We start from the raw sequence: 56,614 nt of genomic DNA, 5'->3' as shown, positions 1-56,614 counted from the left end.
CTGGTATTGCCGGTCGCGCTCGGCCTCGCGCACCTTCTGCACGATCACCTGCTTGGCCGACTGCGCGGCGATGCGGCCGTATTCGAGCGGCGGCAGCGTGTCGGCGATCGTGTCGCCGACCTGGGCGCCGGGGTTGGCGCGCTGCGCGTCGACCAGCGAGATCTGGTTGGAGTGGTTTTCGACCGTGTCGACCACCAGCATATGGCGCGACAGCCGCAGCTCGCCCTTCTTCGGGTCGATCTCGGCGTGAACGTCAGTCTCGCTGCCGTAACGGGCTCGCGCCGCCTTGGCGATGGCATCTTCCATCGCCGCGATGACGATACCGCGATCGATCGATTTCTCGCGGGCGACGGCGTCGGCGATCTGGAGCAATTCAAGTCGATTGGCGCTGACTGCCATGGCTAGTCTCCTTCGTCAGGCTCGATCTCGCCGCGCCGAGCACGTTCGGCGGCAAGGCGATGTTTCTTCGTATTGGTCGGGGCCGGCTTCTTTTTCGGCTTGGTGTTCTTGGTGGTCTTCGCACTGATCTCTGCGTGCGGTGCCTGCGGCGGCGCGATGCCGAGATCGCGGCGCATCTTGCGCTCCTCGGCCTTGCCGCGGCGCATGGATTCCGCGATCAGCTCATCGGTCAGCACCAGCCGCGCCTCGCCGATATCCTCCATGGTCAGGAGCACGTCGACATCGTCGTTCGGCTTGGCGTCGTCGCGACGCAGGTGCACGCGGTCGCCTTCGACGGCACCGAGCGTGCCACGGAACCGCTTGCGTCCCTCATGGGCGACCGCCATCTCGATCTTCACCAGATAGCCGGAATAGCGCTCGAAATCGGAGCGGCGCACCAGCGGACGGTCGATCCCTGGTGAGGAGATTTCCAGCCGATAGGCGCGATCGATGGGGTCGGCGACGTCAAGCACGGGCGACAATGCCCGCGAGATCGCTTCGCAATCCTCGAGCTGCATCGAGCCGTCCGGCCGCTCGGCCATGATCTGCACGGTGCAGCCGGCTTCGCCGGAAATGCGGATCCGTACCAGGCGGTAACCCATGCCTTCGAGCACCGGCGCTGCGACCGCAGACACCCGCGCCGCCGCGCCCGGCTCGACCACGAGCCTCGGCTCGGCCAGCAACTCGGCCTCGTTGGAACCAGTGTTCGGTTCGGTCATATCAGGGGTCAAGGCGCTCGATAGTCTCGATGGTTAAGGCTTGGTTAAAACGTCAAAGCCCGCTTCGGAACTTTCCCGACACTCCGTCGGGCCGGCATCTTCCGCCAAGCCGCGTTCAGGTAATAAAAAAGAGCGGGTCCTTTCGGGCCCACTCTCACTACGCGGATCGTATGAGAAGATGAATTGGCGCTGATATAGCCCTTTCCGCCCGCCCGGACAAGGCCCATCGCAGCGGGATGCGGGCTTTTTGCGCCCCGGCAGGCCCCCGCGGGCAACGCTTCCTTCATGAAGCGGGCCTAAATTTCCCGGTTGTGGGGCGGCTTGAGCCTATGGCGCGCCCACGGCGTGCCAGATTCGAGTTGCGTTCCATGACCGTTGCCACGTCGCTCATTCCCGGACTGGACGATATCGTCAAACGCGGTGATCCCCGGCGTCGTGGCGAGATCGCGAGCGCCATCGCCGCACTGTTCTTTCAGGACGCGTCAAAACTCCGTCCCGAGCTCGTCGATCTCTTCGACAATCTCCTGATCGATCTCGTCCCGCACGCCGAGCTTGCCTCGCGCGTCGATCTCGCCGAGCGCTTCTCGCTGCTTGATAATGCGCCGCCTCATCTGGTCGGCCAGCTCGCGCGTGAAAACGAAATCCTGGTGGCGGGCCCGGTGCTGCGCCGTTCGCCTGTGCTCGATGAAGCCGCGCTCGTCGAGATCGCGCGGCTGAAGGGCCAGGGCCACCTGCTGGCGATGACGGAACGGCCGACCCTGTCGCCTGAGATCACCGACGTGCTGGTCGAGCGCGGCGATCGCGACGTCGTGCGTCGTGCCGCCGGTAACGCCGGTGCGATCTTTTCGTCGGGTGGCTATTCGGAGCTGATCAAGCGCGCGCGCCAGGATGGCGTGCTGACGCTCAAGATCGGCCAGCGCGAAGATCTCTCCGGCGAGCACCTCAAGGAGCTCCTGGACGGCACGCTCGATGTCATTCGCCGTCGCCTCTCCAGCGTGGTCAATCCGACGCGCCAGGTCGAGATCAAGCGCGCCATGGCTTCGATCGAGGAAGCCGCGCTGCCGCCCGGCCCGCGGCGCGATTTCTCCGCTGCGCAACGCACGGTGCTTGGCCTGCATCGCGGCGGCCATCTCGGCGAAAGCGCGCTGCTTGGCTTTGCCAAGGCGAACAAATACGAGGAATCGGTCGCCACACTCTCGGCGATGGCCGGCGTCAGGCTTTCGATGCTCGATCGCCTGATTGCGGGCGATCGCTACGATCCGATCCTGATCCTCGGCCGTGTCCTGAATCTCGGCTGGCCCACGGTGCGCGCGCTGGTCCTGATGTGGTATGGGCCGCATCGCATGCCGGCCGATGCCGATCTGGAGCAGGCGCGGATAAATTTCACGCGTCTGATGCCGGCGACCGCCGAGCGCGTCGTGAATTTCTGGCGCAACCGGCGAACGATCTAGCTTCTGCGAAATCGCAAATACGCCGCCTTGCGCCCTTCGCGCGCGGCTTTTCGTCCATAGCGCGTCATGGTGTAGCCGGCCCAGGGCTGACGAAAATCATCGGCGCGTTCCGCAAGCCACTGAAAATCCGGCGCGCGCGCAAGATGCGACAGCGTCCAGGCGCAGTAGTCGTCGATATCGCAGACGAAACGGAATTCACCGCCTACCTTCAGCACGCGCGCCATCGCGGCGATCGTCCGGTCCTGAACGAAGCGCCGTTTCCAGTGCCGCCGCTTCGGCCAGGGATCGGGGTGGATCAGATCGATCCGCGACAGCGACGCGTCCGGCAGCCAGGCCAGCAGTTCGGCGGCATCGCCGGCAAACAGGCGGATGTTGGCGATGTTGGCGGTCTCGATCTGCGCGAGGATCTTTGCCATGCCGTTGACATAGGGCTCGCAGCCGATGAAGCCCGTCGTCGTGAAGTTCTGCGCTTCCGCGGCGAGATGCTCGCCGCCGCCGAAGCCGATCTCGAGCCGTACGTCTTTGGTTGCGGGACCGAAGATCTCGGCGACGCTCGCCGGCCTCTGCGTCGTGATGTCGAGCGAAAGATGCGGCAGCAGATGATCGACCAGCTCGGCCTGGTGCTGCCTGAGCTTGTGGCCCTTGCGCCGCCCGAAGAAGGCGCGCTCGCCGTCCGCACGATCGGGATCTGATTTGCGCTCGCTCATCGCAGTGTCTGGTACAGGCGATGGAGCAGCCGCGCGCGCGGTTCGAGCGAGGAGACGTAGAGCTGCTCATAATGGGTGTGTGCGCCCTTGCCGTCGACGCCGAGCCCGTCAAGCGTGCCGGTATGCGGCGCAGTGAAATTGCCGTCGGAGCCGCCGCCGGTGTGGGTGTCGATCAGCTCGAAGCCGATCTCTGCGGCCAGCGTCTTGGCGTGCTCGTACAGCGACGCGCCCGCGTTGCCCTTCTCGTAAGGAGGACGGTTGAGCTCGCCGGTGACGGTGACGGTCACGCCGTCGGTCCTCGATGTCAGTCCGAGGATCCTGCCGACGAACTCCTCCGCATCGTTGATACCAGGCACGCGCAAATCGACTTCGGCATAGGCCTCTTCCGGCGTGACGTTGGGCCGCGTGCCGCCGCGCACCACGCCGACGTTGACGGTGACGCCGCGCTTCAGATCGTTCATCCCTTCCAGCGTCTGGATGACGTTGGCGAGCTCGCGCACTGCGCTGCGGCCGTCTTCGGGCCGCGAGCCGGCATGTGCGGGCACGCCCTTGATGTAAATCTTGAAGCGCCCGACGCCCTTGCGTCCGGTGACGATCTTGCCGCCGTCGCGCGCCGGCTCCGTCACCAGCACGTATCTGGCCTTGCGCCCTTCCGCCTCGATGAGCCCGCGCGAGGTCGGGCTGCCGATCTCCTCGTCGGAGGTGAACAGGTGGGTGATGCCGAGCGGCGGACGATCGGGCGCAACGCAAAGCTCGCGAAAGGCATGATAGGCGATGTAGGCACCGCCCTTCATGTCGTAGATGCCGGGACCGAACGCGCTGTCGCCCTCGACCTTGAAAGGCAGACGTTCGATGAAGCCCATGGGATGAACGGTGTCGAGATGGCTGAGCACCAGGATACCGGGCCGGTCCTGGCCCCAGGTCGAACGCACCACGAGATGATCGCCGTAGCCATCGACGCCGGCGACGCGTTCGAGCGTGACAGGCAGGTCGCGATAGTGGTCGGCAACCATCGAGGTCAGCTTGTTGACCTGCTCGGGCACTTCCGTCGGCGTCTCGATCTCGACCCAGCGGCGGATACCAGCGAGAATAGTTTGGGAATCGAACGAATTGGAGCTCGCCATGAAAATATCTGTACCTTCGAATCGCATCATCTCGGCGGAGGCGATGCAAAGCGCAACCGCAAATGACGACATAGGCCAGATTTGGCGCAGTCTCAAACTGGAATGAGTTGGCGCGTCAGCGCTTGTCCGGGCCTTCGCGGGCGGCGATCTGCTCGACGAGATCGACGATCGAACGGCGCAGCTTCGAATCGGTGATTCGGGTGAACGCCTTGGTCAGCGCGAGCCCTTCCGAGGTCGCGAGGAAGTCGGAGACATAAGAGGGCGATGCACCTTCCGCGAAGCCATCGGGGCCGGCGACGCCGCTCGGTCCGCCCTCGAAAAGGAACGACACCGGCACCTGCAGAATCTCGGCGATCTGCTGGATTCGGCTTGCACCGACCCTGTTCGTGCCCTTCTCGTACTTCTGAACCTGCTGGAAAGTCAGCCCCAAAGCTTCACCGAGCTTTTCCTGACTCATGCCCAACATGATGCGGCGCATACGCACGCGACTGCCGACATATTTGTCAACAGGGTTGGGCGCTTTCGACATTTCCTCAGCCCTCCAAACACCACCGTCGGCGCAATAGAAGTATTGCCTCAGGTGACAGCGACGCCAAAATTTCACCCTGATTGGGGAAACATTGCGGAGAAATTTAGCAATGCACCGCTGTCTTATGCAGCGGGTGCAGAATGGGGAGCCCGCCTGCAGTCTGTCAACCGTGGGACTACGGTTGTCAAAGGTTTCCGGCCACGTCGACCGAAAACCGCTGGCGACGGTGTGATCACGGGTGCCGTTTGGCAACACGTCGCCGTACCGCCAGAATTACAGCCAGCGCGACGAGCATGGCTGCGGGGATGTCGCCGAGTCTCGCATAGATAGTGGGCGGGATTGCGGTGGGCAGACTTGCATCCAAAATGCCTTCGATGCCGAGACCGAGGCTGGCCACTATGCGGCCCATCGGATCGATCACTGCCGATACGCCGGTATTTGCGGAGCGGACCAGCGGCAGTCCGAGCTCGATGGCGCGCATCCGCGCCTGCTCCAGATGCTGGTACGGACCGGTCGAGATGCCGAACCAGCCGTCATTGGTGAGGTTCACCATCCAGCCCGGGCGCTCATCGCGCGTCCCGACTTCGCCGGGGAAGATCGCCTCGTAGCAGATTAGTGGCAGCGCGGGCGGTGCGCCCGGCACCGGCAGCACGTGCCGCACCGTGCCGGGAATGAAGCCGCCGCGCATCCGCGTCAGTTGCTCGAAGCCGATCTTCTCCATCAAACCCTGGTAGGGAAGAAATTCGCCGAACGGAACGAGGTGCAGCTTGTCGTAGACCGCCAGCACGGTGCCGTCGTGGTCGATCACGTAGATCGAATTGTAGGCCCGCGTGATCGGCGTGCCCGGCGGCAGATCGGGAGCGCGGACCGATCCGGTGATCAGCACCGTGCCCTTGGGCAGCAGTTCGGCGATTTGCGCCATCGCGTCGGCTTCGCGGGTCAGGAAGAACGGAAAGGCGGATTCCGGCCAGATCAAGATCGTGGCGGCGCTCACGCCGGTTGATTGCGGTCCGGAGGCGCGGTCCGACAGCGCGAGATATTTCTTCATCACCTCCGCCTTGGCGGAGTAGTTGAATTTTTGGTCCTGCTGGAGGTTTGGCTGCATCAGGCGCAGCCTGGCACCCGCAACCATCGTGGTCGGATGCAGCGACATGCGGATGGCGCCGAAGATGCCCATGACGACCAGCAGCGCAATGGCCCCGGCCGGCACGCGCCAGGCCAGGCTGCGGTCGCGCGTGCGGTCGATCAGCACCGCTGGGCTTGCGAAGATCGCAACCGTGAGGAACGTCATGCCCCACTGGCCGATCAGCGAGGCCGTCTGCGCCAGCGCCAACGGCTCCGACAGCGCATAGCCGAATGCGTTCCAGGGAAAGCCGGTCAGCACGTGCCCGCGCAACCATTCGCCGACCGTGAGGCTCGCGGCGAGCGCGAGAATCCGGGTGGCATCCTTGGTCCAGAGCAGGCGGGCCAGCGCGAAACCGATCGCCGCGAAAATGGAGAGATAGGCCGGCAAGCCCAGCACGGCGAACGGCGTCAGCCAGGCGAACACATCGGCATCGACGAAGAAGGCGTAGCCGATCCAGTAGAGACCGGGCACGAAATAGCCGAGCCCGAACCAGTAGCCGGTCAGCGCTGCGGCGGGGACGCCGCCATACCGTCCGGCCCCGGCGCCATCGATCAGCCAGACCATCACGGGGAAGGTGACGAACAGCACCGGCCAGGCATTGAACGGGGCCAGCGCCAGCACCGACAGCGCACCGCACGCCATCGCAAGCAGCGCGCGCTTCCACCCCCAGGTCAGGATGATGGCAAGCGCAATTTGCCGAAGTCGCTGGAATGCGCTCACTGCGGGCCGGTCCCGTCGCCAGGCGGCGGGGTCGGCGTGTCGCCCGACTGCGGCTGACCGTTCTCCGGCGCGGCCTCGCGGCGGCGGCTCTCGCGCTGGGTGCGCGGCGCGGGGCGTTCCTTCCGCGTCGAGATGCGCAGCCGCTTGACGCGGCGCGGATCGGCATCGAGCACCTCGACCTCGTAATTGCCGGGGCCCGAGATCACCTCGCCGCGCACCGGCAGGCGCCCGACGAAGCTGACGAGATAGCCGCCCAGCGTCTCCACCTCCTCGCCGGCCTCGCCGGTGACGAAGTCCTCGCCGATCACGGTGCGCACGTCGTCGAGGCTGGCGCGGGCATCGGCGATGAAAGCGTTGTCGGGCAGCCGTACGATCGACGGCGGCTCGTCGCTGTCGTGCTCGTCGTCGATTTCGCCGACGATCTGCTCGACGATGTCCTCGAGCGAAACCAGCCCGTCACTGCCGCCATATTCGTCGACGACCAGCGCCAGGTGAATGCGCGTCGCCTGCATCTGCGCGAGCAGGTCGATTGCCCGCATCGACGGCGGCACATAGAGCAGCTTGCGGATGATGCGCGCGTCGTGCAGCGGCAGCGCGAGGTCGACGGCGCGCAAATCGAGCCCGGCCGGCAGCGGCTTCTTGCGCTTGGTCTTGGTGGCCTGCGGAACGCGCGCACGCGCGGTCATGAAAGCGAGCAAATCGCGGATGTGGACGATGCCGACGGGATCGTCGAGCGTCTCGTTGTAGACCACGAGGCGTGAATGGCCCGCGCTCTCGAAGCGGTCCATCAATTCGCCGAGCGGGATGTCGCGCTTCACCGCGATGATGTCGGCGCGATGCACCATGACGTCGGCGATGCGGCGCTCGTGCAGGCCGAGGATGTTGCGCAGCATGGTGCGCTCGACCGCGGAGAAGCCGGTGTCGTCGGGCGTCGTCGCATCGAGCACGACCTGGAGATCGTCGCGCACCGAGCCGGCCTTCCAGCCGAACAGCGTGCGGATGGCACGCAGCAGCCAGCCGTCCGCGGTCGGGCGCATGACCTCGCCGGGCGCGACCACGGCCGGCAGGTTGGCCGTGTTGCGCGGATTGTCGTGAATAGGCTCTGAATCCGGCATCTCAGTGCGTCCCTGCGCGGTCTGCATAGGGATCGGGGATGCCGAGGTGAGCCAGAATCTCGGTTTCGAGCGCTTCCATTTCTTCCGCGTCGCCGTCGTTCTCGTGATCGTAGCCGATCAAGTGCAGGAAACCATGCACGGCGAGATGACTCAAATGATGATCGAATGGCTTATGTTCCTCGTCCGCCTCGCGCCGCATGGTCTCGTAGGCGATCGCGATGTCGCCGAGCATGCGCGGCGCATCGCCCGGCTTCCATTCGCCTTCCGGCTGGAGCGCGGGGAACGACAGCACGTTGGTCGGCTTATCGATGCCGCGCCAGTTGCCGTTGAGCGTGCGGATGCCGGCATCATCGGTCAGCATCACGGCCACTTCTGCGTCGGCGACATCTTCGTCGACGGATGCGGCGGCAGCCGCGACGGCGCGCTGGATCACGGTTTCGGCGTCAGGCTCGCTTTGCCAGCAATCGGCGACGACGAGGACCTCGGTCATGGGAAGGTTGGGATGTGACATGGGTTTGTTCGGAACGATAAGGCGCTGGATCTGCGCCCGTGTGGTCCCGCTGTTGTCTCGTCAGGATTTGTTGCCGGCGGGCGGCCGCTGCGGCAACCCTTCGTAGGCGGAGACGATTCGTGCCACGAGCTCGTGGCGGATCACGTCCTCGGCTTTGAAATGAACTTGCGCAATGCCTTCGACGCCGCTCAGCAGGCGGGTTGCCTCGGCGAGCCCCGAGGTCTGGCCGTTCGGCAAATCGATCTGCGAGGGATCGCCGGTCACGATCATGCGGCTGTTCTCGCCGAGACGGGTCAGAAACATCTTCATCTGCATCGACGTCGTGTTCTGGGCTTCGTCCAGGATGATCGCGGCGTTGGTCAGCGTGCGGCCGCGCATGAAGGCGAGCGGCGCGATCTCGATCTCGCCGGTCTGCAGCGCGCGCTCGACGATGCGTGCGTCCATGAGGTCGTAGAGCGCGTCGTAGATCGGGCGCAAATACGGATCGACCTTCTCGCGGAGATCGCCGGGCAGGAAGCCGAGCCGCTCGCCGGCTTCGACCGCCGGACGTGACAGGATGATCTTGTCGACCTCCTTGCGCTCGAACAATTGCGCGGCATGCGCGACCGCGAGCCAGGTCTTGCCGGTGCCGGCTGGGCCGATGCCGAACACAAGCTCATGGCGCTTCAGCGCGCGGATGTAGGAGTCCTGCGCGGCCGTTCGCGCGCGCACCGGGCGCTTGCGCAAGTTGATGCTGTCGAAGGCCGACTTTGCCGACTTGGCGTCGAACTCGAACAGGGAGCCCTGGGCGATCACGGCGCGGATCGCGCCTTCGACCTCACCCTGGTCGACATCCTGCCCCTTCACGGCGTGCGCGTAGAGCGTCTCCAGCACCCGGCGTGCCGCGTCGCAGCCGTCGCGGGTGCCGCCGATCGTGATGTGATTGCCCTTGGAGTCCACCACGACGCCGAGCCTCCGCTCGATCTGCGCCAGGTTCTGGCCATAGGGGCCGACCAGCGCGGATGCGGCGCGGTTGTCGTCGAAGTCGATGACGACCTGGGTCTCGGGCGGAACTTGCATGTCGCGGTCAAATTTGCGGCTGGGAGCGATAGCAGACGAATCCGATGCGCTTTTTGGCAAGGGTTCAGGCTCCCGTAGCGATGGATGATAAAGCGGGCTCGCGCGTGCGTTGCGTGGCGAGCTCGCCGAGGAAACTGTAGCGCTCGAGGCTGTCGATCCGCACCGGCAGGATTTGTCCGATAATGTCGGGCGAGGCCATCACATGTGCAGGCTGAAGGAAGGCGGTGCGGCCGACGATCTGGCCGTCCTTGCGCGCCGGACGTTCGAACAGCACGTCGACTGTTGAGCCAATCGCAGCCTTGTTGAAGGCCGATTGCTGGCTGTCGATCAATTCCTGGAGCCGCTCCAATCGCTGGTCCATCTCGGCGGGGGGCACCGTCTCCTGCATATCCGCGGCCGGCGTTCCCGGCCGGGCGGAGTATTTGAACGAATATGCTGCAGCGTAGCCGATTTGCGTGACAAGCGCGAGGGTCGCGAGAAAATCTTGCTCGCTCTCGCCGGGGAAGCCGACGATAAAATCTGATGAAAAAGCAATGTCTTGGCGCGCCGACCGGAAACGGTCGATGACATCAAGATAATCATTGGCGGTATGTTTCCGGTTCATGGCGGCCAGGATTCGGTCCGAGCCCGACTGCACCGGCAGGTGCACGAACGGCATCAGCGCATCGAGATCGCGATGGGCCGCAATCAAGCTGTCATCGACGTCGCGGGGGTGGCTGGTCGAGTAGCGTAGCCGCGCGATGCCGGGAATCCCGGCCAGACGCTCCAGCAATTGGCCGAGCCCCCAGCTTTTTCCGTCAGGCCCGTCGCCGTGATAGGCGTTGACGTTCTGGCCGATCAGCGTGAGCTCACGAACGCCGTTGTCGGCAAGGCGCTTCACGTCGTCGATGATCTTTGCCACCGGACGCGAGACCTCGGCGCCGCGTGTGTAGGGCACGACGCAGAAGGTGCAGAACTTGTCGCAGCCTTCCTGCACCGTGACGAAAGCGGAAATGCCGCGCGCGCGGATCGCATCGGGCCTGGGCTGGGCGAGGAAGCCGAATTTGTCCGCGGCGGGAAACTCGGTCTCGATCGCGCGGCCTTCGCTCCCGGCCCGCTTCAGCAGCTCGGGCAGATGATGATAACTCTGCGGACCGACCACGACGTCGACCGCCGGCGCGCGGCGCACGATCTCCTCGCCTTCGGCCTGCGCGACGCAGCCTGCCACCGCAATCTGCATGGCGCGGCCCTCGCGCGCGGCCTCGTCCTTGGCGACGCGCAGCCGGCCGAGCTCGGAATAGACCTTTTCGGAAGCCTTCTCGCGGATGTGGCAGGTGTTGAGGATGACGAGGTCGGCCTCCTCGGCATTCGCCGTCTCCACGAATCCTTCCGGAGCCAGCGTGTCCACCATGCGCTGGGCATCGTAGACGTTCATCTGGCAGCCATATGATTTGATGTGCAGCTTGCGCGGCGGCTTCATGGAACCCGGAATTGAGGTGGAGAACGCCCTTCAGATATAGGCTGGAGAGCCGAAAATCCAGCGATTGGGGGGCTTTTCGGCTGTCATTCCGGGGCGCGACGCAGTCGCGAACCCGGAATCCAGGGGTTTTGGCACGTGATTCCGGGTTCGATGCTGGCGCATTGCCCCGGAATGACGCCGAGAGGACGAAATCAGCCCGTCAGCGCGTCCACTTCGATCCGGCGGACCAGCTCAGGTAATTGATGCATGTCCGAGAAGGTCAAGTCGGCACCCGCCTGGCGCAGGGTCTCGGCATGGCCGGCCCCGCAATGGCTGCCACCGTAAAAGCCGAACACTTTCATCCGGGCCGCCCGCGCGCCGGCGATGCCGGCAAGGCTGTCCTCGATCACGACACAGCGCTCGGGCGGGACGCCCATTTCCTTCGCGGCAAACAGGAACAGGTCCGGTGCGGGCTTGCCGTTTGTTACCTGCGAGGACGAGAAGATGTTTGGTGCGAGGCGTTCATAGAGCCCAGTGCTTCCGAGACTCACCCGCATGCGCGGATGCGAACCGCTCGATGCAACGCAGACACGTTGCGTCACGACGTCGAGCACGTCGTGGATGCCGCGGATCGCTTCGAGGTCGGCTTCGAATGCGCGAAACAGCTCGTCCTGCAGATCGCCGTGATAGGCCTCTGGCAGCTTGCGGCCGAGTTCGGTTTCGATCTCGAGATTGGCCTGTTTTGTCGAGCGGCCAAGGAAGCGCTCGGACACCTGCTCCGATGTGATCGGATAGCCGTGCCGGGTCAGCACGTCGGCATGGGTGCGACAGGAGATCGCCTCGCTGTCCACGAGCACGCCGTCGCAATCGAAGATGATGAGGTCAGCGGCCACTAGATCAAGACGTCGGCTTGTCGTCGTCGAGCGGAACGCAATAGAGCTCGAGCCGGTGGTCGACCAGCTTGTAGCCGAGCTTGCGTGCGATCTCCGCCTGAAGCTTCTCGATCTCTTCGGAGGTGAACTCGATCACCTTGCCGTCGCGCAGATTGATGAGGTGGTCGTGATGGCTGTCGCGCATCGTCTCATAGCGCGCGCGGCCCTCGCGGAAATCGTGACGCTCGATGATGCCGGCATCCTCGAACAGCTTGACGGTGCGATAGACGGTCGAGATCGAGATCTTGTCGTCGACGGCGACACAGCGCCGGTACAATTCCTCGACGTCGGGGTGATCGACCGCCTCCGCAAGCACGCGGGCGATGACGCGGCGCTGCTCGGTCATGCGCATGCCGGTGGCGGCACAGCGCCCCTCGATGCCGGACGCCTTGGATGCGGAAGAAGGTTTAAGTCCAGTCATGTGATATCTGCCTGACGGAGCGCTTTCTGCCATCGATATTAGGACAAGTCACGTCGCATCAGAAGTGCGTTCAATTGTTCCCCGTTGGCCTGCTTATAGTAGCGTTCGCGGCGCCCGACCACCACGAATCCGCATCGCGCATAGAGCCGTCGCGCCGGCTGATTGTTCTCCTCGACCTCCAGAAAGATCGTGCGCACGCCTCGCCCTGCGAGGTGACCGAGATGGGTCATCAGCAGCGTGCGGGAGAGACCGCGGCCGCGATGGGACTGGTCGACCGCGACCGAGAGGATTTCGGCTTCGTCCGCGCCGATCCGCGACACTGCAAAGCCGATCGTCTGGCGCCCTAGGCGCAAGCGGTGGACGAGCGTGTTGCGCTCGCTGAGCATGGTCTCGAACTCACTTTCGCCCCAGCCCTGCGCAAAGGAGGCGCCATGGAGCTGCGCCAGCCGCGCCGCGTCGCGCGCTGACGCCGGTTCGACGGCGGCGGTGCCGCCGCGCCACCATTCCGAGAACCATCTCGTCATGACGTTGCGGCTTGAGCCGCGAGCAGCGGCTGGGCCGCCGGCTTTGCATCGGGCGCCTTCAGATAGAACGGCCGCGCCGGATTGGTGCCGGGATTTGCCGCAGCGCCGAGCCAGGCGACCCAGCTGATGTCGGGCGCGGGCTGCGCGTCGACCGAAACAGGTTGCGGCGCATCCTTCGGCCAGCGCTCGGCGAGAATTTTCGCGGCATTGCCGACCAGATGCGGCGCGCCGAATTGCGAGGCCGCGATCGCCTCGTCGATGGGAGCTATGGTCGGCCGGACCAGCAAACTGCCGTCACCGGCGACGATCTGGAAATAGACGTGGTCGTGCCGCGCATCGATCGCCGAGATCACCGGCGCAGGTCCGCTCTGGCCGACAATGGCGGCCGCATAGGCCGACAAGGCGGTGAGACCGACAGCCGGCCGCTTGGCCGCGAGCGCGAGACCGCGTGCTGCCGAAATGCCGACGCGCAAGCCGGTGAAGCTGCCGGGGCCGACCGTGACCGCGATGCGGTCGAGCGCCGTGAAAGCGAGATCGGCCGACTGCATCACGCGCGCGATCATCGGCATCAGCGCCTCGGCATGGCCGCGCTTCATGAGCAGCTGCTCCTGCGCGAGGAGCTCACCGGCGTCGGTGTCGAGAACGGCAGCCGCGCATGCTTCGAGCGCAGTATCGATGGCGAGGATCAGCATGAAAAAGCGAATGGCGAGTGTCGAATAGGGAGCAGTTTAGCGAACCAGACGCCTATCCGCCATTCGTCATTCACTCTTCGTAGTCCCCCGATATTGCCGCACTTCGTAGGGTGGGCAAAGGCGCTCTTGCGCCGTGCCCACCAACTTGTCTCCAAGAAAAGAAGGTGGGCACGCTTCGCTTTTGCCCACCCTCCGGCACCTCGCTTACATCGGCCGGACTTCGACCACGTCAGGCACGAAGTGCTTCAGCAAATTCTGGATGCCGTGCTGAAGCGTCGCGGTCGATGACGGGCAGCCGGAGCAGGCGCCCTTCATGTTGAGATAGACGATCCCGTCCTTGAAGCCGCGGAAGGTGATGTCGCCGCCGTCATTGGCGACTGCGGGCCGCACGCGGGTCTCGATCAGATCCTTGATCATGTCGACCGTCTCGGCATCGGACTCGTCGAAGAACTCGTCCTCGTCGTCGAGATCGGCGTCGCTGGTGGCCGCACCGTCCGCGAGCAGCGGCGCGCCGGACATGTAGTGCTCCATGATGGCGCCGAGGATCGCGGGCTTGAGCTGCTGCCATTCACCGTTCGCCTTGGTCACGGTGATGAAGTCCGATCCATAGAACACACCGGTGACGCCGGGCACCTCGAACAGCTTTTCGGCGAGCGGCGAGCGCGCAGCGGTTTCGCGGCTCGAAAATTCCATCGGGCCGCCGTCGACCACGATGCGGCCGGGAATGAATTTGAGCGTGGCGGGATTGGGGGTGGCTTCGGTCTGAATGAACATGGTTTTCTCCGGACGTCGCCGGTTCAAGGCCGGCGCGTGCTCTATCCAGTAGCAGATGGCGACGGCAAACGCACGGTCAAGGGGGTGGGGAGGGTCGTTTCGCTGTCATTTCAGCGGGTTAGGGCGCTCGCTGAACCTCCTCGGAAGGCTACGACAGCGAATCCACGCTTCCGTCGCTCAGCGCGCCGGAAATGACGGTCACCGGCACCGGGAACGTGCCGAGCGCGTGGGTGAGCAGCGCCACCCACGGTCCCGGCCCTTCCGCGCCCGGGCTGGCGGCGAGGACGAGCATGGCGATATCAGGGTCTTCGTCGATCACCGCGAGCAGCTGCTCCATCGCGGCGCCCTCGCGGATGAGCCGTTCCGGCGTGATCGCGGCGATGCCATTGGCGCGGCCGGCGGCGCGGTCGAGCGCGGCCTCCGCCGCTTCATGCGCCTCGGCGCGCATGATGTCGGCGACGCCCAGCCATTGCTGGTTCTGGTCCTCGATCTCGATGATGCGCAGCATCACCACGCCGCCGCCGGCGCGGATCGCCCAGCGGCTGGCGTAATAGACCGCGCGATCCCATTCGGCGGTGTCGTCGACGATGACGAGACATTTGGGCTTGTGACCCGGCTCGAAGCAAAGTCGCTTGCTGGTCATGCCTATCCCGGAATGTGCACAGGCGGGCATGCTGCCACACTCGCTCCCGCTTGGGGAGAGGCGAAGCGGCCCGCGCCATGGCGCAGGCCCAAGCTCGCAACCGCAATCTTCAGCGGCGGCGGACGAAGCCGACGATGTCCTTGGAGAGGTTCATGGTCTCCTCGGCGAGGGCACGGGCCCGATCGGAACCATCGTTCAGGATGGTCTCGATATGGCTGGGGTCGGCGACCAGGCGCTTCATTTCGCCGGCGATCGGCGCGAGCTTCGTGACGCACAGCTCCGCCAGCGCGTTCTTGAAGCTGGAGAACTGGCCGCCGCCGAACTCGCCGAGCACGCTGGCCTTGGGACGGCCGGAGAGCGCGGCGAAAATGCCGACGAGATTGTCGGCCTCGGGACGTGCTTCCAGGCCCTTCTCTTCGCTCGGCAGCGGCTCCGGATCGGTCTTCGCCTTGCGGATCTTCTGCGCGATGGTGTCGGCGTCGTCGGTCAGATTGATGCGCGAATTGTCCGATGCATCCGACTTCGACATCTTCTTGGTGCCGTCGCGCAAGCTCATCACGCGCGTCGCCGGGCCCGTGATCAGGGGTTCCGGCAGCGGGAAGAACAGGCCGTCATTGCCGCCGTGGCTGCGAATGGAATCGCCGAAGTCGTTGTTGAACTTCTGGGCGATGTCGCGCGAGAGCTCGAGATGCTGCTTCTGGTCCTCGCCGACCGGAACGTGGGTGGCGCGGTACAGCAGAATGTCGGCGGCCATCAGCACGGGATAGTCGAACAGCCCGACCGAGGCGTTCTCGCGGTCCTTGCCGGCCTTCTCCTTGAACTGGGTCATGCGGCCGAGCCAGCCCATGCGCGCGACGCAGTTGAAGATCCAGGCGAGCTCGGCGTGGCCGGAGACCTGGCTCTGGTTGAATACGATGTGCTTCTTGGGGTCGATGCCGCTGGCGATGAACGCCGCGGTCACCTCGCGGGTGTTGCGTGCGAGCTCGGCCGGGCCGCCCCAGACGTCCAGGCCTTGCGTGATCGCGTGCATGTCGACGACGCAATAGATGCAGTTGTGGGTTTCCTGCATCTTCACGAAGTTGACGATCGCGCCGAGGTAATTGCCGAGGTGCAGATTGCCTGTCGGCTGGACGCCCGAAAAGACCCGTTCAACGAATGGCATGGCAAGAGTTCCTGGAGGTATTCGGGCCGTCGTTTCCAACAGCGGGGCTGCCCCGTCAAGGGTAATTCGATGGCTTTGCCCGCCAGGGGCTGGCTAGGCGGGCCGCTTCAGGGCGTTGACCGCCTCGCGCCAGGACGCCGCGCCGAGGATTTGCAGGAGCAGGCCGTAGACGGCAATTCCGGCGCCGATCTGCAAGCCCAGCACAATGAAGCGGATCAGGCCGTGGGCCTCCACCGGCATCAGCCCCGTCGTCAGCCAGAGCAGCGCGCCCATGGCGGCGGCCGCAAGCACGATCCGCGGTAGCCGCTTGCGGCCGGCAGCGTCGACCGAGAAGCCGAATTCGCTGGTGCCGTTGCGGAGCAGCGAGAATGCGCTGCTCCAGGCGCCCGCCGCGATGCTTGCAGCGATCCCGCTCGCGCCGAAGAAATGGCCGAGCAGGACGGCGAGCAAGACCGCAACCACAAAGCCTTTGGCCGTGGCGAGCAGCGGCGTCATCGTGTCGCCGCGAGCAAAGAAGGCCGGCGACAGCGCCTTGATCAGCACATGCGCCGGCAGCCCGAGCGCCAACCACATCAACGCGCGAGCGGTGGCCGCGCTGTCCTCCGTGCCGAACGCGCCGTGCTCGAACAACAGCCGCACGATCGGTTCGGCCAACACGGCGAGGCCGAGCGTGGCGGGCAGCGCGAGCCCGGTCGCGAGCTCCAGTGCGCGCGATTCCGCATGCGCGACCGCGTCGCGATCGCCGCTCCCCACCGCCCGCGTCAGCTCTGGCACCAGCACCGTGCCCATGGCGACGCCGACAATGCCGAGCGGCAGCTCGATCAGGCGGTTGGCGAAATAGAGCCAGGACACCGCCGACGGCGTCGCCGAGGCGATGATCGCGCCGGCCACCATCAGCCATTGCGGCCCGGAGCTTGCGATCATGCCGGGGATCGCCTTGGCAAAGAAGCCGCGCATCTCCTTGTCGAAACTTGCGCGCAACGGTGTCGCGAGATGCGCACTTCGTTGCGACAGCAGCATCAGGAGCTGCAGCAGGCCGGCAATGCCGACGGTCGCCGCCAGCATCCACGCGGCGAGCGACGCATCGGCGCGCCCCAGCAGCAGCGCGGCGATTGTCGCGATCAGTGCGATGTTGAACAGCAGCGGCGAGAACGCCGTGAGCGCAAATCTCTCTTGTGCGTTCAGCAGCCCCATCAGCACCGTGACCGGGCCGGCAAAGGCGAGATAAGGCAGCATCAGCCGCGCGTTCTGCACGGCGAGATCGAGCCTGTGGCTGCCGACGAATCCCGGCGCGATGATCGTGATGATCAGCGGCATCAACAGCGCGATCACGATGGAGATCACGAACAGGGCCGCGCTGACCGTCCCGAGCACGCGTCCCGCAAACGCGGAGGCGGCCTCTTCGCCATCGCGGTCACGGACGCGCAGCCAGGCCGGAATCAGGGCTGCATTGAGTGCCCCTTCGCTAAGCAGGCGCCGCACCACATTGACGAGCTGGAAGGCGGCCAGAAACGCATCCGCCACGGCGCCGGTGCCGAGCAGCGCCGCGATCAGGGAATCGCGGGCAAAGCCCAGCAGCCGCGAGGCTAGTGTTCCCGTCGAGACGGTCAGGAAGGAGCGGATCATCGGTCGTTATAATACCGTTGCTTGCCCGTGCGGGTCCGGTCGTGATAGGCCGCGAGCCGGATTTCAGGCCGACAGGAAGCGGATTTCCGCAGGTATCGCAATCCGGCAAACAGGATCAAGGTGAATGGCTGACGTGAAATATGACGTTCTCGGCATCGGCAACGCGCTGTTCGACGTGCTGGTCCGGACCGATGAAGGCTTTTTGGCCAAGCACGGCATGACCAAGGGCAGCATGTCACTGATCGACGAGGCGCGGGCGGCCGCGATCTATGCCGACATGGGCCCGGCGACGGAAGTCTCCGGCGGCTCGGCCGCCAACACCATCGTCGGCATCGGCAGCCTGGGCGCGCGTGCCGCTTACGTCGGCAAGGTCAAGGACGACCAGATCGGCAAGCTCTATGTCCACGACATCCGCGCCGCCGGCGTCGGCTTCAACACGCCGGCCGCGAAGGACGGTCCTGCCACCGGCTGCTCCTACATCCTGGTGACCGGCGACGGCGAGCGCACCATGAACACCTATCTCGGCGCGGCGCAGGATTTGTCGCCGGCCGACATCGATCCGGCCGAGATCGCGGCGGCCAAGATCGTCTATCTCGAAGGCTATCTCTGGGATCCGCCGGGGGCCAAGGAAGCCTTCGTCAAGGCCGCCAAAATCGCCCACGAGGCCGGCCGCAAGGTGGCGCTGACGCTGTCGGACTCCTTCTGCGTCGGCCGCTACCGCGACGAGTTTCTGGGGCTGATGCGCAACGGCACTGCCGATATCGTGTTCGCCAACGAATCCGAGCTACGCTCGCTCTACGAGACCTCCGACTTCGACACCGCGCTCAAGCAGCTGCGCAACGACGTCAAGCTCGGCGTAGTCACCCGCAGCGAGAAGGGCTGCGTGGTGGTGACGCCGACCGACGCCGTCGCAGCTCCAGCCTCGCCGATCAAGCAGCTGGTCGATACCACCGGCGCCGGCGATCTGTTCGCGGCCGGCTTCCTGTACGGCCTCTCGCGCGATCTGTCGCACAAGCAGTGCGGCGAGCTCGGTGCGCTTGCCGCCGCCGAAGTGATCCAGCACATCGGCGCCCGTCCGCAGGTGTCGCTGAAGGAGCTGGCGCAGCAGCGCGGGCTGACGATTTAGTCGTCGTCTCTCTCCCCGTCATTGCGAGCCTCACTCTCCGCTGTCGTCGCACGGCTCGACCGGGCGACCCAGTATTCCAGAGACGCTAGTGGAATACGGAGAAACCACGGCGTACTGGATTCCCCGCTTTCGCGGGGAATGACAGTGTTGGTGTGGTGAGAGCACTCACCGCATCACGCCGTCTTCGCCGCCTTTAATCCCAGCCGCTGCTCGACCGCCTCGCGCATCACGAATTTCTGGATCTTTCCGGTCACGGTCATCGGAAATTCGTCGACGAACTCCACATAGCGCGGGATCTTGTTGTGGGCGATCTGGCCATCGCAGAAAGCGCGGACCTCCTCTGCCGTCAGTGTCTCGCCGGACCGGACACGGATCCAGGCGCAGAGCTCCTCGCCATAGCGGGTGTCCGCCACGCCGAAAATCTGCACGTCCTGGATCTTGGGGTGACGGTACAAAAACTCCTCGATCTCGCGCGGATAGAGATTCTCGCCGCCACGGATCACCAGATCCTTGATGCGGCCGACGATGTTGCAATAGCCCTCGTCGTCGATGGTGGCGAGATCGCCGGTGTGCATCCAGCCGTTGGCGTCCAGCACGTCGCCAGTCTTTTCCTTCTCCTCCCAATAGCCCAGCATGACGCTGTAGCCGCGGGTGCAGAGCTCGCCGCGTTCGCCGCGCTTGACGATCCGGCCTTCGAGATCGACGACCTTCACTTCGACATGCGGATGAATCCGCCCGACGGTGGAGACGCGCCGCTCGAGCGGGTCGTCTGTTGCGCTCTGGAAGCTGACGGGGCTGGTCTCGGTCATGCCATAGGCGATCGTGACCTCGCGCATGTTCATCTCGGTGTTGACGCGCTTCATCACCTCGATCGGGCAGGGCGCGCCGGCCATGATGCCGGTGCGCAGTGATTTCAGGTTGAACGTCGCGAATTCGGGATGGTCGAGCTCCGCGATGAACATGGTCGGCACGCCGTAAAGCGCGGTGCACTTCTCCTGCTCGACCGCGCGCAGCGTCGCCAGTGGATCAAAGCCTTCGCCGGGATAGACCATGGTCGTGCCGAGCGTGACGGATGCGAGGTTGCCCATCACCATGCCGAAGCAATGGTAGAGCGGCACGGGAATGCAGATGCGGTCCTGCTCGGTCAGGCGCATCGCGCGGCCGGTGAAATAGCCGTTGTTGAGGATGTTGTGGTGAGTCAGCGTCACGCCCTTGGGCGATCCCGTGGTGCCGCTGGTGAACTGGATGTTGACGGGATCGTCGAACTGAAGCGCCGCGCCGAGCGTGGCAAGCTGCTCGCGATGCCCGGCGCCACCCATGCGCGCGACGTCCTCGAAGGGGATCGTGCCGGGTGCTGACGGCCCGCCGATCTGGATCACCATCCGTAAGGCTGGCAGCCGTGCCGCCTGCAGCTGTCGTGGCTTGGCGCTCGCCAGCTCCGGCAGCAGCGTGTTGAGCATCTCGATGTATTGGCTGGTCTTGAATGCCGTCGCGGTGACGATCGCTGCGCAGCCGACTTTCTTCAACGCGAACTCCAGCTCGCTGAGCCGGTAGGCCGGATTGATCGTGACCAGAATCAGGCCGGCCTTGGCGGCGGCGAACTGGGTCAGTGTCCATTCCGGACGGTTCAGCGACCAGATGCCGATCCGCTCACCGCGCTCGAGGCCGAGCGCGAGAAAGCCCGCGGCGAGCGCGTCGACGCGTTCGGCGAATTCAATCCAGGTCCATCGTACGCCGTGGCTGGGCGAGACCAGCGCCTCGCGCGTGCCCCAGCGCCGCACGGCGTGGTCGAGACTGCGCCCGATGGTGTCGCCGAGCAGCGGCGTATCCGAAATGCCGCAAACGTAACTGTCACTTTTATCCGCCAAATCGAAATCCTCTCGTCAAAGATGGTCGGCGTGATCTTTCTCAGTCGTCATGCCCGGGCTTGTCCCGGGCATCCACGTTCTCCGTGCAGCAAGGCAAGGCGTGGATGGCCGGGACGAGCCCGGCCATGACGTTTGGTGAGAGTTCTCAGCCCCTCAGGCCGCCTTCTGCCCGCTCCCCGCATCGAGCCCGGCATAGACGCCGCGTTCGAATCCCGCGAACGCCTGCAGGCATTTCGCATCCGCGAACGGCAACAGCTGCATCAGGATCACGCCGGTGACGTCGCGCGCCGGGTCGATCCAGTAGTAGGTGTTGGCGAGGCCAGCCCAGGCGAGGCTGCCTGCGCTGCGGCCCTCTGCGGTCTTGTCGGTGTTGATCATGAAGCTGAGGCCCCACTTCTTCACCTGGTCCGGATAGAGATCGACGTCGTTGGTGTAGATCGGCGCCGCCGTGGTCATCTTGGTCATGTTGAGATCGCCCATCTGGTTTTGCCCCATCATGGCGATCGTCTCGGCCTTCAGCACCTGGTTGCCGTTGCCGCGGCCCTTGTTCAGGATCATCTGGGTGAACTTGATGTAGTCGCCAGCGGTGGAATAGAGCCCGCCGCCACCCATGTGGAATTCCGGCTCCTGCTCGAGCTCGAACGGGATCGCGGCGAGCTGGCCGTCCTCGCCGCGGGCATGCATGCCGACCAGACGCTTGCGCATGTCGTCGGTGATCTTGAAGCCGGTGTCGGACATGCCGAGTGGTGCGAACAGATTGTCGCGCAGATACGCATCGAGACGCTTGCCGCTGACGGCTTCCACGGCTTTGCCGATGAAATCGATGTTGGTGCCGTATTCCCAGCGCGTGCCGGGATCGGTCATAACAGGCGTCTTCAGCGCGGCATTCTGGCAGGTGGTGATGGCGGGGATGCCGGTCTTCTCGAGATAGACCGCGAGATCGCCGTTCCACATGTTGTAGGCGAAGCCGGCGGTGTGGGTCATCAGCTGGCGCAGCGTGATCGCGCTCTTCGCCGGCCGCAGTTTTGGCTCGCCCTTGGCATCAAAGCCTTCCAGCACCTGCGGCTGCGCGAGATCTGGCAGCAGCGATCCGATCGGCGCATCGAGCGAGAGCTTGCCCTGCTCGACCAGCTGCATCGCTCCGGCACTCGTCACCGCCTTCGTCATCGAGGCGATCCAGAACACGCTGTCCGCGGTCATCGCATCGGGCTTGGACAGATCGCGCTTGCCGAATGCACCCTGATACAGGACCTCAGTACCGCTTGCGGCGATCGCGACAACGCCGGGGATTTCCTTGGCGTCGCTTGTCTTGCTCAGAATCCCGTCGATCTCAGCTTTGCCTTGCATGCGCGTTTCCTCCGGTTTGATTATTGTTGGAAGCGATCGATTGTCCTCCCGCATCCGCTGCGCGGCAAGCGTGGCCATATCCACCTTGCGGTCGCGATGTCGTGACTTGACGGTCCCGGCCCGGCGCGGGACGACTGATCTGCAACACTTCTTCACAATCTGCGGTGGAAGGCCGCACTTCGCCGTGACCATGGATAGGCTCAGGCGATATGTTTCGAACGTTTGGAGCACTTGAAACATTTTGTGCGTTGCGGCGCTCAGCTTAAGGCCCGATCGGCAGCTGACGTTAAGACTTGATGCAAATTTGGCGGCTGTCTACTGGCCGCGAGAGGACCCGAGATGATTTCGACCTGGAGCGAATGGAAGCGTTATCCCCGTCCCGGACGGGGCGACAATCTCGAAGCTCCGATTTCGCCCGGCATCTACGAGGTCCGCACCGCCGGCACCGGTGCGCTCTATTCTTTCGGCGCGGTCGACAATCTGGCGCAGGCGCTGGCCCTGCTGCCGGTCGGCTCAAAATCCTGGTTCGGCCGCCGCGACACCTCCGATGCGCCCGATCTCGAATATCGCACCTGTGCGACCTCCTCGAAAGCCGGCGCCAAGGCCGCCGCCGAGCGCATGATCGGCCGGCGCGAGACCTATATGAGCGGCGCGGCGTAACCTTCCCGCTCCGAGTTTAGCTCCCGGCAGATGTGCGTTGCGGGACGGTGCATTGCGCGCCGTCAGTCCCTATATTCCGGCCGATCCGATCGCCCCCAAATGATCGTTCGAGGAGTAACGCCATGACGCCGACCGCCGCAGCACGCGCCCAGCACGCCACCGCCACCCTGCGTGACCGGTTGAAGGACCCTTCGCTCCTGAAGGAGGCCTGCTACATCGACGGCGCCTGGGTCGGCACGCCGGTCTTTGCCGTGAACAATCCTGCGACCGGCGTCGAGATCGCAAAGGTCCCGCAGCTCGGCGCGGACGACACCACCAAGGCGGTCGAAGCAGCCCACCGCGCCTTCCCGGCCTGGGCCAAGCACACCGCCAAGCAGCGCTCCAATATTTTGCGCAAATGGTTCGAGCTGATCACCGCCAACCGCGAGGACCTCGCGCTGATCCTCACCTCCGAGCAGGGCAAGCCGCTTTCAGAAGCGCTCGGCGAGGTCGATATCGGCGCCGCCTATATCGAGTTCTTCGCCGAGGAAGCCCGCCGCGTCTATGGCGAGACTATCCCGACGCAACGGCCTGATGCACGGCTGCTCGCGATCAAGCAGCCGATCGGCGTCTGCGGCGCGATCACGCCATGGAACTTCCCGAACTCCATGATCACCCGAAAGGTGTCGCCGGCGCTGGCCGCGGGCTGCACCGTGGTGCTCAAGCCCGCCAACGAGACGCCACTCTCGGCCCTGGCGCTGGCCGTGCTCGCCGAGAAGGCCGGCATCCCCAAGGGCGTGCTCAACATCATCACCGGTGACGCGCCGCCGATCGGCAAGGTGCTGTGCGAGCATCCGGCGGTGCGCTTCGTCGGTTTCACAGGCTCGACCGCCGTGGGCAAGATCCTCTACCGGCAGGCCTCCGTCGGCGTGAAGCGGCTCGGCCTCGAGCTCGGCGGCAACGCGCCGTTCGTGGTGTTCGACGACGCCGACATCGACGCGGCGGTCGAAGGCGCGATCGTCTCGAAATACCGCAACATGGGCCAGACCTGCGTCTGCGCCAATCGCATCTACGCCCAGGACAAGATCTATGACGAGTTCGTCAAGAAGCTGTCGGCGAAGGTCGCGGCGATGAAGATCGGCGACGGCACCGAGAGCGGCGTGACGCAAGGGCCGCTGATCAACATGAAGGCGATCGACAAGGTCGAGCGTCACATTGCCGATGCCGTCAAGCGCGGCGCCAAGGTCGTGACAGGCGGCAAGCGCAGCGAGCTTGGGCGTTCCTTCTTCGAGCCGACCGTGCTTGCCGACGTCAAGGCGGACTCGTTGGTGGCGCAGGAGGAAACCTTCGGCCCGCTCGCGCCGGTGATCCGCTTCAAGGACGAGGCCGACGTGATCGCGATGTGCAACGCCTCGCCGTTTGGCCTCGCGTCCTACTTCTACTCCCGCGATATCGGCCGCGTCTGGCGCGTCGCCGAAGCGCTGGAATCCGGCATGGTCGGCGTCAACACCGGCCTGATCACGACGGAAGTCGCGCCCTTCGGCGGCGTCAAGGAAAGCGGCCTGGGGCGCGAAGGCTCGCGTCACGGCATGGAAGAATATGTCGAGATCAAATACGTGATGATGGCGGGGGTGTGAGGCAGTTGCTGCTTCCTCCTCGTCATGGCCGGGCATGTCCCGGCCATCCACGTCCTGTCCCGCGGTACAAAGAACGTGGATGCCCGGGACAAGCCCGGGCATGACGACCTTCTGGGTTACGTATTGATCACCGCCGCAGCACTGCGATCGTCCTATTTGCGAACGTCAGCCGCTCCGCCATCACCGACACGAAATAGGTCAGCAGCTTGTGGCTGAGCGCGGGGTCTTCTTCCCTGATCGCGTCGAACTGGTGGGTGTTCAGCACGTAGAGCACGCTGTCGACCTCGGCCTGGATGGTGGCGCTGCGCGGCGTCTGTGACACCAGGCCCATCTCGCCGATCGTGGTGTAGCGCCCCAGGCTGCGCACGCGCGTGGTGCGGTCGTCGTCGGCGGGGATCATGATGCCGACGCGGCCGTCGAGGATGAAGTGCATGGAATCGGCGGGATCGCCGGCCTGCACGATAACCTCGCCGGCCTCGACCTCGATGCGCTGGCAGCGGCGGATCAGCTCGTCGGCGTCGTCCTCGCTGTCGAGAATGCCGGCGAACCAGTCGCGTAGGCTCGCTTCTTCCTGCGCCAGGCCCTGGTGCTGCGAGATCAGCTCGTTCTCGCACCATTCCAGCGCGTGATCGAGCTCGCCGATGATGGTGACGCCTTCGCCGACGAAGTCGCTGGCACGCAGCACCTTCTCGGCCGCCGCCGACAGATGCACCAGGATCAGCTCGACGCCGAGATCGCCTGCGCTGCGCTTGATCTGGGCGAAACTGTAGGCGGCGGAGGAGTCGACGCCGGTGACGAGCTTGAAGTCGAACAGCAGATAGCGGCACTCCGGGCGCTGCTGGAGCAATTGCTTGACGTGCTGGTAGAGCCGGTTGGCGGAGCCGAAGAACAGATAGCTCTGGAGGTTGAGCCCCTGGATCTTGCCGCCATGGGCCAGCAGCACCTCCTGGTCGTCGCGCGAGCGGTCGAGCGAGGAGCGATATTCGGAGCCGTCAAAACTGTACTTGATCGATTCGACCCTCGCCGCGCTGAAGGCGAAGGTCGCGCAGCCGATGATGACGCCGATCAGGATGCCCGGCACGAAACCCCAGGCCACGATGATGACGATAATGGCGACCAGCGACAGATATTCGAGCTTCGAAAGCCGCTTGCGCGACTCGATGATCCATTTGTGCAGCTGGTCGGCGCCGAGATAGAGCAGCAGGCCGCCGAGCACGAATTTCGGAATGAAGCCGAGCAGCTCTGGCGCGATCGCGAGCATCAGCAGCGACAGCGCCGAGGCGGTGAGGCCGGAGAGCCGGCCGCGGCCGCCGCTGGATAAATTGAGGATCGAGCGGCTGATCGAGCTGCAGCCGGTATAGCCGCCGAGCACGCCGCTAAGGATGTTGGCCGCGCCCGTAACGTTCAGCTCGCGCTCGAGATTGGCCTCGCGGTGCACGGCGACCTCGATGCCGGTGGTGTTGAACAGCGTGCTCGACGCGGTGACGAAGATGACTGCGACGAGATTGCCGAGCAGGTCCGGCACGGCAAACCAGGGATAGCGGGCGAGGTCGTCGGCGTGCCAGGGCAGCATGAATGCGGCCTGCGGCGGCGGCTGAAAGGTCCAGCCCATGCTACGTGCCTGGTCGAGCGAGACACCCGAGATCCAGAACGCCAGATGCGCCGTGAGCACGCCGCCGATCAGGATGATCGGCAGCCCGAACGGAGTCCGTGAGCGGTGCCAGGTCAGGTACAGCACCAGCGCCATGGCGCAGGCGGCCCCGATTTCCAGCAGCGTGGTGCCGTTGGCGAAGCGCGGCAGCGTCGTGAGCTGCACCGGGTAACCGGTGATGACCCTGATCGCGCCGAGGGCGATGAGAAGTCCGGTGGCGCCGAGAAAGCCGCCGACCACGGGATAGGGCACGTAGCGGATGGCGCGGCCCATCCGCGTCAGGCCCAGCCCGCACAGCACGATTCCCGTGAGCACCGTCGACAGGCCGAGCGTGATCAGGACCGGCGAGAGCAGCGGTGCCGACAGATTGGCCGCTTCGATGTGCTCGACCAGCGAGGCCGCCAGAATTCCTGTTACGGCCGCGGTCGAGCTGTCGGGGGCGGCAATTGCGAAGGGCAGGGAGCTGCCGAGCCCGATCACGGCGGCAAGCACCGCGGAGCTGATGAAGGTCGCAGCGATGCCGTAGGACAGATAGGGCGAGAGCGGACCGGCGAAGATCAGCAGCGCATAGGACAGCCCGAACGTGAGAGTGAGGATGCTCGCAGCACCCCCGCCCAGCATATCATTCAGCGCACGCTTGACGGACGGGCTGACCCCGGTGACCGGATCGAAGCCAATTGCAGGATTTGTCACGCCGTCACACTCGCTCATGAAAATACCCGCCCGGAGAGGTAGACGACTGCGAGCCTAGCGCAACAGAATTCTTGCAAGTATGAGATAGCCGACAGTTTTCGGGCATCCGGAGAGGATGCGGCCTACGGCGTGTGAATAGGCAATCATATGACGGCGGTGATGGAGCTAGGTTGACAGTGCTGGAGGGGCGCAGCAGCCCTTCCGCGTCATTGCGAGCGTAGCGAAGCAATCCAGAGTCTCTTCGCGGTGGCAGTCTGGATTTGCTTCGTCGCAAGAGCTCCTCGCAATGACGGAGCTAAGTCTTCAGCTCTCGCCCCGTCACCCGCCGATACGCTTCCAGATACCGCTTGCCGGTTGCATCCACCACGCTCGCGGGCAGCGGCGGCGGCGGCGCGTCGCCGTTCCAGCGGCCGGCGCGGCGCTCGACGTCGAGATAGTCGCGCAAGGGCTGCTTGTCGAAGCTCGCTTGCGGCTGGCCGGGGTTGTAGGCATCGACGGCCCAGAACCGCGAACTGTCCGGCGTCATGACTTCGTCGATCAGGATGATGCGGCCGTCCCTGTCGCGGCCGAACTCGAACTTGGTGTCGGCGATGATGATGCCCTGCTCGCGCGCCAGCTCTTCGCCGAGGGTGTAGATCGCGCGGGTCATGCTTTCGAGCGTGTAGGCGACCTCGTTGCCGACGACCTCACGCATTTTGGCGATGGTGATGTTCTCGTCATGGCCGGTCTCGGCCTTGGTTGCGGGGCTGAAGATCGAGGGCTCGAGCTTCTCGCTCTCGACCAGGCCGGCCTTCAGTTTTTCGCCCGCCAGCGTGCCGGAGCCGGCATATTCCTTCCAGGCCGAGCCGGAGAGATAGCCGCGGATCACGCATTCGATCGGGAACACCGTGGTGCGGCGGGACAGCATGGCGCGGCCGAGAATCTCGGCGCGATGGGCTTTAAGCGCCGGCACGGCTGCGATGATCTCGTCGGTGTCGGCGCTGATCATGTGATGCGGCACCACGCCTTCGAGCTTGTTGAACCAGAACGCGCTGATCTGGGTCAGCACCGCGCCCTTCATCGGGATGGTCTCGCCCATCACGACGTCGAAGGCGCTGATGCGGTCGGTGGTCAGCAGCAGCAGGCGGTCGTCATCGACGGCATAGATATCGCGCACCTTGCCACGCCCGATCTTGGTCAGGGGCAGGTCGCTGGAGAGCATCGTGGTCATCGGCAGCGCTTTCGGACGGAAGGCTTTAAGGCAGGACATCCGGCCGCGCCTGATGGCACGGCCGGACACTGGATTAGCCTATTCCGGCAGCGGAATGAACTCATGTTCCTGCGGAACCGCGGTGAAGCGGCCGGTTTTCCAGTCCTGCTTGGCCTGCTCGATCCGCTCCTTGCTGGAGGAGACGAAATTCCACCAGATGTGGCGCGGGCCCTCCAATGCATCGCCGCCGAGAAACATCATCCGCGTGGCCCTGAGCGCCTTCACGGTGATGCGGTCGCCGGGGCGGAAAATCAGCAGCCGTGGCCCTTCGTAGCGCTCGTTCGCGATCTCGACCTCGCCGTCAACCACGTAGATCGCGCGCTCCTCGTGGTCAGGATCGAGCGGCACACTGGCACCCGCAACAGCCGTGACCTCGGTGTAGAACCAGGGCGAGACCATTTTCACCGGGGAGGCGATGCCGAAGGCGGATCCGGCGATCACCCGCGCGGTAAAATCGCGCTCGGAGATCATCGGCAGCTCGCCGGCCGCATAATGCTGAAACGTGGGATCGATCTCTTCGGAGCCGGCCGGCAGCGCGATCCAGCTTTGCAGGCCGAGCATCTGCTGACCCGAGGCGCGCTGCGCATCCGGCGTGCGCTCGGAATGCGCGATGCCGCGGCCGGCCGTCATCAAATTCATCGCACCCGGCGCGATCTCTTGCACGTTGCCCTCGCTGTCGCGATGCATGATCGCGCCGTCGAACAGATAGGTGACGGTGGCAAGCCCGATATGCGGATGCGGCCGCACGTCCATGCCCTTGCCGGAGACGAACTGCACCGGACCGAAATGATCGAAGAAGATGAACGGCCCGACCATCTGCCGCTTGCCATGCGGCAACGCGCGCCGCACCGCGAATCCGTCGCCGAGATCGCGGGTGCGCGGCACGATGACGAGATCGAGCGCGTCGCAGGACATGGGATCGCCGAGCACGGGGTCGTTGGAGGGTTGCCAGCTGATGGTGGACTCCTTTTGACTTTCTTGGACGCGATGGTAGCAGAATTTCGCATCGCCGTCGCGACAAAGGCTGTTCCACAAACTCGCTGTCATTCCCCGCGCCTCGGAGTACTGGTTCGCCCGCCTTCGCGGGCGATGACATCTGTAGATGAGGATGGTCCTTGAAAAAGCTGGCGCAACGAACGATGTTTGGCTGGTTTCAACCGCGCCCGATCGCATCGCCCGATGACACTTGCCGCAATCGATCTCGCCTTTCGCGCCGCCAGCGTTGCGTTGCTGCTGGTGCTGGCGGCGTCATTGCTCGCCGACTTCCGCAATGTGCTGGCCGCCCGCCTCGGCGCGGCCTTCGCGCTGGGCGCGGCCGCGCATGCTGTGAGCTATTCGTTGGATGTCACGTCGCGGATCCCGCTCTGGCATGCACCGTTGATCGCATTGTCGACCGGCACCATGGTGGTGTTCTGGCTGTTCACACGCTCCCTGTTCGACGACGAGTTTCGCCTCCGCTGGTGGCACGGATCGGTCTGGGCGCTGGTGACGGCCTTCAGCTTCGCGGGCTGCGTCTGGATTGCACCCAGTGGCCATGTGCGGTTCTCGGTGACGGTGGTCAATCTGATCGTGCTCGGATTCATTGCGCTTGCGATCGGGCAGACGATCGCCTCCTGGCCGGCCGACCTGGTCGAGCGCCGCCGCAGCGCTCGAGTCTTCATCGTCTGCGCAACCGCGCTCTATGGCGGGCTGAACGCGGTGCTCCAGATCGCGGTCGCCGGGCACCACGTCGGCGATGTCGCCGAAACCATCAATGCCGGGGTGCTCGCCTGCACCGTCGCGGCGATCGTCTATGCCATGATGCGGGTTGACGGGGCGGATCTGTTTCCGGCCGCGACGGAGCCCGCACCGGCGATTGTTTTCAGTCAGCCTGCGACCGATGACGCCGCCGATCAAAAGCTCATCGACGCCCTGATGCGGCTGATGGCGGACGAGCGGGTCTATCGTCAGGAGAACATCACCATCGGCGCGCTGGCGGGCCGGTTGAAAATTCCGGAATACCGGCTGCGCCGGCTGATCAACCAGCGGCTCGGCTATCGCAACTTCAATGTGTTTCTGAACAATCACCGGATCGAGGAGGCCAAGGCCGCGCTCGCCGATCCCACCCAGGCTGAGGTTCCCGTCATCACCATCGCGATGGACGCCGGCTTCCAGTCGCTCGGCCCCTTCAATCGCGCCTTCAAGGCGGTCACGGGCGTGACGCCGACGGAGTATCGGCGGCTCAAGGTTGATGCGGTCTAGATTATTATCTCGTTGGAATCATATTAGAATTTCAAGTTCGGCTAGCGCCGGTCAGTTTCGACGAGGTCGTATTTCAAATCCGGCGAGCACGCTTCGCCCGCATCCGGCTCCTTCTCCGCCATTCGCCCCGAAGCAGGAGAAAGCCCGTGACCCGCTGCCGCAAGATCATCCTCGCTACCACCGCCACCGCCACCGCCACCGCTACCGCCATCGCCTTTGCCGGCCTCGCCCTCGGCGCGGCGCGGGCCCGCGACGTGCCGAAGGTTGCCACCGGCTTCATCGCCGACACGCTCTGCTCGGAGACGTTCGTCTCCGGCCTCGATCCCATGCGCGACCTCGCCGAGACCACCGATGCGATGCCGGGTGCGGGTCTCCTGACCTGGGCGATGGATGTTCGGGTCGATCGCGCCCGCAAGGATGTCACCGTGAGCCTGTTCGGCATCGGCCGCAGCCACGCCGTCTATCGCGAGGGGCTCGGCTGCACGCTCGAGCACGACCAGGGGCTCGTCGACGTCGCGGTGCCGCCTGACGACAAGCAGCCGGCGTTGCTCCCCGAGATCGCCGGCCCGGGACTGGTGCCGCCGCAAAGCCAGGGGCTATCCGCCGCGCTCGACCGCGCTTTCGCCGAGCCCGCACAACCGCCTTATCGCCGCACCCGCGCGATCGTCGTCATGAAGGCCGGGCGCGTCGTTGCCGAGCGCTATGCTGATGGTGTCGGGCCGGAGACGCAGCTGCTCGGCTTCTCCATGACGAAGTCGGTGATGTCGGCGCTGACAGGCATTCTCGTGCGCCAGGGCAAGTTGAAGCTCGACGGGCCCGCGCCAATTGCCGCCTGGCAAAATCTGGACGATCCGCGGCATGTCATCACCGTCGATCAGTTGCTGCGTCACACCGCCGGCATTGCGCTCGGAAGCTCGTTGGAGGCCTGGCTCGGCTCCGCGCTCGAGCCGGTTAATGCCATGAAATGCGCCGAAGACGATATGGCCAGCTTTGCCGAGCGCGCGCCGCTCGCGACCGCGCCGGGCACGGTGTGGAATTATCACGACGGCAACACCATCATTCTCGCGCATCTGATCCGCAACGCCGCCGGCGGCAAGCCCGCGGATGCGCTTGCCTTCGCGCGCCGCGAATTGTTTGCCCCGCTCGGCATGAACAACGTCACGCTCCAGCTCGACGGTGCCGGTACGATCGAGGGCTCCGGCGAGATGCTCGCATCCGCGCGCGACTGGGCGCGCTTCGGCCAGCTTTATCTCAACGACGGCGTCGCCGGCGGCAAGCGCATCCTCCCCGAGGGCTGGGTGAACTATTCCGCGACTGCCACGCCAAACGCGTGGGTCGGCATCGGCGCCGGCTTCTGGACCAACCAGGGCGACAGCTTTGGCGTGAAGTTTCGCGTCACCCACGGCTGGCCGCGCGATGCCTTCTTCGCCAAAGGCACGATCGGGCAGTACACGATCGTGATCCCGTCGGAGCGGCTGGTGATCGTGCGCCTCGGCCGCTCGCCGAATTGGCCGCCGGAGGGGGATGGCGTGTTCGATCTGGTGCGGGACGTGGTGGCGACCACGCGCGAGAAAGGGAAGATGGCGGGGGCGAACTAGGCGGCTACTACCGTCCCAATTCCGTCGCCTTTGCCACGCGGTCGAACCGCTCCAGCGTCATGATCGCATCGGCGAACTTGTCGGCCCGTGCATTCAGCACGGGCCGCGCCAGCGTCAGGAATTTCTGCTGCATCGCCTGCGCATCCGGGAACGATGTCGGCTCTCCGGAAGGATCGGCGTAGAGGCGCTCGTGCACGCCGTCATCGGTGGTGATGCTGACCCGCGCGCCAAAGGGATGGGTGCGGCCGACCTCGAGCCGGTCGTCCTGCACCACGTCGAACTTGTCGGCGAGCGCGTCGATCGCGGCATCGCCCAGGCGGTTGTAATCGTCCCAGCCGAACGAGCCCTGGTCGAGCGCGAGCGCGCCGGTGAAGAACATCGAGAACTGGCCGCCGACGATCGAGGTGGGGTGCCGCTTGGTCGCGGCATCGCCGGTCAGGGTGATGCCGTTGCGGTGCAAGCCGATCTCGACGCGCTTGACCTGGTCGGGCGTCAGATTGTGCTCGCGCCGCATCGCGATCAGCGCGTCGATCGCGGCATGGGTGTAGCGGCAGCTCGGATATGGTTTCACGCCGATCTTCATGGTCTCGTAGGTCTTGCCGAGCCCGGCCACCGCCTTGTCGGGATGCGCGTCGTCGGTGTAGCCGGCGAGCAGGCCGTGCTTGCCTTCGATCGATTCCGTCGCGCCGACGAAATCGTTGCGCGCCAGCGTCGCGGCGATCACGCCGTTCATCGCGGCGGCGCCGACCTGGTAGCGCTTGTTCCAGGCGCCGTTCGTCAGGAATTGCAGCGAGCCCGCCGCCTGGCTGCCGGCGACGCCGAAGGCGGCGATGATCTGCGCCTCGGAGAGCCCGAACAGTTTTGCCGCCGCCGCGGCCGCGCCGTAGGTGCCGGCGGTCGCGGTCGGATGAAAGCCGCGCGCATAATGTGAGGTCGGGTCGAGCGCATTGCCGAGCCGGCAGCAGACCTCGTAGCCCGCCACGATTGCCGTCAGCACGTCGCGCCCTGAGGCGCCGACCATCTCGCCGACGGCAAACGCGGCCGGAACCACCGGCGCGCTCGGGTGCAGTGAGGAGTCCGCATGGGTGTCGTCGAAATCGAGGGAATGGCCGAGCGCCCCGTTGAGCAGCGCCGCCACCGCCGGTGTCCAGGTCTTGCTGTCGCCGAACACGGTGGAAGAGCCCTTGGTGTCGAGCGCGAGCGCTTCCAGCATCTTCAAGATCGATGGGGTCGATTCCGCCTCGCTCCGCGCCCGGATGGCGCTGCCGAGGAAATCCAGCGTCAGCACCTTGGCGCGATCCAGCACCTCCGCCGGAATATCCGCGAATTTCAGGTCGGCGACGTAGGCGGCGAGCGTTGCGGTTTCGTGAGCCATCGTGTTTCCTCGTTTTGGCCGGCAAATTAGGCGGGCTGATTTTGCCTTTCAAGCGGCCTTGGAGCCGCGGGCATCAGCTATGCTTCTGGCTGGTCAACGAGGATCGGGACATTCGACGATGGCAGGCGCAAAGGAGCTGTTCGACCGCATCCGGTCGCGGCGGACGCAATTGGGGCTGGCGCTCCGGGTCACGGTGGCGGCGACGGCCGCCTATGCGATCGCGACCGCGCTGCATCTGTTGCTGCCGCTCTGGGCGGTGCTGACCTCGCTGATCGTGACCCAGATGAGCGTCGGCCGTTCGCTGAAGGCGACGCGCGACTACATGCTCGGCACCATCGGCGGCGCCATCTATGGCGGCGCCATCGCGATCACGATCCCCTATTCCAGCGAAGCCGGCCTGCTGGGGCTGCTGGTGCTGGCGGTCGCGCCGCTGGCCTTCATCGCGTCGATCTATCCGACCCTGAGCACCGCCACCGTGACCGCGGTGATCGTGCTGCTGGTCCCGACCATGCATCATGCCGATCCGCTGGCATCGGCGATCGATCGCGTCAGCGAGGTTTCGGTCGGCGCCATCACCGGACTGCTGGTCTCGTTCCTGGTGTTGCCGTCGCGCGCGGTGCGGCAGATCCGCGCCAGCGCGGCAAAACTGCTCGAGCTGATTGCTGAGGCTTTTACGGAGCTGCTCGCGGGCCTCACCCGCGGCCGCGACAACGATGCGCTGCACCGGATCCAGGACGGCATCGGTACCGCCATGGTGGGCATGAATGCGATCGGTGCGGAGGCCGAGCGCGAGCGTTCGGCGCGGCTGTCGAGCGGTCCCGACACCGGCCCGCTGCTGCGTACGATTCTGCGGCTGCGCCACGACGTCGTGATGATCGGCCGCGCCACCGTGGTGCCGCTGCCGGTCGAGGTGCAGGTCAGGCTCGCCGGCCCGCTGGCGGAAGTCAGTGCGGCGTTCCTGCGCTTCCTCAAATCCGCGGCCGAAGCCTTGCGCGAGGGCGCCGGCGCGCCGCCGATCCATCCCGTGCACATCGCACTTCAGCACTATTCGGAAGCCGTCGCGGCCGTGCGCCAGGACGGGTTGATCCGCGGCCACGCGAGCGACACCGCGGAACGCTTCTTCGCGCTCGGCTTCTCGCTGGAGCAGATGCACCAGAATCTCTGCGATCTCGACCGCGTCATCGGCGAATGGTCGGAGGCCGCGGGTGACAAGCCCGCGCGCGTCGCGGAATAGAGCGTGAGCAATGCGTAACAAAGGAAGGAGAGAGCATGTTAGGAAACGCGAAGGTGGCAACCCGGCTGCCGGCCAAGGACCTGAACCGCGCGCGGGCGTTCTACTCCGAGAAACTCGGGCTCGAGCCGGTTGAAGAGCGTGCGGGCGGGCTTCGCTATGTCTGCGGGGGAAGCGAGTTTGCGCTGTTCGTCTCGGCCGGAACACAATCCGGCACGCACACGCAGATGGGATGGGAGGTCGAGGATATCGAGGCAACGGTGCGCGAGCTTCGCGCGCGGGGAGTCGAGTTCGAGGAGTACGACCTGCCCGGCTTGAAGACCGTCAATGGAATTGCAGAGATTGCCGGGAATTATCCCAGCAAGGGGGTTGGGGAGCGGGGCGTCTGGTTCCGCGATAGCGAAGGTAACTTGCTGGGGATCGGGCAGCCGGTGCGAACTTGACAAGCGGCTGTGTCGAGACAGCTGAAGGGACCGCCAAGGAGCAGAACAGCTCGACCGACGGCGTCATCGCTCCGGCTCCAAAATCCTCCCTTGCCGGCATCGACATTCGGGGCGACTTCGCGAACGGGTCTGGTCATCCCGCAATCTTGTGCGTCAACATCCGGAATCGCAAGATCAACAGGCCGGCATAGACGAACGATCCGATCGACAGTCCGATCCAGACGCCGACCGCACCGAGGCCGGCGTGGAAGGCCAGCGCCCAGGCAATCGGGAAGCCGACGCACCAATAGCCGATCGCCGCGAACACCAATGTCATCCTTGTGTCGTTGATGCCGCGCAGCGCACCACCCATGATGGTCTGCAGCGCATCGGCGATGAAGAAGGTTGCGCCGACCAGCAAAAGTGTTGCGGTGAGCTCGACGGTCGGGGCGCTGGCCTCGCTGCTGCCGAGGAACAGCCGCCCCAGCTCGTAGCGGCCGAGGATGATGGCAACGGTCAGGCCTGCGACGAACGCGATCCCGAGCACGGCTGCGACGAGGCCCGCGCGTCGGACGCCGGCCGGCTCGTTACGGCCATAGGCATGACCGACCCGCACCGTCGCGGCCATGCCGATGCCGAGCGGGACCATGAACAGCACGGCCGTGACCTGGAGCGCGATCTGGTGCGCGGCGAGCGCGGCGGTCGAGATCAGCCCCATCAAGAGCGCGGCCGAAGAGAACAGGCCGTATTCCAGCAGGAGGGAGAACGAGATCGGCGCGCCGATCACGATCAGCTGACGCATCAAGGGCCAGTCGATCCGCCACAGATGGGCCAGCGGATGATAGTCGGCGAACGGCCTGCGCCACGCCGCGATGGCGAGCGCGGCAATGAAGGTGCCGAGATTGACGAGCGTCGTCGCCAGTCCCGCGCCGAACAGGCCGAGCTCGGGCAGGCCGAACAGGCCATGGATCAGGCAGTAGACCAGCACGAAATTCGCGGGGATCGCCGCGAGCGTGATCCACAGCGGCGCTTGCGGCCGGTTCACCGCGCTCATCATGCTGCGCAGCGCGATGAAGCCGAGTGCCGGCGCGATGCCCCAGGCAAGGCCATTCAGATAGCGCTGGGCGAGGCCGGCCGAATGCGGCGCCTGTCCGAGCGCAATCAGGATGCGCTCGCCATAGAGCGGCGAGGCCATCATCGGCAGCGAGATCAGCAGCGCGACCCAGAGGCCGACGCGCAAGGACAGGCGGATGCGCCTGACGTCGCCGGCGCCGAACGCCTGCGCGGCCAGCGGCGATACCGCGGCCATCAATCCCAGCCCGAAGGTGAAGCTGACGAAATAGACGGTGTGCGCAAGTGCCGCAGCGGCGACTGCATCCTCACCGAGCCTCCCGATCAGCGCGAGATCGCTGGTGATCATCGCGATCTGCCCGAGCTGCGTCAGCATCATCGGCATGGCCAGCCGCAACGTCTCGACGAACTCTTGCGCGAGATGGCTTTGCGCGCCGGCTTGCGGCTGCGAATGAGGTTGAACAGTGTCGAGCATGGCTATCCAGTAGCATCGCAGGGCGACGAAAACATGGCTCTCGTGTCCCGGACGCGCGAAGCGCGAGCCGGGACCCAGAAGCCACAGGCGCTGATCTCCGTGACATGGGCCCCGGCTCAGCAGCGCATCACTGACGTGCTGCGCTGCGTCCGGGGCACGAGACCAGTGCCAGGTTGAAAGAGCCTCACCCCTTCCGTTCCGGCACGCGCCGGATCTTCGCGCCCAGCGCGTTCAGCCGTTCGTCGATGCGCTCATAGCCGCGCTCGATCTGGTCGGCGTTGTTGATGGTGGAGGTGCCCTCGGCACAGACGGCGGCGAGCAGCATCGCCATGCCGGCGCGGATGTCGGGCGAGCTCAGCGTCGCGCCGTGCAGCCGGCTCGGCCCCGCGATGATGGCGCGATGCGGATCGCATAGCACGATACGCGCGCCCATCCCGATCAGCTTGTCGACGAAGAACATCCGCGACTCGAACATCTTCTCGAACATCAGGATCACGCCTTCGCACTGCGTGGCGGTGACGATCGCGATCGACATCAGATCGGCCGGGAAGGCCGGCCAGGGCTGGTCCTCCAGCTTCGGCACGTGGCCGCCGAAATCGTCCTGGATCTTCAGCGTCTGGTTCGACGGCACGATGAGGTCGTCGCCCTCGATGCGGCAGACGATGCCGAGCCGCTCGAAACCCATGCGGATCGAGCGCAGATGCTCGACGCCGGCACGGACAATTCGCAGGGGCGAGCGCGTCACGGCGGCGAGACCGATCAGCGAGCCGACCTCGATATGGTCGGGCTGGATCCTGTAGGTCGCTTCCCCCAGCGTCGCCGGGCCATGAACGATCATGGTGTTGGTGCCGATGCCCTCGATCTTCGCTCCCAGCGCGACCAGGAAGTTGGCGAGGTCCTGCACATGCGGCTCGGAGGCGGCGTTGCGCAAATGGGTGACGCCGTCAGCCGCGACTGCGGCAACCAGCGCATTCTCGGTCGCGGTGACGCTCGGCTCGTCGAGGAACACGTCGGCGCCGGTGAGCTTTGGCGCGCGGAATTCCAGCCGGTCGGTCGCGGTGACCTTGGCACCGAGTTGCTCCAACGCGAGCATATGGGTGTCGAGCCGGCGCCGGCCGATGATGTCGCCGCCGGGCGGCGGCAGCATCACCTCGCCACAGCGGGCGAGCAGGGGGCCTGCGAGCAGGATCGAGGCGCGGATGCGGACGCAGAGCTCGGGATCGAGATCGGCGGCGCGGATGCTCCTGGCGTGGATGTGAAGCGTGTTGCGGGCGGTCCATTCCGCGGCCGCGCCGACCGAGCGGACCAGCTCGACCAGGGTCTCGGTGTCGCGGATCCGCGGCACGTTCTCCAGCGTCACCGGATGCTCGGTGAGCAGTGCGGCCGCGATGATCGGCAGCGCCGAATTCTTGTTGCCGGCCGGCTCGATCGAGCCCGAGAGCCGGTGACCGCCCTCGACGATATATTGGATGGGCGCCACTTGGGTTCTCGCTTCCTGTTTCAGTTGGGCTGGGCCGCTATCATGTCGGAAACTATAGGGAATTGCCGCCAATATCAATTTTGTGCCCCGCCGTCTGCGGCTCATTTGTTGCGGAAATCGACCGGATGTTGCGCCCAGCAGGAGAACGGATCGGATCCGGTGGCGCCCCGAGAGGGCAAATTAGAACGATGAGCCTTGCCCGGCATAGGTGACCGCGATCGGGTCAGGGGCCGGTCACGAGCTGAATCTTATGGCACCATCAACATTTATGAACCCCTCAACCTAAGCTTGCGTCACCTATACGCTTTGTAAGACAGGCATCGGGCAAACTATGGAGAAGTTCGTACAGCAGGGGCTCCTCTAATGCGTTTCATGCGAAATGAGAGTGGTGCATCGGCGGTCGAATTCGCAATGCTGCTTCCGGTGTTCCTGACGATCATCTTCGGTATCGTGGTATTCGGATCCTATCTCACGATGGTCCACGGTGTTCAGCAACTCGCAGCCGAGGCGGCACGAACATCGATCGCCGGCTTGAATGACAGCGAGTGCAACAGCCTCGCCACTTCCTACGTCACGACGAACCTTGGAAGTTATCCTCTGCTGGACGCAACAAAGGTCAGCGTGACTGCAGCGCCATCGGGCGCGGACGCAAATATCTACATCGTAACGGTGCAGTACGACGCGTCTTCCGACTTCATATTTGCGCTTCCATTCACGCCACGCCTGCCATTTCCGATCACCCGGTCGGCAGTGATCCCATACGGAGGCTTTTGAGATGCGGCACAAATCGCTCATTGATCGCTTTCGTGCCGACATTTCGGGCAACTTCACGATCATGGGCGCGGGTTTGATGACGCTGGTCATCGGCTGCACCGCCCTTGCCGTCGACGTCGGCGCGATCTTCGCCGACAGGCGAAAGGCGCAGAGCGCCGCCGATCTTGCCGCGGTCGTCGCGGCGAGCAATCTCACCAATGCCTATAATGCGGCGGCCGCAACCGTCGTGAAGAACAATTTTCCTGCCAATTCGCTTGTCGCGGTGAACCTCGGCACCTACACGCCGAATTCGGCGGTGACGCCACAGGCCCGCTTTGTAACGCCAGCGACCGGCGTGGCGAACGCTGCGCGGGTCACCCTGAATACTCAGACGCCGCTTTACTTCGCGCGCTACTTTACCGGCAGCAGCAACTTCACGATCAATACGACGGCGACGGCGTCCAGCACCGCTCTCGCGTCATTCGCGATCGGCTCACGGCTGGCATCGATCAATGGCGGCCTCTTGAACGCCATTCTTGGCGGCATGCTCGGCACCAGCCTCTCACTATCTGCGATGGATTATCAGTCGCTGATCAATGCCAAGATCGATGCCTTCGATTTCCTGACGGCCCTTGCGACACGCGTGAACCTGACGGGAGTGACCTACGACAGCCTTTTGACGGGCAACGTCAAGATGTCCGATGCCATCGCAGCGGCGCTTGCTGCACAACAGGCCGCCAACGGCGCAAGCTCGGCGACAATTGCCCTGTCGACTATTTCGCAAGCGGTATCGAGTCTCTCGAACAAGCTCAGCCTCGCCTCACTGATTGACCTGGGGCCATATAACGGCCTCACGGTGGGCCAGAAACCCAAAGTCGGCATCAGCCTCTCGGTCTACAGTCTCGTCTCGGCGATTGCCGAAGTGGCCAACGGTACTCATCAAATCGCAACGTCAGTCAATCTCGGGCTTCCCGGCGTCTTGAACGCAAGCCTGGTTGTGACGATCGGGGAGAGACCGGTCGGATCGGGATGGGTCACGCTTGGGACACAGGGCGCGAGCGTGCATACTGCTCAAACCAGAATCCTGCTCACGGTCCAGGTCGGAGGAAGTGGTCTCGTCCCCGCTCTCAATCTTCCGATTTACATCGAGATCGCCCAGGGAACGGCAACGCTCGATGCCATCTCCTGCAGCCATCCGGACGTCAGCAATTCGACGGTCAATCTCGGCGTGACGCCCGGCATTGTCGATGCCTGGATCGGCAATGTTTCCATGGCTGACATGACGAACTTCACCAGCAAGCCCAATCCTCCGCCAGCCGTGCTGGTTGGCGTAGGCGGGCTGAACGTATCCGGCCGTGCGCACGCGGCGATGGGGAATACGTCGGCGACGCCGGTGACCTTCACTTATGTCGACATCCAGTCTCAGCTGGCGAAGACGGTCTCGACCCAGAACTTTGCGTCGTCCTTGACGTCGAGCCTGTTGGGCGACCTGTCGCTCAGCATCAATGGCGCAGGCCTTCCGATCCCGGGTTTGACGTCGACGGTGGCCGGGATCCTGTCGGGGGCGACTACGTCGATCGATCAGCTCATCGCCTCGACCCTGTCAACGCTTGGTGTGCGAGTCGGCCAGGCCGACGTCTGGGTCACGGGCGTCCGCTGTGACGGCGCAGTGCTCGTCAATTAGACGTGAGCCGCGGGACTGTGCGTAACCTGCTGAACCGGATCAGGCGCATAGGTGCGCCGAATTCTAGCGGAAGCTCAATCGAATCTCTCAATGTCGTCTCTGGTGACGTTGCGACCGCGATGACCGCGATCCGATCCGCCATCGGACACGTCAGTGAGTATGTCGCGAATACCACCGCGGTGGTCGAGGAGCAGAGCGCGGCCACCGACGACATTGCCTCGAGCATGCAGCGCGCTGCGGCGGAACTGGCGTGAGGGTTCGCAATCCGGCGGCAATTTGTGTGAGTGAACCAGGTAAGATCAGCCGACGGGAGTTCGAGCAAAGCCAAACGTCAGCGCTGCACGGGAGACACTGTTTGAATGGGGGTACGACAGGGTAGCAGTCTCGAATTGGATCGGCGGGAACTTGCCAAGCTCAAGATTGAAACTTAGGATAGAGCGCGCAAGGAAGCTTGCGATGTTTCTAAACCGACGTTTGCAACGTATTCAACCATTGGGCAGATCGCGTTTGGCTCGGTTGCGCTCCTGACGCGCGAGCTCATAAAGCTCAAAGCGGTTACCGACGGCTGCTTTGATATGCATTTTGCGCGTCGGCGCATGTGTCGCAGCATGGGATAATGACGGATTGGACGAGCTATGCGCTGTCGTGTCCGACGCCGGCGCTTTGTCCGCTAAAAAGATTTTCCCTTGATCGTAATCAACCAGGACCGCTGTTTAGTCGATCAGTCCCTTGGCGATGATCAAGCGCACGCTGGTGGGGAGAATGTCAAGCAAGAACGGTACCATTATCCCGATTGAGATTATGCGCACGGTTGTCGCAATCACAGAGCTTGGCAGCCTGAGCAAGGCTGGCGAGCGTCTTGGGCTCTCGCAACCGGCTGTCAGCTCTCAGGTAAAGCGTTTGCAGAATCTGATCGGAGGTGCAGTTTTCCAGAAGAGCTCGAGTGGCGCAACGCCGACGGAACTGGGCAAGCTGGTCTTGATTCAAGCTCGTAAGATTCTGGATGCCAACGACCAGGTGCTGCAACTCGGGGGCAAGGAAGGTGGGCCGACTGCGCTGCGGCTCGGCCTTAGCACCGCGTTCGTTGAACGCTTCATGCACGACAGGCCTCCGGATGCTCTATCCAATATATTCGTCCATGCTGATCATTCGAGCGCGATCAGGAAAGGCCTTTTGGAAGGTTACATTGACATCGCCTGCGTTTTTGCGCCGGACTCGGACCACGAATTCAGGGACACGATTGTCCACCAGTTCAGCGTGCCGCTGGTCTGGATTCGTGCAAATGGCTTTGTCATCAGACCGGGCGACCCAATCCCGTTGGTGACCCTCCCTGAAGACGACTACATGATCCGTCCGCTCGTAAAGGCAGGACTCTCGTATCGGATTGTATTTTATAGTCCGGATTATCAGGCGCGCATGACGGCAGTGAGAGCCGGGATAGGGCTGGGAGCCGTTCCTTTATCGATCGCGCCTGGCGATCTGGTAGAGGCGAAAGAGTATTATTTGCCGCCATTACCGGCCCTCAACGCCTATGTTTGCTCGCGAGCGGGACTTGAGCGGAACGATGCCACGGAGCTCCTGCGCAGTCTTTCAACGACGTTTGCGAACCCGCCGATATCGGTACCCCTCAGGCTGAAATAGGGTGCTGATGGGCCGTTCAACTCCGGCACGGCAGCCGAGACTGTCCAACATGTCGCCGCAAAACGAGATCTCATCCCGAAGAGCCCGCCAAGGCCGGCGTTTCGAAGATCGGGCGCACGGACACTGTGGACCATGTTCTGTTGCAGTCGTGAGCGGCAGGCTTCCCAGGCGCGCAACCGGTCCTAGATATCGATCGTCGCGCTCAGCGAATGTTCCTGGATGAAATCGCGGCGCGGTTCGACCACGTCGCCCATCAGCTTGGTGAAGATGTCGTCGGCCTCGTCGACCTCCTTGACCTTCACCTGCAGCAGCGAGCGCGCATTGATATCCAGCGTTGTTTCCCAGAGCTGCTCCGGGTTCATCTCGCCCAGCCCTTTGTAGCGCTGCAGCGTGACGCCCTTGCGGCCGGCGTCGGTGACCGCCTCGAACAGGTCGACCGGGCCGTAGACCATGTGCTCGACGTCCTTGCGCCGGAGCTTGCCGGGGCGGGCATAAACGTCCTGGAGCTTCACGGTGTATTCGTCGAGCTTGCGGGCTTCGACCGAGCCCAGGAAGGCGTCGTCGATGACGGCGGCTTCCCTGACGCCGCGCACCGTGCGCTCGAACTGGAAACCCTGACCTTCGACGTACTGGCCGAGCCAGCCGCGCTCGACCTCCTCGGACTGATTGTCCAGGCGGCCGGCGATGTATTGCGCGGCTGCGGCAGCCTTCTCGGGATCGCCGTAGATCGCCTTGTTCAGCACGCCTGTAATCGCGGCTTGCTCGATCACCTTGCGATTGTAGCGGCTGTGCAAATTGCGGAGGACGCTGCGGACAGTCCGGGCATCGTCGACCAGCGAACGCAAATCGCGGCCGGTGCGGTCGCCGCCGACGCCGGGAATGAACACGCAGTCGTCGAGGCCGGTGTCGATCAGATAATCTTCGAGCGCCCGCTCGTCCTTCAGATATTGCTCGGATTTGCCGCGGCTAACCTTATAGAGCGGCGGCTGGGCGATATAGAGGTAACCGCCGTCGATGATGTCGCGCATCTGCCGGTAGAAGAAGGTCAGCAGCAGGGTGCGGATGTGGGCGCCGTCGACATCGGCGTCCGTCATCACGATGATCTTGTGATAGCGCAGCTTCTCGATCGAGAACTCGTCGCTGATGCCGGTGCCGAGCGCGGTGATCAGCGTGCCGATCTGCTCGCTGTGCAGCATCTTGTCGGGACGCACGCGTTCCACGTTGAGGATCTTGCCGCGCAGCGGCAGCACCGCCTGGAATTCGCGGTTGCGGCCCTGCTTGGCGCTGCCGCCTGCCGAGTCGCCCTCGACGATGAAGAGCTCGGATTTCGCCGGATCCTTTTCCTGGCAGTCGGCGAGCTTGCCGGGCAGCGAGGAGACCGAGAGCGGGCTCTTGCGGGTCAGCTCGCGCGCTTTTCGCGCGGCTTCGCGGGCGGCGGCGGCCTGGATCACCTTGCCGACGATCATCTTGGCTTCAGACGGATGCTCCTCGAACCAAGCCTGGAGCGCCTCGTTGAGCACGTTCTCGACCACGGGACGCACTTCCGAGGACACCAGCTTATCCTTGGTCTGCGACGAAAACTTCGGGTCCGGCACCTTCACCGACAGCACGGCGGTGAGGCCTTCACGGCAGTCGTCGCCGGTCAGCGCGATCTTTTCCTTCTTCGCATTGGCCTCAGCATAGCCGTTGACCTGGCGCGTCAGTGCGCCGCGGAAGCCGGCGAGATGGGTGCCGCCGTCACGCTGCGGGATGTTGTTGGTGAAGCACAGCACGTTCTCATGGTAGCTGTCGTTCCACCACAATGCGGCCTCGACGCCGATGCCGTTGGCCTCCGCGCGCACCATGATCGGTGCCGGCACGATCGCCTTCTTGTTGCGGTCGAGATATTTGACGAATTCCTCGACGCCGCCGGAATAGTGCATCTCCTCACGCTTCTCGACCGCATGACGCATGTCGGAAAGTGCGATGTTGACGCCGGAATTGAGGAAGGCGAGCTCGCGCAACCGGTGCTCGAGCGTGGCGAAATCATACTCGATGTTCTTGAAGGTGTTGGGGGAGGCCTGGAACGTCACCTCGGTGCCGCGCTTGCCGGGCGCATCGCCGACGACGGCCAGCGGTGCCACCGCGTCGCCATGGGCGAACTCGATGTAGTGCTCCTTGTTGTCGCGCCAGATGCGCAAGCCGAGCTTGCTCGACAGCGCGTTGACGACGGAGACGCCGACGCCATGCAGGCCGCCGGAGACCTTGTAGGAGTTCTGGTCGAATTTTCCGCCGGCGTGCAGCTGGGTCATGATGACCTCGGCCGCGGAGATGCCTTCGCCCTTGTGGATGTCTACGGGAATGCCGCGGCCGTCGTCGCGCACGGTGACGGAATTGTCGGCATTGAGCACGACGTCGACGCGCGAGGCGTGGCCCGCCAACGCTTCGTCGATCGCGTTATCGACGACCTCGTACACCATGTGGTGCAGGCCCGAGCCGTCATCGGTGTCGCCGATATACATGCCGGGGCGCTTGCGGACGGCATCGAGCCCCTTGAGCACGCGGATCGATTCCGCCCCGTAATCGCTTGGATTTGAGAGCTCGTTTTCGGCAGGCGTCTGCCGAGCAGGTTCTGTCATGAGAGGCCTTCGAGATGTCGCCCGAATCAGCCGCGCAAAAGGCGCTGATTTGCAGGCTATTTGTGCCATGAAAGACCAATTGCGCCTAGCGCAAAGTATCCTGTGGCAACCCTTTGATGAGATAGGATTTTTGGGCCGGTTTTCAAGGCGCGCGAAGGCCGATTTGGGGGCTCGCGAAAAGTCCGATTCGAGGGGCGTTTTCGGAGCCCGAAAGACGTGGATTTTGCGGGGGGGGACGAGAGCTGGTTCCGAGGCGCTCCCGATCAGGATGGTGCAGGGATCAATACAGCAGGAGCGGTGACCATGCCTCGCCGTCACGCCCGATCGTGAGCTCCCAGGTATCGCCAGCGGCAAGGTGAAGGACGTGCGTGGTGGCCGGATGGCCGGGCACGCCCAGTTCGTAGGAATATTTGCCGGGTGGCAGATCCAGCGACACCGCACGGGTGCCGGCGGCGCGCTTTACGGTCTGGTCGTTGATCGTGAGTTCGGCGTCGGTCCCGCTGATATTGGAGAACACCAGCTTCGCCTGGCCGGGCTCGGGCATGACGTTCGCGCTGGTCGCGACAGATGCGTTTTTCTGCACGAGATTGACCATGGTGCTGCTGTCCTTGCGGTCGAGCGCCAGCATGCCGGGTCCAACCGGGGAGACGAAGGCGAGCCGGACGTGATCGGCGGAGACCACCGCGCCATCGCGCTGTTCCTGCCAGCCGAGCTTTCCGAGCTCGCTGCGGTAGAAGGCGAGCACGTTGCCGAGCTCGGCGGGCACGGTCGCTTCGAGCTGGGTGCGGAGCGGCGTTGCAACGCCCTGCACGACGGTGGTGTGGATTCCCCGGTAGCTGTAACGGGTCGGTGCGGGCAGCCGGGCCTCGGGATCCGGCGTGAGCCCGGGCGAGAACAGCACTGAGACATGCGGTATCCAGGCGCTGGCGGTGGCCGCGAGCAGGCAGCTTGCGAGGAAGGCGAGGCCGCACGCAAATGCCCGCCATCGTGCCGGAGCTGTCGCTCCGAGCCTTACCGTCCGCATGGTCACTCCTCAAGGACATCGCGCGCTGTGGGATCGCCGCTGCGGCACCGTCGGTGCGGCCTCAGGGAGCTAGTCGCGACGGAAAATGGTCGGGTTCAACGACGGCCTCTATCGCCGCGCGGAAACGCGTCCGCTCTCGACGTCAAAGACCTCGCTGCCGGCGCCGATCTCGGCAAAGGCGGCAGGGTCCGCGCCGGTCAGCCACACCTGCGCGCCGAGCTTGCGTAGCTCGTCGAACAGCGCCGCGCGCCGGTTCGGGTCGAGATGGGCGACGACCTCGTCGAGCAGGAGCAGCGGCACAATGCCGGTCATCTCGGCGACCAGCGTTGCATGCGCCAGCACGAGGCCGATCAGGAGCGCCTTCTGCTCGCCGGTCGAGGCGTCGCGCGCCGGCGTGCTCTTCGGCGCATAGATGACCTGGAGGTCGGTGAGGTGCGGCCCGTCGGTGGTGCGGCCGGCAATCGCATCGCGCGGGCGGTTGTCGCGCAGGATCTGGCGGTAGCGGTCCTCGACCGAGGTCGCGGTCTCGGTCAGCAGCGCGTTCTCCATCCAGCCGTCGAGCGCGATCTGCGCCGACGGAAACGCGGATTGTTGTGCGCGCGCGTTCAGCATGCCGGTCAGCCGCGCCGCGGTCTGGCCGCGCGTTGCGGCGACCGCGACCGCAAGCTCGGCGGTCTCCCGCTCGATCGCGTCACACCAATGGTCGTCATAATTGCGCGTCTCGAGCAGGCGGTTGCGCGAGCGCAGCGAACGTTCGAGCGCGTTGATGCGGCTGGGATGCTCGCTGTCGATCGCGAGCACCAGGCGGTCGAAGAAGCGCCGCCGCTCGGAAGCAGCGCCCATGAACAGCCCGTCCATCGCCGGCGTCAGCCATACCATCCGGATATGGTCGCCGAAGGCGGCGGCCGAATTGACCGGCTCGCGGTCGATGCGGCAGCGCCGGCTGACCGCGGTGTCGGGTCGCGGTGCGTCAATGCCGGTGCCGAGCGTGGCCAGCCCCAGCGCGCCCTCGGCTTGCACGGACACCGCCCAGGAGCCGTCGCCCTGGTTGTCGGCGACGTCCTCCAGCGTGGCGCGCCTCAAGCCGCGTCCGGGCGACAGGAACGAGATCGCCTCGATGCAATTGGTCTTGCCCGCCCCGTTCGGCCCGACCAGCGCCACCATGTCAGCCGCCGTCTCGAGCCCCGCCGCCCGATAATTGCGAAAATGCGTCAGTGTCAGGCGATGAATGCGCGAGGGGGTCATGCGGTCTTTGTCATTGGCGCGCGTCAGCGGCGCCGCCCTTCGGACGGCTGTGCCCGGCCATGACGGATGTAGTCAATGCGTGAAGAGGCTGGTAGCCCTCACACCCGCATCGGCATCAGCACATACAGCGCGCTCTTGTCGTCCTTGTCCTGCACCAGGGTCGGCGAGCCCGGGTCGGCGAGCTTGAGCGTGGCGACGTCGCCTTCGATCTGGGCTGCGATGTCGAGCAAATAGCGGGAGTTGAAGCCGATATCGAGCGCGTCGGAGGCGTACTCGACCTCGAGCTCTTCGGTGGCGCTGCCGGAATCCGGATTGGTCACCGAGAGCACCAGCTTGCCCGGCGACAGCGACAGCTTCACCGCGCGGCCGCGCTCGCTCGAGATGGTCGAGACGCGGTCGACCGCGTTCTCGAAATCCTTCTTGTCGACGACGAGCTCCTTGTCGTTGCCTTGCGGGATGACGCGGCCGTAATCGGGGAAGGTGCCGTCGATCAGCTTCGAGGTCAGCACCACGTTACCGATGGTGAAGCGGATCTTGACGGGCGACAGCTCGATCGTGACCTCGGCCTCGTTGTCCTCGATCAGGCGCTGCACCTCGCCGACGGTCTTGCGCGGCACGATCACGCCGGGCATGCCCTCGGCGCCCTTGGGCTGGATCAGGTCAAGCTGGGCGAGGCGGTGGCCGTCGGTGGCAACGCCGCGCAGGGTCGCGGCGTTCGCGGAGCTTGCGGCGTGCAGATAGATGCCGTTGAGGTAATAGCGCGTCTCTTCCGTCGAGATCGCGAACTGGGTGCGGTCGATCAGCCGCTTGACGTCCTTGGCGGCGAGCGAGAACGAATGCGACAGCTCGCCGGTGGCGAGATCCGGGAAGTCGTTCTCCGGCAGGGTCTGCAGCGTGAAGCGCGAGCGGCCGGCGCGGATCGCCAGCACCGCGCGGTCGCCGTCGGCTTCCAGCACGATCTGCGAGCCATCCGGCAGCTTGCGCACGATGTCGTAGAACATGTGCGCCGGCACGGTGGTCGAGCCGGCCGTGGCGGTTTCCGCAGGCAGCGTCTCCGTGACCTCGAGGTCGAGGTCGGTTGCCTTCAGCGACAATTTCGCGTTCTCGGCGCGCACCAGCACGTTGCCCAGGATCGGAATCGTGTTGCGGCGCTCGACCACGCGATGGACATGGCCCAGCGACTTCAGGAGTTGCGCGCGTTCGACCGTAACCTTCATTGCACTACTCGCCCGATCCCCAAAGATGGAAAAAGCCGGGCGGAGGAAAGCGCGCCGCGGCACCGAAGACCCCGGAAAGCCGGATCATCCAGCCGATATGACCAAAGCCGTCAGGGTCGCGCAAGGTGGCGCGGATGGCCCCGGGATTCAAGGGATCGGGGGGCAGTTCCCCACGATTTACAGGCAAAAACGCGACCGCCGCCCAGGCATGGCCGGGGCGGCGGGAGGTGGAGAGAGGGGTACCTAGGCGTTTATTCCTGAAGCTGGCGCTTGAGCGACTCGACCTCCTCGGACAGCGCATTGTCCTTGGAAACCAGTGCCTCGATCTTGCGCACGGCGTGCAGCACCGTGGTGTGGTCCCGGCCACCGAAGCGGCGGCCGATCTCGGGGAGCGAGCGCAGGGTCAGCGTCTTGGCGAGGTACATCGCCACCTGGCGCGGACGCACCACATTGGCGGTCCGGCGCGAGGACAAGAGGTCGGAGCGGCTGACATTATACTGCCGTGCCACCACGCGCTGGATGTCCTCGATCTTGATCCGCTTCGGCTCCTGCGGCCGGATCAGGTCGCGCACCTCGTGCTCCGCCATCTCCAGCGTCACCGGCCGGTTGTTGAGCTTCGAGTGCGCCAGCAGGCGGTTGATGGCGCCTTCGAGGTCGCGGCCGTTATGGGTGATGGCGCGCGCCAGATAGGTCAGCACCTCCTCAGGCACCTCGAAGGTCGCGTGATGGGTGCGGGCGGCTGCGACGCGCGACTTGAGAATGCCGTGGCGCAGCTCTTCGCCGAGCGAGCCCATCTCGACCACGAGACCGCCGGCCAGACGCGAGCGGACGCGGTCATCCAGGCTTTCGAGGTCGGACGGCGGACGGTCGGCCGCGATCACGACCTGACGGCCGGCATCGATCAGCGCATTCAGCGTGTGACAGAACTCGGCCTGCGTCGACTTGCCCTGCAGAAACTGGAGATCGTCGATGACGAGCACGTCGATGCCGCGCAGCGCTTCCTTGAAGGCGAGCGCCGTCTGCGTCTTCAACGCGGCGACGAAGCCGTACATGAATTTTTCCGCGGTGAGATAGAGCACCTTGCGCTCGTTACCGGAATTGCCGGCCCAGGTCACCGCCTGCAAGAGATGCGTCTTGCCGAGGCCGACGCCGGCATGGATGTAAAGCGGGTTGAACATGACGGGATCGCCGCGGCGTCCCTCGGCGACCTGACGCGCGGCTGCGTGCGCCAGCGTGTTGGACCGACCGACGACGAAGCTCGCAAAGGTCAGGCGCGGATCGAGCGGCGAGCCGCCGAGCGCATCATGATTGGCGGACACCGGCGCGGTCGCCGTCGAGCGCAGCTCGGGCGCAGGCGCACGGCGCGCTTCGACCGGCGCCGGCGCTTCCTTCGACTGCACCACGGGGCGCACCGCGGAGCGAACGGTGAGATCGATGCGATGCACTTCCGGCATCTCGGCCTGCCAGCACGACAGCACGCGCTCGGCATAATGAGCCTGGATCCAGCTCTTCAGGAAGCGGGTTGGGACCGAGAGCCGCACGCTCTCCTCCTGCACGCCTTCGAGATCCATGCGCGCAAACCAGCTCGTATAGACGTCTTCGCCAACGTTCGAGCGCAGCCGGCTCTTCACGCGTGACCAGCGATCCTGTTCCGATGTCGTCATCATTTGAGAACTTTTCTTGAGAGATAAGGTTGCGTTGTGAGCGCCATGCAGAGTTCCTGCCATCAGGGTTTCCGCAATGGCGCGACCTCGAGCGAGACCATCGTCGGACATAGCCCGGCCGTTCGGCGCGAACGCCGCGGTCAGATCAGCGATGTCAGAGATGGGGTGTTCGCGAGGTCAGCGCGTACTCGGCGCTGCGTCACACGCGGGAGGCTGGATGTCCGACAGATCCAGAATGGCATACTTGGAAAAGGAAACTTGCTTCAATACCGCGTTGAGTCCGTAAGACATGATACCTCCCCGTCCTGCCGTGATTGCTCACGACAAGGTCCTGCGTGTCCTAGAAGACAACTGCGACTGAAGTCGCCGATGTCCTGCCCGTCTGCACTGTTCGTCCGTTCGGCTACGCCATCGTGCGTGTCGGGGTAGCTTCGTAAGGTCCCTCATTTGCGCCTGGCGCGGGCGAGATTGAGAAAAATCCCGCTTGGAGACATTTTGACAAAGAGCTACCGTTCCCACATTGCTGTGGGTTTTGATCCGACAATCGCTTGTTGAAGCGTCGCCTACGTGCACACCGCCGCCGATTTGCACGCTCGCCCCGTTTCCAAAACCGCGCTGGTCTCAAGATCGTGGGCGCCGCGAACGACTTAAGAAATACACTATGCGGAAAGACTCGCAACGGAATTGATTCACACTTGAGGCGATTAAAAACTTGATCTGCGTTAACGCCGCGCGGGAGTTGTTCACAGGCTCCGGAGCAAGTTTCTGGATTCGTGCACAGATTCGAAAATGCCGGACGTCGTGTGACAAAGACTCCCCCACCGCCAAAAATTTTTTACAAAAGCGTCACGCACGTGCCGCGCACCCGAATTTTCCAAATGCTTGGCGCTGCTATGTGGATAAGTGATTAGCGAGACATCGTTTTTTGAGTCGCGTTTCACAGGGTAACCCCAGCGCGAAACGCATTCCGGGGAAACTACGGTGTGCCGAACTCGCGCGCGCGAGAATCCAACTTAGGCCCGCCCCGCAGGGGTTTTTCGCACTGCACTGAAAGTTTCCGCTGTGGCAAAAACAACGACAGGTAGAATTACGGATATAGCATAGCGAAGACGACAAGACTCTTCCAACGGAAGATTGGTCGCCCAAAGACCGCAAGGATGAATTGTGACAGGCAACAAAAAGCCCGGCGCGAAGCCGGGCTGATTGACGAATGCGATGCTCGCTTCAACCGATCGAACGAGACGATCGGATTGTTCGACGAACTTTACTTCGTGAGTTTACTTCGCGAGCTTGGCGATCTGCGCGGTGAGGCGCGAGACTTTGCGGCTGGCGTTGTTCTTGTGAATGATGTTGCGCTGGGCGGCGCGCATCAGCGCGGGCTCGGCGTTGGCCAGCGCCTTGACGGCGGCGGCGCGATCGCCGGTCGCGATGGCTTCCTCGACGTTACGCACGGCACCGCGCATCTGGGTGCGGCGCGACTTGTTGACGGCAGTGCGGCGGGCGATCTTGCGCGTCGCTTTCTTGGCGGAGGTAGTGTTGGCCATGGTCTCAATGTCCTTTGCGGGTACCGGTCGCGTCTTGGTCGGGTAGCGCCGGCAGCTTGACCGCGGAATCGACGCTCGGATTTAAGGTGTTCGGTTGCTGGGCCGTTCCCGGAGCATGAGCGATAGGCCTTGCGGCCATCTCTGAGGCTCAAAAGAGCCTGCAACTGCTCAAAGAACAGCGGCGGCAGGATTGCGCCCACCGCCAGTTGGCGCCCTTATAGAGGGGGTCTTTGGCACCGTCAACGCTTTAGGGGGCTGGAAAGGCAGGCTCCTGGCACGCCAAAGGGGACCGTAACGCCCTGATGAGGTTGAATTTCTGCCGCCTCCCGGCTATTGGCTGACGGCGTTTCGTCAGCGTTTCTTCAACGTTCTTGGGGTCGTCCGATCGGGTGACCATAGAGGGTGAGCATGATCCGCGGCTTTTTCCGACTGATTGGCTTGTTGCTGCTGGCCGGCGGGTTCTTCTTCATGGTCTATGACGGCGCCCGCTGGGTGGCCGACCAGACCCTGCGCTTCACCCGATTCGGCCAGTTCTGGAACGATATCAACCAGGCCAGCCAGTCCGCCGTCCGGACCTGGGTCGAGGCCAAGGCGCCCTGGCTCTGGACCTCGGTGATCCGCCTGGTGCTGGACCAGCCGGTGTTCGCCGTCCTCGGCATTCTCGGCATTCTGCTGATGATCCTGTTCCGGCCGCGGAAACCCTTGATCGGCTATTCCAGGGACTGAGCTTTCGCGCATGCGGTGCCGTAACAAGGCTGCGCCTTTGCGCGTAAAGACCTATATCCCCACTCGATCGCGAGCCACGCCGCCTGAGCACCTGGCTCAGGCGTGCGACAGCTTGTTTTTTCGGAGATCCGATCATGCTGTTCATGCGCAAGACCACCGCACTGCCGAGCGCAGCTGACGCGCTGCCCGGCCGCGCGCAACCGATTCCGACCGCGACCACTCATTTCGTCAACGGCGCGAAGCTCGCGCCGCCCTATCCCGCAGGCCTCGAGCAGGCCGTGTTCGGGCTCGGCTGCTTCTGGGGCGCCGAGCGCAAATTCTGGGAGCTCGGCGATGGCGTCCACGCGACTGCCGTCGGCTATGCTGGCGGTCACACGCCGAACCCGACCTATGAAGAGACCTGCTCGGGGCGCACCGGCCACACCGAAGTGGTGCTGGTCGTGTTCGATCCGAAGAAGATCTCCTACGAGAAGCTCCTGAAGACGTTCTGGGAGAACCACAACCCGACGCAGGGCATGCGCCAGGGCAACGATTTCGGTACGCAGTACAGAAGCGCGATCTACACGACCTCCGACGCGCAGCAGCAAGCGGCCTTGGAGTCGAAGGCGCTCTATCAGAAGGCGCTCGCTGCAAAGGGTCTCGGGCCCATCACCACCGAGATCGCGCCGGCCGGCGAATTCTATTTCGCCGAGGACTATCATCAGCAATATCTGGCGAAGAATCCCGCCGGCTATTGCGGCCTCGGCGGCACCGGCGTGTCATGCCCCATCGGAGTGGGTGTGAGCGCTTGATCGAAACCCAAACTCTCGTCATGGCCGGGCTTGTCCCGGCCATCCACGATCTTTCGTGCAGCACCAAGAGCGTGGATGCCCGGGACAAGCCCGGGCATGACGGAGTGTACGGTTCGCGTCTTCGCGCCAAAGACCCCCTCAACCTTTTATTAACCATAACCAGTGCATCACTGGAGCTGTCTCGTTCCGAGGGATGGCTCCGGTGCCGGTTGCACGCGCGTTTCGATGGTCGATCCTGGCAGCGTCCGCCGCGCTGGCCCTGGGCGGCTGCATGCAGACCGCCGGTCCTGTCGCATACGTGCAGTCCCGTCCCGATCTCGACGCCATGGCCTACGGCCAGCCCTATAGCGCACGGCAGCCGGTCGTCGTCGCCGACAACGGCGGCGGCGCAATTGCCGCGCTCAGCAATTCCTTTGCGTCGGGTCCTGCCCCCGTGCCGGTCGCCTATGCGGCGCCGATGGTGGCGGCACCCATGCGCTACGACGCCTCCTATCACCTCGATGCCGGCGACAAGCTGCGCGTCGTGATCTATGGCCAGGAAGGTCTCACCAACAGCTACGCCATCGACGCCGGCGGCTCCATCACCATGCCGCTGATCGGCGCGGTGCCGGCGCGTGGCCGCACCACCGCAGGGCTCGCCGGTGAAATCGCCGCGCGTCTGCGCAACGGCTACATCCGCGAGCCGTCGGTCGCCGTGGAGATCGAGTCCTACCGCCCGTTCTTCATCCTCGGCGAAGTCGCAGCGCCCGGCCAATATCCTTACGTGCCCAACATGACGGTCGAAAGCGCAGTGGCGATCGCCGGCGGTTTCTCGCCGCGCGCCAAGCGTGACGTGGTGACCGTCACCCACACCGAGGGCGGCGGCGCCATGCGCGCCGTCGTGCCGCTCGGCACGCCCGTCAGCCCGGGCGATACCGTGTTCGTCGCCGAGCGCTGGTTCTAGCTCGCTGTCATTCCGGGGCGCGCGAAAGCGCGAGCCCGGAATCCATTTCTCCACCAACTCTGACGCCCGATGGATTCCGGGCCCGCGACTTCGTCACGTCCCGGAATGACGGAGAGCTTCACCTCCGAAAATCAAGCCGTCCGTTCGGAAAGCACCCATCAATCCGCGAGGCATCGACCACGAGCCCGACCCATGGCCGCATGATCGCGGGATTGGTCAGGTTGATGTACTTCCCGATCAGGCCATTGCCGCTCTCTCGCGCAGCATCGATCAGCCCGTGCCGCCGGCCGTTGTCCCAATCGAACCGCAGGTAAATCCGCTCGCCTACGACGCGGACCTCCGCGCGGCCCTGCTTCCATTGATCCGGCGTATCGCCGGCGATGGTCGGGTCGGCGCCACCGTTCCAGCGGCTCGCCCAGGCGCCTTCGAGCGGGTCGGAGAGCGTCGGAATGGATGCCCAATGCGCCGCATTGCCATCGGCGGCATCGCCGGCCAGCGTAGCGGTTATGGCATAGTGCATGACTTCGGAATCGCTGGGCTCCGGCACATCCATGGTGCCGAACGGGTTGCGGATGACGAGATTCGTGTTGGCCTGCTGCATGACGCTCTCCCGGCGTGAACTGGCGTGATCAGCCAGCTCTATCGCCGCGCGTCGTGACCCAGCCACCCGATTCCTGCTTCCTCCTCACGTCATTCCGGGGCGCGACGAAGTCGCGAGCTATGATGCGCAATTGCGCATCAGAGAATCCATCGCGCCACCAACTCCGCCGTCCGATGGATTCCGGGCCTGCGCCTGTCGGCGCATCCCGGAATGACAGCGGCTATTTCAAATGCTTGGCGAAGAATTCCATGCTCCGCGGCCAGGCGATCTCGGAGCTGGCCTTGTCATAGCTCGGCCGCTCGTCGCAATGAAAGCCGTGCTGCGCACCGGGATAGATGAAGACCTCGACCTCAGGCCGTTTCGCCTTGACGGTCTCGACGTCGGTCAAGGGAATGCTGTGGTCCTTCTCGCCGAAATGCAGCTGCGTCGGCAGCATCGGTTTCTCATCTGCAAAGCGCACGACGGCGCCGCCGTAATAGCCGATCGCGGCCTTCAGGCCGGTAAGCCGCGTCGCCGCGACAAAGGCGATGCTGCCGCCGAGGCAGAAGCCGATGATGCCGACCGGGCCGACGCTCTTCACCGCATCGATCGCGGCTTGCGTGTCGCGCAGCATCGCGTCCCAATCGGGATTGGCAACGAATTTTCGCGCCTCCGCGATTTCATCGGGCGTTTAGCCGGATTGGAAGCCCGGCGTGGTGCGGTCGAAGATCGACGGCGCGATCGCGACATAGCCTTCGCCTGCGAGACGGTCGCAGACCGAGCGGATGTGATGATTGACGCCAAAAATCTCCTGGATCACCACCACCGCGCCCTTCGGCGCGCCTGCGGGATCGGCGCGATAGGCGCCCAGCTTGAAATTGTCCGACGCCGTCAGCTTGATGTCTTGTCCCACGCGGGTTGTCCTTCTTGCTTGTCGATCCGAAATCAGTGCTCTCTCCCCTCATCCTGAGGAGCGCGCTCTTCGCGCGCGTCTCGAAGGATAGAGGCCGAGCTGTAGCAGCGGCGGGGGCCTTTCATCCTTCGAGACGCTTGCTTCGCAAGCTCCTCAGGATGAGGGGAGGCAGTGGCGCAGCCGCGCCTATTCCCACATCCAGTTCTCGCCGTAATCCTCCTTCCATCCTGCCAGCCGTCCATGACGGAACTGCAGGAACAGCCGGTGGCGGTGGTACGGCACCAATCCACTGCCGCCGATGTCGCGTAACGCAAGATAGATCTCGTTGCCGGGGCGCCCTTTGACGTATTGCAAGGGCTGCCCGAGGACGTGCGCGGTCTGGCCCGCATCCATCCCGAACGCCAGCGGTGTGTTGTTCGACAAGGTGTCGACGAAGGGATGGCGCAGCGGCACCGTGCCGAACGGCTCGGCCTGCACCGACGCTGCCATTGAAAGAAGCGCTGCGCCCGCAGCCAGGATTGCCCGCTTCATTGCCGTGATCCCTCGATGATCGCCTATCCCGGCAAGTTCTTCAGGAAAGGCACCACGGCGTCAACAAAAGCCTTGGGCTGATCGATGTTGACGGCGTGCCCGGCCGCGGGGATCACGATTTTTTGTGCGCCGGGGATTTTTGCCGCCATGTAATCGGACGCCGCCAGGAATGGCGCGTCGTCGGCACCGACCACGATCAGCGATGGCACCTTGATATCAGGCAGCAGCTCCATCATCTTGGCGTCGCGCTGGGTCAGCATGCCGCGCGCGGCGAGCGCCAGTCCCTTGGCGTTGCGATGGCTGGCGGTGGCGCGCTCGCGGGTGGCCGCTGTCAGCATGTCGAGACCTTCGCGATCGAGCTTGTCGGCGGTGGCGAGCGCACGCGCGTTCCAGGCCTCGCGCGCGTCGTCCTTCTTGAAGCCCGGGCCGGTGTCGACGATCAGCAGCGCTTGCGTGCGCGTTGGATGAGCGCGGAAAAACGCGAGCGACATGTAGCCGCCGAGCGACAGTCCGCCGATGATGGCGCGCCTGGCGCCGACCGCATCGAGGATCGCCGCCATGTCGCCGACGGTGAGAGCTTCGCTATAGGCGTTGGGATCATCGGGATAATCGGACTGGCCGTGGCCGCGCATGTCCCACAGCACGAGCTTGTGATCCTTCGCAAGCGCATCGACCTGGCCGTGCCACATCGCCGAGGTCGAGGAATAGCCGTGGGTGAGCAGCAGCGGCGGCCCGTCGCCATGAACCTCGTAATGGATGGCAACCCCATCCCGATCGATCCTTGGCATTGTTTCCGCCTTTGTTTTTTATTTATCCGCGACACGGATGCACCCTCTCCCCTTGTGGGCTATGGGATGCCCGAAAGTGATTCCCCGGAGTTTATGGATGTGATTCAAGGCCTTTCGACCTGTCTGGGACGGAGGGCC

At 64.5% G+C, this 56,614-nt stretch carries 50 protein-coding genes and 1 pseudogene (1 of these 51 cut by a window edge); 15 read left to right on the top strand and 36 right to left on the bottom strand.

All coding sequences use genetic code 11. From position 1 onward, the window contains the following. Nucleotides 1–399: the beginning of a transcription termination factor NusA gene (nusA, locus tag FXB38_RS11290; RefSeq protein WP_148750929.1), read on the bottom strand. 1,212 nt of this gene lie to the left of the window's left edge; only the first 399 of its 1,611 coding nucleotides appear in the window; the start codon lies at nt 397–399; its stop codon lies off the left edge, out of view. 2 nt (nt 400–401) lie between these two features. Beyond that, a complete protein-coding gene (gene rimP, locus FXB38_RS11285) occupies nt 402–1,157 on the bottom strand; it encodes a ribosome maturation factor RimP (protein WP_148750928.1) in 756 nt (251 codons plus the stop codon). Nucleotides 1,158–1,525: 368 nt separating this feature from the next. Between rimP and FXB38_RS11280 the strand changes: the two genes are divergently transcribed. Continuing rightward, nucleotides 1,526–2,608 carry a DUF2336 domain-containing protein gene (locus tag FXB38_RS11280; RefSeq protein ID WP_148750927.1) on the top strand — a complete coding sequence of 361 codons (1,083 nt, stop codon included), beginning with the start codon at nt 1,526–1,528 and terminating at the stop codon, nt 2,606–2,608. On the opposite strand, the gene trmB is transcribed toward FXB38_RS11280, so the two are convergent. The 16 genes from trmB to murJ all read right to left on the bottom strand — a co-directional run bounded on the left by trmB (nt 2,605) and on the right by murJ (nt 17,711). Then, nucleotides 2,605–3,315: a tRNA (guanosine(46)-N7)-methyltransferase TrmB gene (gene trmB / locus FXB38_RS11275; protein ID WP_148750926.1), complete on the bottom strand. Its 711-nt coding sequence runs from the start codon at nt 3,313–3,315 to the stop codon at nt 2,605–2,607. The two genes, FXB38_RS11280 and trmB, sit on opposite strands and share 4 nt — an antisense overlap. Next, nucleotides 3,312–4,469: a M20 family metallopeptidase gene (locus FXB38_RS11270; protein WP_148750963.1), complete on the bottom strand. Its 1,158-nt coding sequence runs from the start codon at nt 4,467–4,469 to the stop codon at nt 3,312–3,314. The genes trmB and FXB38_RS11270 overlap by 4 nt, the downstream gene beginning before the upstream one ends. Before the next feature lie 85 nt (nt 4,470–4,554). Continuing rightward, nucleotides 4,555–4,968, bottom strand: a complete 414-nt coding sequence (locus FXB38_RS11265) for a helix-turn-helix domain-containing protein (protein ID WP_148750925.1) — start codon at nt 4,966–4,968, stop codon at nt 4,555–4,557. A 232-nt stretch (nt 4,969–5,200) separates the two neighbouring features. Continuing rightward, nucleotides 5,201–6,814, bottom strand: coding sequence for an apolipoprotein N-acyltransferase (gene lnt / locus FXB38_RS11260; RefSeq protein WP_148750924.1), 1,614 nt, complete (start codon nt 6,812–6,814; stop codon nt 5,201–5,203). Then, a complete protein-coding gene (locus FXB38_RS11255) occupies nt 6,811–7,929 on the bottom strand; it encodes a hemolysin family protein (protein WP_187434803.1) in 1,119 nt (372 codons plus the stop codon). Before FXB38_RS11255 ends, lnt begins: the two co-directional genes overlap by 4 nt. Nucleotide 7,930: 1 nt before the next feature. Next, complete coding sequence (ybeY, locus tag FXB38_RS11250) at nt 7,931–8,440, bottom strand: rRNA maturation RNase YbeY (protein WP_148750922.1); 510 nt, start codon at nt 8,438–8,440, stop codon at nt 7,931–7,933. 60 nt (nt 8,441–8,500) lie between these two features. Continuing rightward, nucleotides 8,501–9,499, bottom strand: coding sequence for a PhoH family protein (locus FXB38_RS11245; protein WP_027531542.1), 999 nt, complete (start codon nt 9,497–9,499; stop codon nt 8,501–8,503). A 64-nt stretch (nt 9,500–9,563) separates the two neighbouring features. Next, entirely contained in the window at nt 9,564–10,958 is a 1,395-nt protein-coding gene (miaB, locus tag FXB38_RS11240) for a tRNA (N6-isopentenyl adenosine(37)-C2)-methylthiotransferase MiaB (RefSeq protein WP_148750921.1), read from the bottom strand. Between the two features lie 191 nt (nt 10,959–11,149). Then, entirely contained in the window at nt 11,150–11,830 is a 681-nt protein-coding gene (locus FXB38_RS11235; protein ID WP_148750920.1) for an HAD family hydrolase, read from the bottom strand. 4 nt (nt 11,831–11,834) lie between these two features. After that, a complete protein-coding gene (locus FXB38_RS11230) occupies nt 11,835–12,290 on the bottom strand; it encodes a Fur family transcriptional regulator (RefSeq protein WP_148750919.1) in 456 nt (151 codons plus the stop codon). A gap of 38 nt (nt 12,291–12,328) precedes the next feature. Beyond that, nucleotides 12,329–12,814 (bottom strand): ribosomal protein S18-alanine N-acetyltransferase, encoded by a 486-nt coding sequence (gene rimI, locus FXB38_RS11225; RefSeq protein ID WP_148750918.1) that lies wholly within the window; start codon nt 12,812–12,814, stop codon nt 12,329–12,331. Next, nucleotides 12,811–13,506 carry a tRNA (adenosine(37)-N6)-threonylcarbamoyltransferase complex dimerization subunit type 1 TsaB gene (gene tsaB, locus FXB38_RS11220; protein WP_148750917.1) on the bottom strand — a complete coding sequence of 232 codons (696 nt, stop codon included), beginning with the start codon at nt 13,504–13,506 and terminating at the stop codon, nt 12,811–12,813. Before tsaB ends, rimI begins: the two co-directional genes overlap by 4 nt. Nucleotides 13,507–13,710: 204 nt before the next feature. After that, nucleotides 13,711–14,280 (bottom strand): NifU family protein, encoded by a 570-nt coding sequence (locus FXB38_RS11215; RefSeq protein ID WP_148750916.1) that lies wholly within the window; start codon nt 14,278–14,280, stop codon nt 13,711–13,713. Between the two features lie 148 nt (nt 14,281–14,428). Further along, on the bottom strand, nt 14,429–14,923 hold the full coding sequence (locus FXB38_RS11210) for a universal stress protein (protein ID WP_148750915.1): 495 nt from the start codon (nt 14,921–14,923) through the stop codon (nt 14,429–14,431). 109 nt (nt 14,924–15,032) lie between these two features. Further along, entirely contained in the window at nt 15,033–16,085 is a 1,053-nt protein-coding gene (gene trpS, locus FXB38_RS11205; RefSeq protein ID WP_148750914.1) for a tryptophan--tRNA ligase, read from the bottom strand. A gap of 93 nt (nt 16,086–16,178) precedes the next feature. Further along, complete coding sequence (murJ, locus tag FXB38_RS11200; protein WP_148750913.1) at nt 16,179–17,711, bottom strand: murein biosynthesis integral membrane protein MurJ; 1,533 nt, start codon at nt 17,709–17,711, stop codon at nt 16,179–16,181. 124 nt (nt 17,712–17,835) lie between these two features. Between murJ and FXB38_RS11195 the strand changes: the two genes are divergently transcribed. Then, nucleotides 17,836–18,837: an adenosine kinase gene (locus tag FXB38_RS11195; protein ID WP_148750912.1), complete on the top strand. Its 1,002-nt coding sequence runs from the start codon at nt 17,836–17,838 to the stop codon at nt 18,835–18,837. 173 nt (nt 18,838–19,010) lie between these two features. On the opposite strand, the gene FXB38_RS11190 is transcribed toward FXB38_RS11195, so the two are convergent. Together FXB38_RS11190 and FXB38_RS11185 are read right to left on the bottom strand one after the other, a co-directional pair. After that, nucleotides 19,011–20,705, bottom strand: a complete 1,695-nt coding sequence (locus tag FXB38_RS11190) for an AMP-binding protein (RefSeq protein ID WP_148750911.1) — start codon at nt 20,703–20,705, stop codon at nt 19,011–19,013. A 153-nt stretch (nt 20,706–20,858) separates the two neighbouring features. Further along, the gene (locus FXB38_RS11185; RefSeq protein WP_187434802.1) at nt 20,859–22,052 is read right to left on the bottom strand and encodes a serine hydrolase domain-containing protein; all 1,194 of its coding nucleotides are present in this window, start codon (nt 22,050–22,052) and stop codon (nt 20,859–20,861) included. A gap of 339 nt (nt 22,053–22,391) precedes the next feature. Between FXB38_RS11185 and FXB38_RS11180 the strand changes: the two genes are divergently transcribed. After that, nucleotides 22,392–22,712, top strand: a complete 321-nt coding sequence (locus FXB38_RS11180) for a hypothetical protein (protein ID WP_148750910.1) — start codon at nt 22,392–22,394, stop codon at nt 22,710–22,712. A 122-nt stretch (nt 22,713–22,834) separates the two neighbouring features. Then, nucleotides 22,835–24,328: an NAD-dependent succinate-semialdehyde dehydrogenase gene (locus FXB38_RS11175; protein ID WP_148750909.1), complete on the top strand. Its 1,494-nt coding sequence runs from the start codon at nt 22,835–22,837 to the stop codon at nt 24,326–24,328. Nucleotides 24,329–24,455: 127 nt separating this feature from the next. Here the strand turns inward: FXB38_RS11175 and FXB38_RS11170 are convergent, their stop codons facing one another. From FXB38_RS11170 to FXB38_RS11160, 3 genes are all read right to left on the bottom strand, one after another. After that, complete coding sequence (locus FXB38_RS11170; protein ID WP_148750908.1) at nt 24,456–26,672, bottom strand: SLC26A/SulP transporter family protein; 2,217 nt, start codon at nt 26,670–26,672, stop codon at nt 24,456–24,458. Between the two features lie 295 nt (nt 26,673–26,967). After that, nucleotides 26,968–27,882, bottom strand: a complete 915-nt coding sequence (locus FXB38_RS11165) for a phosphoribosylaminoimidazolesuccinocarboxamide synthase (RefSeq protein WP_148750961.1) — start codon at nt 27,880–27,882, stop codon at nt 26,968–26,970. Nucleotides 27,883–27,960: 78 nt separating this feature from the next. Next, entirely contained in the window at nt 27,961–28,878 is a 918-nt protein-coding gene (locus tag FXB38_RS11160) for a pirin family protein (RefSeq protein WP_148750960.1), read from the bottom strand. Nucleotides 28,879–29,100: 222 nt separating this feature from the next. On the opposite strand from FXB38_RS11160, the gene FXB38_RS11155 reads away from it, so the two are divergent. Next, nucleotides 29,101–30,162: a helix-turn-helix domain-containing protein gene (locus FXB38_RS11155; protein ID WP_148750907.1), complete on the top strand. Its 1,062-nt coding sequence runs from the start codon at nt 29,101–29,103 to the stop codon at nt 30,160–30,162. Between the two features lie 146 nt (nt 30,163–30,308). After that, entirely contained in the window at nt 30,309–31,760 is a 1,452-nt protein-coding gene (locus tag FXB38_RS11150) for a serine hydrolase domain-containing protein (protein WP_430640168.1), read from the top strand. A 7-nt stretch (nt 31,761–31,767) separates the two neighbouring features. Here FXB38_RS11150 and FXB38_RS11145 read toward each other — a convergent pair whose 3' ends face one another. Continuing rightward, the gene (locus FXB38_RS11145; protein WP_148750906.1) at nt 31,768–33,135 is read right to left on the bottom strand and encodes an MmgE/PrpD family protein; all 1,368 of its coding nucleotides are present in this window, start codon (nt 33,133–33,135) and stop codon (nt 31,768–31,770) included. A gap of 118 nt (nt 33,136–33,253) precedes the next feature. On the opposite strand from FXB38_RS11145, the gene FXB38_RS11140 reads away from it, so the two are divergent. Next, on the top strand, nt 33,254–34,369 hold the full coding sequence (locus tag FXB38_RS11140; protein ID WP_148750905.1) for an FUSC family protein: 1,116 nt from the start codon (nt 33,254–33,256) through the stop codon (nt 34,367–34,369). Nucleotides 34,370–34,404: 35 nt separating this feature from the next. Continuing rightward, a complete protein-coding gene (locus FXB38_RS11135; protein WP_148750904.1) occupies nt 34,405–34,809 on the top strand; it encodes a VOC family protein in 405 nt (134 codons plus the stop codon). Between the two features lie 133 nt (nt 34,810–34,942). Here the strand turns inward: FXB38_RS11135 and FXB38_RS11130 are convergent, their stop codons facing one another. Then, on the bottom strand, nt 34,943–36,334 hold the full coding sequence (locus FXB38_RS11130; protein WP_187434801.1) for an MATE family efflux transporter: 1,392 nt from the start codon (nt 36,332–36,334) through the stop codon (nt 34,943–34,945). A gap of 184 nt (nt 36,335–36,518) precedes the next feature. Then, nucleotides 36,519–37,814, bottom strand: coding sequence for a UDP-N-acetylglucosamine 1-carboxyvinyltransferase (gene murA / locus FXB38_RS11125; protein WP_148750902.1), 1,296 nt, complete (start codon nt 37,812–37,814; stop codon nt 36,519–36,521). A 363-nt stretch (nt 37,815–38,177) separates the two neighbouring features. Between murA and FXB38_RS11120 the strand changes: the two genes are divergently transcribed. The 4 genes from FXB38_RS11120 (at nt 38,178) to FXB38_RS11110 (ending at nt 41,892) form a co-directional block, all read left to right on the top strand. After that, nucleotides 38,178–38,588: a TadE/TadG family type IV pilus assembly protein gene (locus FXB38_RS11120; RefSeq protein WP_148750901.1), complete on the top strand. Its 411-nt coding sequence runs from the start codon at nt 38,178–38,180 to the stop codon at nt 38,586–38,588. A 1-nt stretch (nt 38,589) separates the two neighbouring features. Beyond that, nucleotides 38,590–40,251 carry a pilus assembly protein TadG-related protein gene (locus tag FXB38_RS11115; RefSeq protein ID WP_148750900.1) on the top strand — a complete coding sequence of 554 codons (1,662 nt, stop codon included), beginning with the start codon at nt 38,590–38,592 and terminating at the stop codon, nt 40,249–40,251. 119 nt (nt 40,252–40,370) lie between these two features. After that, a complete protein-coding gene (locus tag FXB38_RS44605; RefSeq protein WP_283812726.1) occupies nt 40,371–40,505 on the top strand; it encodes a hypothetical protein in 135 nt (44 codons plus the stop codon). 481 nt (nt 40,506–40,986) lie between these two features. After that, nucleotides 40,987–41,892: a LysR family transcriptional regulator gene (locus FXB38_RS11110; RefSeq protein ID WP_246229824.1), complete on the top strand. Its 906-nt coding sequence runs from the start codon at nt 40,987–40,989 to the stop codon at nt 41,890–41,892. A 182-nt stretch (nt 41,893–42,074) separates the two neighbouring features. Here FXB38_RS11110 and gyrB read toward each other — a convergent pair whose 3' ends face one another. From gyrB to rpsT, 6 genes are all read right to left on the bottom strand, one after another. Continuing rightward, nucleotides 42,075–44,510 carry a DNA topoisomerase (ATP-hydrolyzing) subunit B gene (gene gyrB, locus FXB38_RS11105; protein ID WP_148750899.1) on the bottom strand — a complete coding sequence of 812 codons (2,436 nt, stop codon included), beginning with the start codon at nt 44,508–44,510 and terminating at the stop codon, nt 42,075–42,077. A gap of 280 nt (nt 44,511–44,790) precedes the next feature. Beyond that, on the bottom strand, nt 44,791–45,534 hold the full coding sequence (locus tag FXB38_RS11100; RefSeq protein WP_148750898.1) for a hypothetical protein: 744 nt from the start codon (nt 45,532–45,534) through the stop codon (nt 44,791–44,793). Nucleotides 45,535–45,642: 108 nt separating this feature from the next. Further along, nucleotides 45,643–46,779 (bottom strand): DNA replication/repair protein RecF, encoded by a 1,137-nt coding sequence (recF, locus tag FXB38_RS11095; protein WP_148750897.1) that lies wholly within the window; start codon nt 46,777–46,779, stop codon nt 45,643–45,645. A 98-nt stretch (nt 46,780–46,877) separates the two neighbouring features. After that, nucleotides 46,878–47,996 carry a DNA polymerase III subunit beta gene (dnaN, locus tag FXB38_RS11090; protein ID WP_148750896.1) on the bottom strand — a complete coding sequence of 373 codons (1,119 nt, stop codon included), beginning with the start codon at nt 47,994–47,996 and terminating at the stop codon, nt 46,878–46,880. A 251-nt stretch (nt 47,997–48,247) separates the two neighbouring features. Then, the gene (dnaA, locus tag FXB38_RS11085) at nt 48,248–49,660 is read right to left on the bottom strand and encodes a chromosomal replication initiator protein DnaA (protein ID WP_246229822.1); all 1,413 of its coding nucleotides are present in this window, start codon (nt 49,658–49,660) and stop codon (nt 48,248–48,250) included. A 1,277-nt stretch (nt 49,661–50,937) separates the two neighbouring features. Further along, the gene (rpsT, locus tag FXB38_RS11075) at nt 50,938–51,204 is read right to left on the bottom strand and encodes a 30S ribosomal protein S20 (RefSeq protein ID WP_018319466.1); all 267 of its coding nucleotides are present in this window, start codon (nt 51,202–51,204) and stop codon (nt 50,938–50,940) included. Nucleotides 51,205–51,612: 408 nt separating this feature from the next. Here rpsT and FXB38_RS11070 point away from each other — a divergent pair, with 408 nt between their 5' ends. From FXB38_RS11070 to FXB38_RS11060, 3 genes are all read left to right on the top strand, one after another. Then, nucleotides 51,613–51,930, top strand: coding sequence for a hypothetical protein (locus FXB38_RS11070; protein ID WP_148750894.1), 318 nt, complete (start codon nt 51,613–51,615; stop codon nt 51,928–51,930). Between the two features lie 134 nt (nt 51,931–52,064). Next, nucleotides 52,065–52,721: a peptide-methionine (S)-S-oxide reductase MsrA gene (msrA, locus tag FXB38_RS11065; protein ID WP_148750893.1), complete on the top strand. Its 657-nt coding sequence runs from the start codon at nt 52,065–52,067 to the stop codon at nt 52,719–52,721. A gap of 202 nt (nt 52,722–52,923) precedes the next feature. Continuing rightward, nucleotides 52,924–53,664, top strand: coding sequence for a polysaccharide biosynthesis/export family protein (locus tag FXB38_RS11060; RefSeq protein ID WP_148750892.1), 741 nt, complete (start codon nt 52,924–52,926; stop codon nt 53,662–53,664). Nucleotides 53,665–53,782: 118 nt separating this feature from the next. Here the strand turns inward: FXB38_RS11060 and FXB38_RS11055 are convergent, their stop codons facing one another. From FXB38_RS11055 to FXB38_RS11040, 4 genes and pseudogenes are all read right to left on the bottom strand, one after another. Further along, nucleotides 53,783–54,265, bottom strand: coding sequence for a hypothetical protein (locus tag FXB38_RS11055; protein ID WP_148750891.1), 483 nt, complete (start codon nt 54,263–54,265; stop codon nt 53,783–53,785). Between the two features lie 220 nt (nt 54,266–54,485). After that, a pseudogene (locus FXB38_RS11050) lies at nt 54,486–55,157 on the bottom strand (dienelactone hydrolase family protein). A gap of 186 nt (nt 55,158–55,343) precedes the next feature. Continuing rightward, on the bottom strand, nt 55,344–55,688 hold the full coding sequence (locus FXB38_RS11045; protein WP_148750890.1) for a hypothetical protein: 345 nt from the start codon (nt 55,686–55,688) through the stop codon (nt 55,344–55,346). Between the two features lie 23 nt (nt 55,689–55,711). After that, nucleotides 55,712–56,476, bottom strand: a complete 765-nt coding sequence (locus FXB38_RS11040) for an alpha/beta fold hydrolase (protein ID WP_148750889.1) — start codon at nt 56,474–56,476, stop codon at nt 55,712–55,714. Nucleotides 56,477–56,614 lie beyond the last annotated feature (138 nt).

This window comes from Bradyrhizobium cytisi (assembly GCF_008123515.1).
GTDB lineage: Bacteria > Pseudomonadota > Alphaproteobacteria > Rhizobiales > Xanthobacteraceae > Bradyrhizobium > Bradyrhizobium cytisi.
This window is presented reverse-complemented; position numbering and strand designations above follow the sequence as displayed.

What these genes read in the sequence shown, in the direction of transcription:
- rimP (WP_148750928.1), bottom strand. Translation starts at nt 1,157, where the DNA reads ATGACCGAACCGAACACTGGTTCCAACGAGGCCGAGTTGCTGGCCGAG.
- FXB38_RS11280 (WP_148750927.1), top strand. Translation starts at nt 1,526, where the DNA reads ATGACCGTTGCCACGTCGCTCATTCCCGGACTGGACGATATCGTCAAA.
- trmB (WP_148750926.1), bottom strand. Translation starts at nt 3,315, where the DNA reads ATGAGCGAGCGCAAATCAGATCCCGATCGTGCGGACGGCGAGCGCGCC.
- FXB38_RS11270 (WP_148750963.1), bottom strand. Translation starts at nt 4,469, where the DNA reads ATGATGCGATTCGAAGGTACAGATATTTTCATGGCGAGCTCCAATTCG.
- FXB38_RS11265 (WP_148750925.1), bottom strand. Translation starts at nt 4,968, where the DNA reads ATGTCGAAAGCGCCCAACCCTGTTGACAAATATGTCGGCAGTCGCGTG.
- FXB38_RS11255 (WP_187434803.1), bottom strand. Translation starts at nt 7,929, where the DNA reads ATGCCGGATTCAGAGCCTATTCACGACAATCCGCGCAACACGGCCAAC.
- ybeY (WP_148750922.1), bottom strand. Translation starts at nt 8,440, where the DNA reads ATGTCACATCCCAACCTTCCCATGACCGAGGTCCTCGTCGTCGCCGAT.
- FXB38_RS11245 (WP_027531542.1), bottom strand. Translation starts at nt 9,499, where the DNA reads ATGCAAGTTCCGCCCGAGACCCAGGTCGTCATCGACTTCGACGACAAC.
- miaB (WP_148750921.1), bottom strand. Translation starts at nt 10,958, where the DNA reads ATGAAGCCGCCGCGCAAGCTGCACATCAAATCATATGGCTGCCAGATG.
- FXB38_RS11230 (WP_148750919.1), bottom strand. Translation starts at nt 12,290, where the DNA reads ATGACTGGACTTAAACCTTCTTCCGCATCCAAGGCGTCCGGCATCGAG.
- rimI (WP_148750918.1), bottom strand. Translation starts at nt 12,814, where the DNA reads ATGACGAGATGGTTCTCGGAATGGTGGCGCGGCGGCACCGCCGCCGTC.
- tsaB (WP_148750917.1), bottom strand. Translation starts at nt 13,506, where the DNA reads ATGCTGATCCTCGCCATCGATACTGCGCTCGAAGCATGCGCGGCTGCC.
- FXB38_RS11215 (WP_148750916.1), bottom strand. Translation starts at nt 14,280, where the DNA reads ATGTTCATTCAGACCGAAGCCACCCCCAATCCCGCCACGCTCAAATTC.
- FXB38_RS11210 (WP_148750915.1), bottom strand. Translation starts at nt 14,923, where the DNA reads ATGACCAGCAAGCGACTTTGCTTCGAGCCGGGTCACAAGCCCAAATGT.
- trpS (WP_148750914.1), bottom strand. Translation starts at nt 16,085, where the DNA reads ATGCCATTCGTTGAACGGGTCTTTTCGGGCGTCCAGCCGACAGGCAAT.
- murJ (WP_148750913.1), bottom strand. Translation starts at nt 17,711, where the DNA reads ATGATCCGCTCCTTCCTGACCGTCTCGACGGGAACACTAGCCTCGCGG.
- FXB38_RS11195 (WP_148750912.1), top strand. Translation starts at nt 17,836, where the DNA reads ATGGCTGACGTGAAATATGACGTTCTCGGCATCGGCAACGCGCTGTTC.
- FXB38_RS11185 (WP_187434802.1), bottom strand. Translation starts at nt 22,052, where the DNA reads ATGCAAGGCAAAGCTGAGATCGACGGGATTCTGAGCAAGACAAGCGAC.
- FXB38_RS11180 (WP_148750910.1), top strand. Translation starts at nt 22,392, where the DNA reads ATGATTTCGACCTGGAGCGAATGGAAGCGTTATCCCCGTCCCGGACGG.
- FXB38_RS11175 (WP_148750909.1), top strand. Translation starts at nt 22,835, where the DNA reads ATGACGCCGACCGCCGCAGCACGCGCCCAGCACGCCACCGCCACCCTG.
- FXB38_RS11165 (WP_148750961.1), bottom strand. Translation starts at nt 27,882, where the DNA reads ATGACCACGATGCTCTCCAGCGACCTGCCCCTGACCAAGATCGGGCGT.
- FXB38_RS11155 (WP_148750907.1), top strand. Translation starts at nt 29,101, where the DNA reads ATGACACTTGCCGCAATCGATCTCGCCTTTCGCGCCGCCAGCGTTGCG.
- FXB38_RS11145 (WP_148750906.1), bottom strand. Translation starts at nt 33,135, where the DNA reads ATGGCTCACGAAACCGCAACGCTCGCCGCCTACGTCGCCGACCTGAAA.
- FXB38_RS11140 (WP_148750905.1), top strand. Translation starts at nt 33,254, where the DNA reads ATGGCAGGCGCAAAGGAGCTGTTCGACCGCATCCGGTCGCGGCGGACG.
- FXB38_RS11135 (WP_148750904.1), top strand. Translation starts at nt 34,405, where the DNA reads ATGTTAGGAAACGCGAAGGTGGCAACCCGGCTGCCGGCCAAGGACCTG.
- FXB38_RS11130 (WP_187434801.1), bottom strand. Translation starts at nt 36,334, where the DNA reads ATGCTCGACACTGTTCAACCTCATTCGCAGCCGCAAGCCGGCGCGCAA.
- FXB38_RS11120 (WP_148750901.1), top strand. Translation starts at nt 38,178, where the DNA reads ATGCGTTTCATGCGAAATGAGAGTGGTGCATCGGCGGTCGAATTCGCA.
- FXB38_RS11115 (WP_148750900.1), top strand. Translation starts at nt 38,590, where the DNA reads ATGCGGCACAAATCGCTCATTGATCGCTTTCGTGCCGACATTTCGGGC.
- FXB38_RS44605 (WP_283812726.1), top strand. Translation starts at nt 40,371, where the DNA reads ATGACCGCGATCCGATCCGCCATCGGACACGTCAGTGAGTATGTCGCG.
- FXB38_RS11110 (WP_246229824.1), top strand. Translation starts at nt 40,987, where the DNA reads ATGATCAAGCGCACGCTGGTGGGGAGAATGTCAAGCAAGAACGGTACC.
- gyrB (WP_148750899.1), bottom strand. Translation starts at nt 44,510, where the DNA reads ATGACAGAACCTGCTCGGCAGACGCCTGCCGAAAACGAGCTCTCAAAT.
- FXB38_RS11100 (WP_148750898.1), bottom strand. Translation starts at nt 45,534, where the DNA reads ATGCGGACGGTAAGGCTCGGAGCGACAGCTCCGGCACGATGGCGGGCA.
- recF (WP_148750897.1), bottom strand. Translation starts at nt 46,779, where the DNA reads ATGACCCCCTCGCGCATTCATCGCCTGACACTGACGCATTTTCGCAAT.
- dnaN (WP_148750896.1), bottom strand. Translation starts at nt 47,996, where the DNA reads ATGAAGGTTACGGTCGAACGCGCGCAACTCCTGAAGTCGCTGGGCCAT.
- dnaA (WP_246229822.1), bottom strand. Translation starts at nt 49,660, where the DNA reads ATGACGACATCGGAACAGGATCGCTGGTCACGCGTGAAGAGCCGGCTG.
- rpsT (WP_018319466.1), bottom strand. Translation starts at nt 51,204, where the DNA reads ATGGCCAACACTACCTCCGCCAAGAAAGCGACGCGCAAGATCGCCCGC.
- FXB38_RS11070 (WP_148750894.1), top strand. Translation starts at nt 51,613, where the DNA reads ATGATCCGCGGCTTTTTCCGACTGATTGGCTTGTTGCTGCTGGCCGGC.
- msrA (WP_148750893.1), top strand. Translation starts at nt 52,065, where the DNA reads ATGCTGTTCATGCGCAAGACCACCGCACTGCCGAGCGCAGCTGACGCG.
- FXB38_RS11055 (WP_148750891.1), bottom strand. Translation starts at nt 54,265, where the DNA reads ATGCAGCAGGCCAACACGAATCTCGTCATCCGCAACCCGTTCGGCACC.
- FXB38_RS11045 (WP_148750890.1), bottom strand. Translation starts at nt 55,688, where the DNA reads ATGAAGCGGGCAATCCTGGCTGCGGGCGCAGCGCTTCTTTCAATGGCA.
- FXB38_RS11040 (WP_148750889.1), bottom strand. Translation starts at nt 56,476, where the DNA reads ATGCCAAGGATCGATCGGGATGGGGTTGCCATCCATTACGAGGTTCAT.